We start from the raw sequence: 48,491 nt of genomic DNA on the forward strand, positions 1-48,491 counted from the left end.
CTATATCTCCATGTTCCCACAGCTGGTGGCGGGTCCCATCGTCCAGTACGCGGATGTGGACGCCCAGCTTCAGAAGCGGGAAATGTCCCCGGAGAAGTTTGGAGACGGAGTCCGGTATTTTATAAGCGGCCTTTCGAAGAAGGTGCTTCTGGCCAACAATCTGGGCGTTATATTTCAGGAAATTACGGCCCTTTCCGGCCTGTCGGTACTGTCAGCCTGGCTTGGCGTGCTGGCCTATACTCTTCAGATTTATTTTGATTTCAGCGGCTATTCCGATATGGCCATCGGCCTTGGGAAAATGCTGGGCTTTGGATTCCGGCCCAATTTTAACTATCCCTACTGTGCGAAAAGCATTACGGATTTCTGGCGGCGGTGGCATATGTCCTTAAGCTCCTGGTTCCGGGAGTATGTGTACATCCCGCTGGGCGGTAACCGGGTGAAAGCAGGACGGCATATGTTCAATCTGCTGGTGGTCTGGATGCTGACCGGGCTCTGGCACGGGGCCAGCTGGAATTTTGTGGTCTGGGGCCTGTATTACGGAATTTTGCTGATTTTCGAAAAATATGTATTAAAAGGAAAAATCGAACAATGGCCGGTACTAAGACGGGTGTACACGCTGTTCCTGGTGATGACAGGCTGGGTGTTCTTCTTCAGCCCCAGTCTCACGGCGGCGGGGCAATATCTGGCGGCGCTGTTCGGACGGGGCGCAGCCGGCCTGGCGGATGCGGCGGGGCTTTATTACCTGACCACAGGACTTGTTCTGTTTATCCTGGCGGCATTATTTTCCACGCCGCTGCCATTTGGAATCTGGCGGAAGCTGCAGGAAAATGACTGGTGGGACGGTCTGATTTTAGTCGGATATCTGGCGCTGTTTTTGTTGGCAGTGGCATATCTGATTCGGGATACGTATAATCCGTTTTTGTATTTCCGATTCTGAAAACGGGAAAATAGATGGACAGAGGCTTACGATGAGAGACAGAAAAAATTTGAATAAAATATTGGGACTTGGCTTCGTGCTGGTGCTGGCCGGTTTTACTGCAGCCAATTTCCTTCATAAGGATATGAAATTCTCCGACACGGAAAACCGGATGCTGCAGCAAAAGCCTGCCTTCGGCCTGGCGGAGCTGGTGGACGGTCGCTTTATGAGCAGCTTTGAAAAATACCAGACCGATCAGTTCGCCTTCCGGGATCAGTGGATTCGCCTGCAGACGGCGGCGGATCAGCTGCTTGGCAAAAATAAATCCGGGGATGTATATCTGGGAGAAAATCAGCTTTTTGAGGAACCGTCGGAAATCGGAAACGAGGTGTGGAAAAATCTGGACGCCATCAATCACTTTTGCAGCCAGTATCCGGACGTGCATTCCTATCTGATGCTGGCTCCGGACGCGGCGTCTGTACAGAAGGAGCGGCTGCCGGGATACGTGCCGGTGGCAGAACAGGAGCAGCAGCTTCAAACGCTTCAGAGGTATCAGGAGGAACAGAACAGTTCGGTGACGGAAATCCCCCTGTATGAGACGTTGCGGGCGCATAAGGACGAATACCTCTATTACCGGAGCGACCACCACTGGACCACGCTGGGGGCCTGGTACGCCTATGAAAAGGCGGCGGAGGTGATGAACATTCCGGGAGTGGCGGAAAAGGCGGAGAACATCGGGGAAAAACTGTATCCGGTGACCGCGCAGTTTCAGGGAACCTTGTCCGCAAGGAGTGGTTATCAGGTTTCGGACGATACCATCGAGGTCTACTGGCCGGAGCCGGAGACTGAATTGGTGGTCACCTACGTGCAGGAGCAGACAAAATCAGCTTCCCTGTATGCGTCAGAGAAGCTGAGTACCAAAGACAAATATGGCATGTTTTTAAACGGCAATCATCCGTTGACCGAGATCCGAACCATGGCCTCCACGGGCCGGAAGCTGCTTCTTGTGAAGGATTCCTACGCCAACTGCTTCGTGCCTTATCTGACCGACGGCTTCGAAGAGATTGTGCTGGTGGATCCCAGGTATTATTACGACAATCTGGAAAAGCTGATGGGGCAGTATGGGTTCACGGATGTGCTGTTTCTCTATAATTTAAATACGTTTTTGGAAGACGACGTGTTACATTATGTATTGGAATAATAGCCGACAAAATAAGTCGTTTCCCTGGATATAGCTATTTATAAGAGTTGAAACGCCAGCTCCTGCTTTAAAAAGAACTTCTGCACCATCTGATCCCAGGCGTGCTCCAGAGACTTATCCATGGTAAAGAGATTTAAAGACAGGGCGGTAGTACAGATGACGTTTCCGTCCTCATAGCGGATATTTAAGGCCAGGCCGTTTACATCTCCCAAAGAAAAGGGGGAAGCGGTCTGGTTTAGTAATTTTTCCGTATTTTCCGGTGAGAGCTGAAAGGTAAAGCGAAAGCCCAGAGGTGTCCGTTTCCCCTTGATAAGCTCCAGGCAGAAGGGCTTTAATTCCTGCCAGCGCGCGAAACGGCGCGCAGAAAGCCCCAGGGCTTCCTGTTCTTCTTTTGTATAATAGTCCGGATGCAGATGCCCATCGAAATGGAAGGTGCTGTAGGTGATGATACTGCCCTCCACCACATGGAACGCATCGAAGGTCTGAGAAAGTAAAAGCTTATTCATGAAAGCCTTTACGTCTTCCATCTGAAAAGAAATCATAGAAACCTCCTGTGAAAATAGAATACAGCCTGTTTTTAGTATACACAGAACGAATCGATAATTCAATGAAAACAGAGCCTGGATTTGAAAATATCGTTTTATACTCGTTTTATAGGTAGTAGAGCTCTCTGATAAATAGTTCACAGAAAGTAAAAATTCATGTATACTGTGAGATAGAAAAACACGACAAAGGAGGAACATCCCTATGAATAAAATTGATCACGCCGAAAAACTCCTGCAGCTCACCGAGGAGGGGACTTCGCCCTTCCATGTGACCGCCAGTGTGGAGCGGCAGCTTCAGGAGGCAGGTTTTAAAAAAGTGCAGTTGGGAAAAAACTGGAAACTGGAAAAGGGAGGCCGTTACTATATGACCCACCACGGAACCAGTCTGGTGGCATTTACCATAGGAAAGAACTACCGGACCGGCGACGCCTTCCGCATGGCGGCGGCTCATACAGACTTTCCGGGACTGCGGATCAAGCCCTCGCCGGAGGTGAAGAAGGCGGGCTACCGCCAGCTCAATGTGGAAGTTTACGGAGGCGCCATTTTAAATACCTGGCTGGATCGTCCCCTGTCTGCCTCCGGGCGGGTGGCCCTTCGAAGTGACGACGTCTTCCATCCCCAGATGCGCTTAGTGGACTTTAAAAAGCCTTTCCTGACCATCCCAAACCTGGCTATCCATATGAACCGGGAGGTCAATAAGGGCGTGGAGCTGAACCGCCAGAAGGATATGCTTCCGGTCTTCGGCCTGGAGGCTTCCGAGGAGTTCCTGACCCGTCTGGCGGAGCGGCTGCAGGTGAAGAAAGAAGATATCCTGGAGTACGAGCTGGGACTTTACAATACGGATACCGGCGATTATCTGGGCCTTTCCGAGGAATTTATTTCCTCACCCCGTCTGGACAATCTGACCAGCGTGCAGGCCATTACCACGGCGCTTCTGGAAGGCGGAAGGGATCGGGGGATCAATGTGGCAGCATACTTTGACCATGAGGAAATCGGCAGTCGCACAAAGCAGGGCGCAGGCTCGACCCTTTTAAGCGCCGTGCTGGAGCGGATTCTTCTGTCCCTGGACGGAGGCCGAGACCAGTTTCTGGAGGCCTACGGGGACAGCATGCTGCTCTCCGTGGACGTGGCCCACGGAATCCATCCCAATCATACGGACAAGCATGATCCCACCAATCAGAACGTGCTGGGAAAGGGCGTCTGCATCAAGGAGGCCTGTAGTCAGTCCTACGCCACCGACAGCGAGGCCGTGGCCATCGTCCAGCAGATCTGTGACAGCGGGGAGATTCCCTGTCAGAAGTTTGTGAACCGCTCCGACAGTGCGGGCGGCAGTACCCTGGGCTCCATCGCGTCCTCCATTCTGCCCATCCGGACCGTGGATATCGGCGTTCCGCTTCTGGCCATGCATTCCAGCCGGGAGCTGATGGGAACCTCCGACCAGGAAAGCCTGGTGCGACTGGTGCAGGCATTTTACAGTTTATCATAAAAGGTATTGAAAAGCTCATAGCGTTGTGTTAATATGTAATGTAGTATTTAAAACTACATAAAATAATTTGAAGAACATGAGATTTTGTATGGAAACCGTGAAGATGTTGAGCGGTTGAAAATAGAGACAGTGGAGGAATGGGAACGTTATGAGTTATAAGATTGTCATGGACAGCTGCGGGGAACTGCCGGAAAGCTATAAGAAGGACGGGCATTTTGAACGTGTGCCGCTGACCCTGGATATTGACGGACATCTGGTAGTGGACGATGAGACCTTTGATCAGGCAGACTTTCTGAAAAGAGTGGCTGCCAGCCCCAATTGTCCCAAGTCCTCCTGTCCGTCTCCGCACCGGTACCTGGAAGCCTATACCTGCGACGCGGATCACGTATACGCGGTGACGCTTTCCGCAGAGCTGAGCGGCTCCTATAACAGCGCAGAGCTGGGTAAGAAGCTGTACGAGGAGGAATACGGGGAAAAGAAAATCCATATCTTTAATTCCCGCTCTGCCTCCATCGGAGAGACGTTGATTGCCCTGAAGATTGAAGCCTGCGAAAAGGCCGGCATGAGCTTTGAGGATGTGATTGCTGCCGTGGACGCGTACATTGCGGATCAGCATACGTATTTTGTACTGGAATCGCTGGAGGCCCTCCGGAAGAATGGCCGTCTGAGCAATCTGAAGGCCTTTGTGGCAAATGCCCTGAATATCAAGCCGGTCATGGGAGCTACCCCCCAGGGAACCATCTGCCAGAAGGATCAGGCCAGGGGCATGAACCGGGCGCTGAAGCGTATGGCCGATTACGTGGCAGAGGAGATAAAGAATCCGGCAGAGAAGATTGTGGCGATTTCCCACTGCAATTGTCCCGAGCGGGCGCAGTTTGTGAAAGAGGAGATCGCAAAACGGATTTCTGTGAAAGATTTCCTGATTCTGGATACAGCCGGAGTCAGCAGCCTCTATGCCAGCGACGGCGGCATTATTGTGGTGGCGTAAGGAAAAAGAATAATTTTTTCATAGCTTTTTCACAAAGTTATGCTATAATAAAAAGCAGCAGAACGAAGTCCGACTGGATTCCGTGAAAAAGCGAGAGAGGAAATCGAGATTATGAGTCAGGAAAAAGTAGATCGTTACAAAGAGCAGAAAGCCAACCGCAAGAAGATTATGGCAAGAGAAAAGCACGAGAAGTTCCTCGTGAAGCTTTGCGCAGGCCTGGTAGCGCTGGCGCTGGTTTGCTGGCTTGGCTATTCCATCTACGATAGTGCTAACAAACCGGATACCTCAGATGTAGCGATCACCACTACGGCGATTGATGAGTATGTGAACACATTGCAGCAGTAGGAGGAGAAAAGGAAGAATCGCTGCAAAATACAGTCGGGAGACACAGAAAGTGTGAGCGATATTTTGCAGCGATTCCTTAAATATTTAAGAAAACGGTTGACAAGTCAAAAAAATATGGTATTCTATATTTATAAATAAGTAGGTTTGTTACTCCTTCGGAGGCTTATCCTACAGACATTGATGTGTCTGGGATAATGTTCCGAAGTTTTTTTTGTGCGTAAAAAGGGGATTAAAGTGAGAATTATTAAAAATATCAACAACAACGTATCTCTGTGCCAGGACAGCCAGGGCAGGGAAATGATTGCTTTTGGAAAAGGAATTGGGTTTATGAAACCGCCCTGTGAGGTGCCTCTGGAGAAAATACAGAGAACTTTTTATAATATTCCGGAAAATTATATCCACGTGATGGAAGTGATCCCGGAAGATATTCTGGAGCTGGCGACAGAAATATACGATTATGCAAGAGAACGGCTCCAGCATACGCCCTCCAGTGTGATATTTACGCTGGCTGACCATATTCAATTCGCGATTAAAAGAGAGATAGAACATATCAGTATCCAATTGCCGATGCTTTATGAAATAAAAAATCTTTATCCGGAAGAAACGGAGATAGGAAAGTACGCAGTAAAATTGATTAACAGGAAGTTTAAGCTTCATCTTCCCAGGGAGGAAGCGGCAAGCATTGCTCTGCATTTTATCGGGGGAAAAGTTACAGCTGTTCAGCAAGCAAACAGGGATGAAAAAGATATTGTGGATCAATGTACTGGGATAATAGAAGAAGCCATGAAAATTCAGATTGATAAAAACGGATTTAACTATTCCCGTTTCCTGACTCATCTCCATTATTTGCTGGAAAGAGTAAAGAAGAATGAAAGTCTCAATACGGAAAATGAAAAAATGTACGAAGAGCTGAAGAGACAGTATCCCAAGGCTTACGAGTGTGCCCTGAAAATAGAAAAATATCTGAAGGTGCAGCTGAAAAATGAAGAAATACTGTATCTGATTTTACATATTAACCGGTTGTGTTCCAGAGAAGAAAAGGAATGACTGTAGTGAAACAATGTGAACGTCACAGCATGAGCGCGCAATGCTGTGTTGTTATAAAAAAGATTAAGGAGAATAGAGAGAAAAATGGCTAAGAAAGAGAAATACCAGGAGCTGGCAGAGAATGTAATTCCTCTGATTGGCGGAAAAGAAAACATTTCATTTTTTACACATTGTGTTACCCGCCTGCGGTTTGACTTAAAGGACAAAGGGCTGGTCAGGAAAGAGGAAATAGAAAAGCTTTCCGGAGTTGTAGGTGCACTGTGGTCCGGAGAACAGTTCCAGATCATCATTGGACAACAGGTAGATGAAGCCTATCAGCTGGTTTGCAAAACGGCTGGCTTGCAGGCACAGGATACAGGAAAAGAAAACGTTGGAGAAGATAGGAAAGAAAAACTGACCTGGCACAATGTGGGTAACAGGATTCTGAGTACATTATCGGGATGCCTGACTCCGATTATTCCGATCTTGATTGTATCTGCAATGTTCAAGACCCTGATTGCTGTGTTTGGGCCGAATATGTTGAACATTATGCCGGAAACGAGTGATCTGTACATTTTGTTCAATTTTGTAGGTGACGCATCCTTTTACTTCCTGCCGGTAGCGGTGGGTTATACAGCGGCCAAAAAATTTGGAGTGAATCCTCTCCTTGGAATTTTAATGGGAGCAATATTGATTCATCCGACCTTCAGTGCCATGGCAGATGGAGAAACCACGTTCCGGGTATTTGGAATTCCGTGTCTTGTGCAAAATTATACCTCCAGTATTTTCCCGTCCATTTTATCGGTATGGATTATGTCCTATATCGAACGCTTCTTTAACAAGAAGACACCGTCTGTGCTAAAACCGGTATTTGCACCGTTTTTGACAATTCTGGTAACGCTGCCCCTGGCGCTGTGCGTACTGGGACCGGCAGGACATTTCCTTGGGAAATATATTTCGGAATTCTTTTTGTGGATGGGAAATTCGGGCGGAATCGTAAAGGTTTTGGCAATCGCTATGGTTGCAGCCCTGTGGCAGTATCTTGTTATGAGTGGTATGCACTGGCTTCTAATCACTACTACAATGGTAGTGATGGCAGAGACAGGCCAGGAGTCTTTTGTACTGGCATCAAGCTGTTCAGCCTTTACGGTAGGTGGTATGTGCCTGGGAGTATTTCTCCGGGAAAAAGACGGTGAAAAGAAATCTCTGGCACTTTCCTATATTGTAGCTCAGTTGATTGGAGGAATTACGGAACCGGGTCTGTACGGTGTGGGCTTACGCTATAAAAAACCACTTTTGGGAATGATGGCAGGCGGTTTTGCAGGCGGTCTGTATGCAGGAATTATGAATCTGACTGCTTACCAGATTGTACCAGTGGGAAATTTCTTAAGCCTGTTGGATTTCCTGGGAGGATCCAATATGAACTTTATTAATGGTATTATTGCGGCAGTTATTGCATTTGGAGTTGCAGCAATCACGACTTACTTTATTGGATTTGAAGAAAAGAAAGTGGTGTAAATGAAAGAAATTATATTCAGAGCAGATGATTTGGGCTATTCAGAAGGTGTGAATTTGGGTATTGAAAAAACAATCAAAAAAGGGGTAGTCCGTACAGTTGGACTGATTGTAAACCTGGAACATTCCCAGGAAGGCTATGAAATGGTTCAAAATTTTGAAATCTGCCTGGGGCTGCATGTAAATATTTCGTATGGGAAACCAGTATCAGATGTATCAAAGCTGCCTTCTCTTGTAAAAGAAAATGGCTGTTTCCGGTCATCGAGCGAATATAACGGAGAAAAGGTAAAGATAGATTATGATGAGGTGTTCCGGGAGACAGAGGCCCAATATCTGCGCTTTCGGGAGATGTGCGGACGTGAACCGGACTATATGGAAGGACATGCGGTTCTGAATGAAATCTATTTCCGGGCTATTCAGGCAGTGGCTGGGAAATACGGGATACAATATATTCCGGTTCTGACCAGTCCGGAGAATTTTATGCTCATAGGAGGCAGACGCGTGCATTTCTGGATGGAAAGTATGCAGCCGGATTATGATCCCTGGCGGACATTCAGGACTATATGCGAAGGCTCCAGAGAGGATGTGGAGGTAATGATTTGCCATCCGGGGTTTGTTGATGATGAATTGTTGCTGGCGTCTTCACTTCTGATACCGCGGGTAAAAGAAGTGGCATTTTTGACCCGGGTAGAGCAGAATGGGATGCTCCAGCAGTATCAGGTAAAAAGCACAACATACAGGCAGCTGGAAAGTGAGGAGAGCGCGTGAAAATTTCTGTTCTTGTGACGCAAATGCTGATCTTGTTTCTTATGATTGGCTGTGGCTGGCTGAGTGGGAAAGAAAAGCTTCTGAAAGAGGAAATTATTCCAGATTTTTCAAGGATAGTGTTAAATATCGGTATTCCGGGAGTAGTATTATCTTCCGCAACAGGAGGGAGCAGATTTACGGTATCGGAGGTGCTTCTGTATTTGCTGGGATTTTTCCTGTTTAGTGTACTGTGTGCGTTGATGGCAAAAGCAGTGGTATGGATAACGGGTATCAAAACGGACAGAAGGCTGTATGAATTTATGTATATGTTTTCAAATGTGGGATTTATGGGGCTGCCGGTAGTAGAGGCAGTCCTGGGGAAAGAGGCACTGATTTATGCAGTGCTCTTCCTTTTGCCCAACAATCTGATGCTGTTTTCGTATGGAGAATATCTGATGCGTGATAAAAAAGGAATTTCTCTGAAAAAGCTGGGAAATCCTCCCGTCATTGCGTCGATGCTGGCCATTGTAATCTGTCTTCTGCATTTACAGCTTCCTCCGGTGCTGGAAAAAGCACTGACATCTATGGGCAATATTACGACTCCCATGGCTATGCTGATTATTGGTGCGTCATTGAGTCAGGCAAAAATCCGGGAAATGCTTGAGGATTATAGAATCTATGTATTTCTGGCAATAAAAATGCTGATACTTCCGATTCTCTATTGGCTGATACTGAGTCGTCTGCCGATTCCGGAGGAGGTTGTGGTCATGATGATCCTGATGATGGCGATGCCAGTTCCGTCCAATACCGTTATTTATGCCGGATTGTATCAGAAAAATATAAAACTGGCGTGTGAGGCTTCGGTATTGACCAGTCTGGTGTGCGTGATTACAATTCCGCTTGTGTTTGCGGTGATTTCTTTGTTTTAAATTACAAGACACATAGGGGGTGTTGCATATGCAACACCCCCGCATTTTTATTTCGATTTTTTCTCTTTCTTTTCAGCCTTCTCCGGAGCTGCAATATTATACTTCTCCGCATAAGCATTGAAGCACTCCTGATAAGCTTCGTCCCGCATGTGTCGGACGCTCTTTACGTACTCGTGGGTGTCGAATTCGGAACTGTCAGTCTCAATCATGGCAACGGCCACGTTGGAGCAGTGGGCTGCCACACGTTCCAGGTTGGTCAGCAGATCGTTGAAGGCGAAGCCCTGCTGGAATTCACATTTGCCCTCCCGGAGACGGGTGATGTGACGGTTCTTCAGCTCGTTGCAGAGCATGCCGATGAGCTCACGTAAGGGCTCCACCTTACGGGCAATCTCCAGGGAATCGGTGCAGAAGGCGTCTACCGTCAGGTCTGTGATTTCCCGGATAGAAGCGCTCAATACGCTGATTTCATACTGGGCAGATTCGGAGAAGCTGATCTTCTTCTCTGCCAGCTCCAGGGCCACCTTGGAAATATTGACGGCGTGGTCGCCCAGACGCTCAAAGTCGCTTAAGGTGTGCAGAAATTCGGATACCTGCTGGGTCTGGGTGCTGTTCATGGGCTGACCGGTCAGCTGCATCAGGTAGGTTCCCAGCTTGTCCTCGTATTTGTCGATGAGGTTCTCTTTCTCCTGAATCTTGTTGTATTTCTCCTGGGAGAAATCCTTCAGAAGGGCGAAGGAACGGCTCAGATTCTTGCGGGCCTTTTTGGCCATGCCGTTCATAGCGGTATGGCTCTGGGTGATAGCCAGGGCCGGGTAAGCCAGGAAACGCTCCTCCAGCAGATCGAAGTCTGCCTGATCCTCCAGCTCCTCCGGGTCATCCTTCACAAGCCAGAAGACGAATTTCTCGATGAATCCGATAAAGGGCACCAATACCAGAATGGTCGCCATACGGAACACGGAGTTCATAAGCGCAATGGTCACAGGCCGCATAGTCATATCCATGAACGGGAAATGCACGAAAGCATTGACCGTGTAGAATACAATGGACCAGAAAATCATACCGAACAGGTCGTTCAGCAGATAGATCAGGGCAGTACGCTTACCGTTCTTATTGGTTCCGATGGAAGAGAGAAGCACCGGACATGCCGCGCCGACGCCGATACCCATGGTAATCGGAAGAGCCGCCGCAAAGCTGATGCTGCCGGTCATGGACAGGGCCTGGAGGATACCGACGGAAGCGGACGCACTCTGCAGCACGGCGGTGAAAGCGATACCCACCAGAATACCCATGAACGGGTTCTCAAAGGTGGTCAGCAGATTGACGAAGTGGGGACTCTCCTTTAAGGGAGAGACAGCGCCGCTCATGGTCTGCATGCCTACCATCAGAATAGAGAAGCCCAGCATGATGTCGCCCACATTTTTATAAGTGGTCTTCTTCACGAACATCTTGAAAATGATACCGATGATAGCCACTACCGCGGAAATGGTAGCGGTGGACAGAAGCTGGGCGATGCCGCTGGAGCCGTCGATGTAAGACAGACAGAGGATCCAGCCGGTCACACTGGTACCGATGTTGGCTCCCATGATGATACCGATGGCCTGAGCCACCTTCATCATACCGGAGTTTACAAATCCGACCACCATGACGGTGGTAGCGGAGGAGGACTGGATGATGGCGGTCACGGCAGTTCCCAGAAGAATACCCTTTAAGGGCGTGCTGGTGAGCTTGTAGAGCACCAGCTCCAGCTTATTTCCTGCCACCCGTTTCAGTCCATCTCCCATCATGGACATACCGAAAAGGAATAGAGCGACTCCGCTTAACAGTGTCAGGATAATTGATATTCCATTCATTGTTTTTTCTCCTAAGTGTTTTTTTCATTTACACGAACATTTCTATTATATGATAATTTACGCGGGTTTTACAATCCCTTAACTGCATTTTTATGAAAATTCAATGTAAAATTTACAAAAACAGGGAAGGATGAGGAGGATCTGCCGAAGAACAGGCGCAGCCTCTAAAAACTTGAAAAGGGAAAATGGGTCTGCTAAAATAAATCTGTATCAGAAGAAAAGAAATAAAAGTCCATGGCAAAACGGGATGGACAGGGGATAAAAAGAGAGAAGGGTGAAGCAATGAAACAGACAGAAGAATGGAATGCTGCAAGAAGTCGGATAGAGAATCAGATAAAGGAACTGCGGCATCGGCTCCATACCTGCCCGGAGATCTCGGGGCAGGAACAGAAGACGAAGGCCGCCTTAAAGCAATTTCTGGAAGAAAATACCGGTTTGGAACTTCGCGGCTGTGGCGGAGGTTTTTACGCGGCATATCGAAGCGACATGGTGGATCCGGCGAAAAAAGGGATCGCCTTCCGGGCTGATTATGACGCATTGGCCTTACCGGAGGGCGGCGCGGCCCATCTCTGCGGCCATGACGGTCATGCGTCTGCCCTCTGCGGCGCGGCGCTTCTGTTGGAGCAGCAGATAAAAGAGGGGCGGGAACCGGGAAGAAATGTATTCTTTCTGTTCCAGCCCGCCGAGGAGACCGGGACGGGCGCAGCGACCTGCTGTGAGCTTTTTGAGAAGGAAGAGATCGGAGAAATCTACGGCGCGCATAACCTGCCGGGCTTTGCCTTCGGAGAAGTGTATACAAAGGAAGGAACCTTTGCCTGCGGCTCGGAAGGGCTGACCTTACGGTTCCTCGGAAAGCCCACCCACGCAGCCTATCCGGAGCTGGGCGTCTCCCCGGCCCCTGCTGTGGGACAGCTGTTGACCGGGATCCCGTCATTTTTAAATAAGAAAGAACACGGCTACAGCGGTATGGCTCTTTGCACCGTTATCGGCGTACAGATGGGCGAGAAAGCCTTCGGTGCGGCGGCTGAGAAGGCGGAAGTCTGGCTGACCCTCCGGGCGGAGCGGGGCGTGGATCTGAAAAAATTGCGTCAAATGGTACTGACCCGTGCGGAAGAACTGGCGGCACAGGACGGCCTTATCCTGGAGACAGAGGAGCAGGACGTCTTTCCGGCTACCGAAAATGACAGCGCCTGCGCCAAAAAGGTATTAAAAGTCTGTGGCGGCCGCATCCTGCCGGAGCCTATGCGCTGGAGTGAGGACTTCGGCCATTACCTGAATCGTTGCCGGGGGGCGTTCTTCGGCATCGGAGCAGGCGTGGAGCATCCGGGGCTTCACACAGAGACTTACGAGTACCCGGACGGGCTGCTCATGCGGACGGCGGAGAGCTTTTTAAAGCTCCTGTAAGATAGAAGGACAACATTCGGAGGAACAGAACGATGCTGATACGCTTATTTTCCTACATGAATCAATATAAAAAATACGCCGCCCTGGCGGTCGTCTGCATTATGACAGAGGGGGTATTTGAGCTGCTGGTACCGCTCATCATGGCCGACCTCATCGACGTGGGTGTGTCGAACGGCGACCGGGCTTATATCTATATGAAGGGACTGCAGATGGTGGGCTGCGCACTGATCGCGCTGGTGCTGGGCGTGGGAAGCGCCCGGTTTGCGGCGCTGACCGGCCAGGGGCTGGGCGCGGAATTGAGAAAGGCTGAGTATGAGAAGCTCCAGGGCTACTCCTTTGCCAACATCGACCATTTCCGCTCCTCATCCCTGGTGACCCGTCTCACCAGCGACGTGACCAATATTCAGAACGCAGTGTCCATGGGCATGCGCCCCTTCTGCCGTGGACCCATGATGCTGGTGGTGGCCACCGGCGTGGCATTTTCCATCAACCATACCCTGGCGTTGGTGTTCTTTGTGGCATTACCGGTACTGGCTACAGCTTTGTTTGTAATTACCATGAAGGTGCGTCCGCTTTATTCCCGGATGCAGACCGCCATTGATACGGTGAACCGGATCGTCCAGGAAAACCTGACGGCGGTGCGTATCGTCAAGGCCTGTGTCCGGGGCGACTATGAAGTAGAAAAGTTTGAGGAAGGCAATCAGAATCTGCGTCAGGAATCCGAGACGGCCTTTCGGTTAGCCGCCCTGAACATGCCGGCCATGCAGTTCGTCATGTACGGCACAATTCTGGCGATTCTGCTTTTTGGCGGTTATCTGATTCAGAAGGGCAGTATGAAGGTGGGCGAGCTCACGGGATTTTTAAGCTATGTGCTGCAAATTCTGAATTCCCTGATGATGATTTCCAATGTATTTCTGTTGCTGACGCGCTCGATGGCGTCCGGCGCCAGAATTCTGGAGGTTATCGACGAAAAGGTGGATCTGACGGACGAAAAAGTCCGGAACATCGAAGTGGAACGCGGCAGCGTGGACTTTGAACATGTGTGGTTCAAGTATAAAAAAGAGGCGAAGGAATATGTGCTTTCGGATATTTCCTTCCATATAGAAGCGGGCCAGACCGTGGGCGTCATCGGACAGACCGGCGCGGCCAAGTCTACGCTGGTGCAGCTGATCCCGAGACTTTATGACGCCACCGAAGGCGTGGTGAAGGTGGACGGCGTTCCGGTACAGGAGTATCCGATGGCGCATCTTAGGGAGGCAATTGCCATGGTACTGCAGAAAAATACCCTGTTTTCCGGAAGCCTCCTGGACAATCTGCGCTGGGGAAAGGAGGACGCTTCCATGAAAGAGATCGAGGAAGCCTGCCGCATCGCCTGCGTGGACGAGGTGTTGGAACGGCTGCCAGAGGGGTATGAGACCGAGATGGGTCAGGGCGGCGTCAATGTGTCCGGCGGCCAGAAGCAGCGGATCTGCATCGCCCGTGCGCTTTTGAAGAAACCGAAAATCCTGATTCTCGACGATTCCACCAGCGCTGTGGATACGGCTACAGAGGCGAAGATTCGGGAGCGCATGGGCGCGGCTCTGCCTGATATGACGAAAATCATCATCGGACAGCGGATTTCCTCTGTCCGGCACGCGGATCAGATTATCATTCTGGACGATGGGCGGGTCAGCGCCATCGGCACTCACGAGGAGCTGCTGGCCCGCAGTGAAATTTATCAGCAGATATACGAATCTCAGAAGGAAGGAGTGGAGCTTTAATGGCACGGTATAGTTATGTGGGCTACAAGCGGCCTAAAAATACGAAAAATACCCTGAAGCATCTCCTTCATTATATGGGACTTCATAAATGGATGTTTCTGCTGGTGGGAGTTCTGGTGTGTATCAGCACCGGGGCCAGCGTCATGGGAACCTATCTCTTAAAGCCGGTCATCAACCGCTTTATCATGCCCGGGGATATGAAGGGTCTGGTCAGCGCGGTGGCAGCCATGGGCGTCATGTATTTCTGCGGCGCGCTTGCGACCCTGGCCTACAACCAGCTCATGATCAAATCGGCTCAGACTGTGGTGCAGGAGATTCGAAGCGACCTCTTTGCCCATGTGCAGACCCTGCCGTTACAGTATTTTGACGCCCATACCCACGGGGAGCTGATGAGCCGCTTCACCAATGATGTGGACACGGTGCAGGAGGCCATGAACAATAGCTTCGCCATGGCGATCCAGAGCTTTCTGACCCTGGTGGGCACCATTGTAATGATGATGGTTCTGAGCGTAAGGCTGTCTCTGATTGTTATGGTGTTTCTGGTTATGATGGGCATTTTTATCCGGACAAACAGTAAGCGGAGCCGGAAATATTATCAGCGGCAGCAGGCAGAGCTTGGCAAAATTAATGGCTTTGCGGAGGAAATGATGGCGGGTCAGAAGGTGGAGAAAATCTTCAATCATGAGAAAATCAATTTCGATATTTTCTGCGGTCTCAATGAAAATCTGCGGAAGGAGTCCACAGACGCCCTGACCTACACAGGTATGCAGGTGCCCACGGTGGTCAGCCTTTCCTATCTGAATTACGCGGTATCGGCCTGTGTGGGCGGTATCTTTACTCTGAACGGCTTTCTGGATATCGGAAGCCTGTCATCCTATCTGGTGTTTGTGCGCCAGAGCGCCCTGCCTATGAACCAGTTTACGGCCCAGATTAACCAGATTCTGACGGCTCTTGCCGGGGCAGAGCGGATCTTCGATCTGATGGAGGCCGAGCCTGAGGCGGACGAGGGCGATGTGACCCTCTGCAATGTATTGGAAGAAAATGGAACGCTCAAAGAAATCGCGGAGCACACCGGTCATTTCGCGTGGAAGCTTCCGGCGGAGGAGCCGGGCGGCAGGACGGAGCTGCGGAAACTCCGGGGTGATGTGAAATTCGACAATGTGGTCTTCGGCTATGTGCCGGGAAAGCATATTTTAAATGGGATCTCCCTGTATGCCAAGCCGGGTCAGAAGATTGCGTTCGTGGGCAGCACCGGAGCCGGGAAGACTACGATTATCAATCTGATTAACCGGTTTTATGAGATGGAATCCGGCACCATCACCTATGACGGCATCGACATTCGGCGGATTCGAAAAGATGATCTGCGCCATTCCCTGGCTATGGTTATCCAGGAGACTCATCTGTTTACCGGAACCATTGCCGATAATATCCGTTACGGAAAGCTCGACGCCACCGACGAGGAGGTGCGGGAGGCAGCCCGAATTGCCAATGCGGATTCCTTTATCCGGCGTCTTCCGGACGGCTATGACACCATGCTTTACAGCGACGGCAGCAATCTGTCCCAGGGGCAGCGGCAGCTCATCGCCATTGCCCGTGCGGCCATAGCGAAGCCGCCGGTGCTGATCCTCGACGAGGCCACCAGTTCCATCGATACCAGAACGGAGCGGCTCATCGAGAAGGGCATGGACGCTATTATGGATGGCCGGACGGTCTTTGTTATCGCCCACCGGCTTTCCACGGTCCGTAATTCCAAGGCTATCATGGTGCTGGAGAAGGGTGAAATCATCGAGCGGGGCGATCACGAAGCGCTGCTTGCGAACAAAGGAAGGTATTACCAGCTGTATACCGGACAGTTCGAACTGGAATAAACTGGGAGAAAGATAAATTGTATACAAACAGGATTTCCAAAATCTGGATGATACAGAGGAAGGATATCCTGTTTTTTTACGATGTGGATATAGAAATAATCTTTTTCGTTCTGAAATTCCGGTAAAAAACAGAATTGTACTGAAAAAAAAACTGGAATATGGTTCTATTCTGCGCTAGAATAAAGTGATCATAAATATGGTGTTCTCGATACAAATTTAACAATATTGTCAAAAAAATCTCGAAATTGATCTAAGATTGTCTATTTTTTATCTAAAGTTGTATATCAAATCCAAGTGTGATAAAGTAAATACGAGACAAATGCTACAAAAGCATGAAGGAAGGAAAAAGCATATGTTCAAGAAGACATTTAAGGGCGGCGTGCATCCGGACGACGGAAAGCGCTACGCCAAGGACGCGTCTTACCGTACCTATCTTCCCCAGGGTGAACTGGTATTTCCCATGAGTCAGCATATCGGAAAACCGGCGAAGCCTGTGGTAAAGAAGGGCGACATGGTGCTGGCAGGCCAGCTGCTCGGCGAAGCGGACGGCTTCGTATCGGCGAACATCGTCAGCTCCTGTTCCGGAACGGTAAAGGCTGTTGAGAACAGAAGAACAGCATCCGGTGCGAAGGTAATGTCCGTAGTGATCGAGAATGACGGACAGTACACATTGGCAGAAGGCATCGGCGCTGAGCGCGATTACAAGACACTTGGCAAAGAAGAGATTCTCGGAAGTATACAGAAAGCAGGTATCGTGGGAATGGGAGGAGCCGGATTCCCGGTTCATGTGAAGCTCGCCCCGAAGAACGCGGATGAGATTCGTTATGTTATTGCGAATGGCGCGGAGTGTGAGCCTTATATTACCTGCGATGATCAGCTCATGCGCACAAGGAGCATGGAGCTGGCAGAAGGTATGCGGATTCTTCTGAAGCTGTTCCCGGCGGCAGAGGGTGTCTTCCTGATAGAGGATAATAAACCGGAAGCAATCGCAGCCATGGAAAAGGCCTGCGCAGGCGATGAGAAGCTAAAGGTTCACGCGGCGAAATGCAAGTACCCCCAGGGCGGCGAACGTTCTATTATCCAGGTCATCGCAGGTATTGATCTGAAGCTTGGCATGCTCCCGGCGGACGCGGGCTGCGTGGTAGACAATGTGGCGACCATGTACGCCATTTATCAGGCTGTATGCAAGTCTACACCATTGATGGAGCGTGGCTTTACCGTATCCGGCGATGCGGTCAAGGAGCCCTGTAACCTGATTGTGAAAATCGGAACCAACATGGCAGAGGTCCTGGAGGCCGCAGGCGGCATCCGGGATGGAAAGGAAGCGCAGAAGCTTTTAAGCGGCGGTCCAATGATGGGTATGGCGCTGGCTGATTTGAATGTGCCGATTTGCAAGAACAATAACGCGCTGACCGTGCTGGGGGAGGATCCGGTGGCGCTGGCAGACCAGCAGGAAACAGCGTGTCTGCGCTGTGGCCGCTGTATGAGAGTCTGTCCCTTGGGCCTGTCTCCCCAGGAGATGATGGACGCGGCCAAGAGAAGACGCTTTGTCCGCTACGAGAAGAAGCTGTATGGCCTGGAGTGTATCGCCTGCGGTTCCTGTACCTATGTCTGTCCGGCCAAGCGGCCCCTGATGCAGACCTTCAAGCAGACCAAGGCTGAGATTATGGCGAAGAAGAGAGCCGCGCAGGCGCAGCAGGGAGGTGCAAAGAAATGAGTAAACTGATGAATGTATCCTCCAGCCCCCATGTGCGGAGTAAGCTTACGACCAGACATGTCATGTGCGACGTGATTCTGGCCCTTCTTCCGGCGACGGTCATGGGCGTATACCATTTTGGAATTTCCGCGCTTGTGACGATTCTTACGTCTATTGCTGCGGCGGTTCTGACGGAGTTTTTATTTGATAAGGCAACCGGAAGAGAGAATACGATCACGGACTGCAGTGCCATTGTCACAGGACTTCTCCTGGCGCTCTGCCTTCCGAACGGCGTTCCCCTTTACATACCGGTTCTCGGAAGCGTATTTGCGATTCTGTTTACCAAATGCTGCTTCGGCGGTCTGGGCCATAATTTTATGAACCCGGCCCTGTCCGGACGCTGCTTTCTGCTGATTTCCTTTGCAGGCGTCATGTCCGCCTATACGGTAGACGGCGTCAGCAGCGCCACACCGCTGGCAGATCTGGCGTCAGGCAATGCGGTGAGCCTGGTACAGACCTTCCTGGGAGCTAATAACGGCGTTATCGGCTGTTCCACAGCAGGACTCCTGCTTGGAGGAATTTATCTGCTGATCGTAGGCGGCATTACCTGGGAGATTCCGGTGTCTGTGCTGGTATCCTTTACCGCATTTATTGCTCTGTTCGGCGGTCACGGCTTTGATGTGCAGTACCTGCTTATGCAGCTGGCTGGCGGCGGTATTGTGATGGGAGCCTTCTTCATGGCGACCGACCCGGTTACCTGCCCTCTGGGGTCCGGCGGACAGCTGCTCTACGGCGTGGTGCTCGGTATTCTGGCGGCGTTATTCCGTGTATTCGGAAGCTCCGCGGATTCTGTAAGCTATGCCATCATCATCTGCAATATGTTTGTTCCGCTCATTGACGAGATTTCCATTCCGACGCCCTTCGGCTACCGGAAGAAGAAAGAGGGCGGAAAGAAGATTCCGGCCGCAGCCATTGCGCTCTGCGTCATTACCCTGATTGCGGGTGTGGCTTTAAGCGGTGTATACAAGCTGACCGAGGGCAGGATCGCCGAGCAAAAGCTGGCGGAAAAGGCAGCTTCTTATCAGGAGGTCTGCCCGGACGCAGTAGAGTTCGCTTATGACGATGCAATTACTGCTAAGGTGGATGCTCTGAACGGTGAAGTATACGGAACTGATTTCGGTAAGGCTTATATCAATGAAGTAATCGTAGGAAAAGACGCTTCCGGCAATGTGGCAGGCTATGTCATCAGCGCTGCCAGCGGCGACGGTATGGACGGCAATATTACGATGTCTGTAGGCATCGCTTCAGACGGAACCGTAACCGGTATTTCCTTTACGGTCCTGAACGAGACCGCAGGTCTGGGCTCTCTGGTAGGAGAGGATGCTTTCAAGAGCCAGTTTGACGGTGTGAAGACGGATAAATTCACGCTGTTCAAGTCCGGCGGAGCAAGCGCGCCCGGCGAGATCAACGGCGTATCCGGCGCAACCATTTCCTCCAGTGCTGTAGTCAATGCGGTGAATGCTGCGGTAGACTTCTTTGAAAATGATATACAGGGAGGGAATTAAGCGATGAAACCTTGTACAGAACGCATCTATAATGGTGTAATAAAAGAAAATCCCACTCTGGTTCTGATGCTCGGCATGTGCCCCACACTGGCGGTTACCACCTCCTGCATGAACGGATTCGGAATGGGCGTATCCACGCTGGTGGTACTGGTGATGTCCAACCTGGTCATCTCCGCGCTTCGGAAGGTGATACCGGATGCGGTACGTCTGCCGGCTTATATCGTCATCGTAGCTTCACTGGTTACCGTAGTGGAGCTTCTGATGGAGGCTTATGTGCCTGACATCTATGACGCGCTGGGAATCTACATTCCCCTGATCGTAGTAAACTGTATCATTCTGGGCCGTGCGGAGGCTTATGCTTCCAAAAATCCGCCGCTTCTGTCCGCCATGGACGGACTTGGCATGGGTCTCGGATTTACAATTTCCCTTTCTGTCATCGGACTTATCCGTGAGCTTCTGGGTGCAGGTACCGTATTCGGCATGCAGGTGATGCCGTCCGCTTATAAGCCTATTGCTATTTTCATCAAGGCTCCGGGCGCGTTCCTGGTACTGGCGGTTCTGGTTATTATTATGAATTCCCTGAAGATCAAGAATCGTGCAAACGCCATGGTTCAGGGCTGCGACGGATGCTGCGCGACCTGTGCCCATGCGAAGGAAGAAGGAAAGGAGGCGCAGAAATAAATGAAATCATTACTTCTGATTATCATTACAACGGCGCTGGTGAATAACGTGGTATTAAGCCAGTTCCTGGGAATCTGTTCCTTCCTGGGCGTATCCAGATATATCAAGACGTCCTTCAGTCTGGGCGCAGCGGTTATCTTTGTCATCACGGTAGCTTCCGCAGTGGCGAATCTTCTGTACACCTTTGTACTGACGCCGCTGAATCTGGATTATCTGAAAACCATTGTCTTTATTCTGGTTATCGCGGCTCTGGTACAGATGGTAGAGATGTTTACCAAGAAGACCTCCCCGCCCCTTTACAAGGCGCTGGGAATCTATCTGCCGCTGATTACCACCAACTGTGCGGTTCTGGGCGTGGCCCTGACCAACGTACAGAATGAGTATAATTTTGTGGAAAGTGTACTGGCCGGATTCGGTACCGCAGTCGGCTATACCATTGCCATTGTTCTTTTGGCAGGTATCCGAAGCCGTATTGATGAGGAGGCTTTGCCAGCTCCCTTAAAGGGCGCGCCCATCGTGCTGATTTGCGCGGCGCTGATGGCGATTGCGTTCATGGGATTTGGCGGTCTGGCGCTGTCATAAGGAGGAGAATATGCAGGAAGTTATTATAGCGACATTGGTAGTAGGCGTAATCGGACTTCTGATCGGCGTAGCTCTGGTGGCAGTCAGCAAGAAGTTCGCAGTGGAGACCGACGAGCGCGTCGGCCTTGTAAGAGAAAGTCTTCCGGGAAATAACTGCGGTGCCTGCGGTTATGCAGGCTGCGACGCGGTAGCGGCAGCCATCGTGGAGGGCAAGGCTCCGGTCAATGCCTGTCCGGTGTGCAATGCGGAAGCAGTAAAGAAAATCGGCGATATCATGGGCGTGCAGGCGGAAGCCGCAGAGAAAAAGGTGGCCTATGTACACTGCGCAGGCAGCTGTGATAAGACCTCTGTCCGGTGCAATTATGTGGGTATTCATGATTGCCGGGCAGCGGTACTTTCCGGTATCTCAGTCTGGGAATGTGATTACGGCTGTCTGGGCTTTGGTTCCTGTGTGGAGGCCTGTAAGTTCGGCGCGCTCCGCGTGGAGAACGGCGTAGCCATCGTAGACGAGACGAAATGTGCCGGCTGTGGAAAATGCGCCAAGGCCTGTCCTAAGGGACTGATCGAGTTGGTACCGGCGGACAAGAAGATAGCGGTGCGCTGCGCAAGCCGCGACCGTGGACCGGCTGTGAAGAAGGCCTGCACCGCAGGCTGCCTGGGCTGCGGTATCTGTGCAAAGCAGTGCGAGCACGAAGCGATTACCGTGGACGGCAATCTGGCCCACGTGGATTATACCAAGTGTGTAGGCTGTGGTAAGTGCGCGGAGAAGTGTCCGATGAAGGTTATCGAAATGGTATAAATCATACATATCTGAGGTTATAAAAAATGAAGCGAAGCATGTCAGTCATTCTGGGAGCACTGGCTCTGATGATTACGGTGGGCTGTATCTGGCAGTACCGGAAAGGAGACAGGGACGCGTCCTGTACGAAGCAGCTTTTTGCCATGGATACGGTGATGAGCTTTACCGCATATGGGCCGAAGGCAGAAGAGGCTGTGGATGCGGCCATGAAGGAGATCGAGCGGCTGGATGCTTTGCTTTCCACAGGAAATGAATCCAGTGAGATCTCGCAGCTGAATGCTGCGGGATCTTTTCTGATATCTGAGGATACTTTGAAATTACTGGAAGAAGCGGAAAGCATCCGGCAGTCCACGGGCGGCCTTTTTGACGTGACGGTTTACCCGCTGATGCAGCTCTGGGGATTCCCTACCGGGGACTATCGGGTGCCGACACAGGAAGAAATTTCCAGCACACTTTCGCTGGTGGACGCTGCGCAGATTCAGATAGAGGGCGCGCAGGTGACATTGGGATCAGGACAGCAGGTGGATCTGGGCGGCATCGCCAAGGGATATGCATCTGACCGGGTCATGGAGCTTTACCGGGAGTACGGCGTGACTTCGGGTATGGTGTCCCTGGGCGGCAATATCGAGACCCTGGGGACGAAACCGGACGGGACAGACTGGAAAATCGGAATTCGGAATCCGGAGATTACCGCCGCCTCTGACATTGGAAGCGGGACAGAGGATGTGCTGCTGGCGCTGGAGGTGGAGAACCGGGCGGTGATTACCTCCGGTGGCTATGAGCGGTATTTTGAGGAGAACGGGGAGACCTATATCCACATCCTGGATCCCCGCACCGGCTATCCGGCAGATTCCGGCCTGCTTTCCGTGACCGTCGTATCGGAAAAAGGAATGCTGGCGGACGCCCTGTCTACTTCTCTTTATATCATGGGCGAGGCAGATGCGGCAGAGTACTGGCGGATCCATGGAAATGACGAAGGGAACAGCTTTGAGCTGGTTCTGGTGGATACTTCCGGAAAGGTCTATGCAACGGAAGGGCTGCGTGATAAGATAGAGATGAGGGACGCGGCGCAGAGGCTGGAGATCGTGGAGCGGTAGGGAGCTGTGTGACAGAAAAACGAAGAAAAGAAGTACAGGAAAGGATCAAAGTTATTGTTCACAGGCGCTATTTTAGCACAGCGTGTTATAGTGAACGGAGTGAATAGTAACAGGATAACAGGTTCGAATGGAAGAAGGAACGAAGACGGGACAGAATCGAAAAGCAGTTTACATCGTGGCGGCGCTTTGCGCTGTGCTCTTCCTTGGGGGAATCGGCGGCATGATCTGGAATCTGACCCGGAGCCACGGCAGACAGGTGGAGATCCTGCAGGATGGGAAAATCCTGTATACACTGGACTTGGCTCAGGCGGAGGATCAGACCTTTACCGTGACCTACGGAGGCAGAACCAATGAAATCGAGATCCGGGATCACCAGATCCGCGTGAAAGCAGCGGACTGTCCCGATCAAATCTGTGTCCACATGGACTGGCTGGAGGCTGCGCCCATCGTGTGTCTGCCGAACCGGCTGAGCATTCAGTATGCGGACGGAGAGGGCGCGTCCGGGCTGGACGCGGTGGCGAACTAAAAATGTATATATTTCGTAATGCCAGATGAAAAGATATAATATAATCTTTAGGTAGGTAAGAATATTTTAGTAGTTAAAAAAGAAAGGGCCGTCATGAAGGAGCATCCATCAGAAAAAAGAATGACAACCGGAAAACTCACTGAGCTGGCGCTGCTGACAGCGGCAGCTCTGATTTTATATGTGGTGGAGCTCCAGATTCCGAATCCCATCCCGATTCCGGGCGCGAAGCTGGGGCTGGCCAATATCGTGACGGTCTACGCAGTCTACCGCTACCGCCCCGGCGAGGTGCTGATGGTGGTACTTGTCCGCATTTTTTTAGGCTCCCTCTTTGGCGGAAGCATGATGACCTTCCTCTACAGTCTGGCCGGAAGCCTGCTTTGCCTGCTTGGCATGCTGCTTCTCCGCCACATGGTCAGCGGCCGCGCCATCTGGCTGGCTAGCGTCCTGGGCGCCGTCCTCCACAACATCGGCCAGATGCTGGTAGCCGTGTTAATAGCCGGAAAAGGCATGATCTTCTACCTCCCCTTCCTCATGACCGCCGGCTGCATCACCGGAGCCTTCACCGGCCTGTGCGCGCAGCTGGTGCTGAACCGGATTGGGAGACAGTAAAAAATACTGTAAAAATAGTGGAAAGAATAAAAGGGTATCCCCACAAAAGGAGAGAATTCAGGCTTTTGTGCGAAAGCCGAAATCCAGGAAGGAACAAATCAGTTGCAATACCAAAAAAGGCAATATCCTCATTGACGGAGAAACGATAGCGAATCTGGGCGGCTCTTTTGAAGATGACGACACCTATTTGATCAATCAGAATCCGGCCGGCTTTGTGATCACAGAAATAGATTTGGACTATTTTCTTGCAGGTTTTCCAAGATCCGAAATAAACGCCCTTCTGGTCTATCCGGCAGAAACAGAAGAACAGGCAAAGGCCATCTTTACAGAAGTAACCGATAACCTGGGCACAGACGTCTGGAAGCTCTGTGGCAGTAGTGAGGTATGGACGTGGAAAAAGGAATGAGACGGTAAAAAAATAAAAAGGATAACAGAAGGAAAGGGCTCCCGCGTCATCGACGCGGGGCCCTTTCTTTCTGTTATTCTTATGGAAATTAGTTATTGTTCTTGTTCTTCTCCACCTCAGCCAGCTTCATAGCCCGAACCTTCAGCGGAAGGCCGAAGAGGGTGATGAATCCGTCTGCGTCGTGGTGGTCGTACATGTCGCCGGTGGTGAAGGACGCCAGGGACTCATTGTACAGAGAGTAGGGAGAAGTGGTGCCGGCCTTGATGATGTTGCCCTTGTAGAGCTTGAACTTCACTTCACCGGTTACATACTCCTGGGTTACCTCCATGAAAGCCTGGATAGCTTCACGCAGCGGGGTAAACCATTTTCCTTCATATACAATCTGGGAGAACTTGTTGGCCATATCCTTCTTGGTCTCCATGGTAGCGCGGTCCAGAACCAGCTCCTCAAGCTGACGGTGAGCCTCCATCAGGATGGTTCCGCCCGGGGTCTCATATACGCCACGGGACTTCATACCTACCACACGGTTTTCTACGATATCCACGATACCGATGCCGTGCTTTCCGCCCAGAGCGTTCAGAGTACGGATGACGTCAGCCACCTTCATCTGCTTGCCGTTTACGGAAGTAGGAACGCCCTTTTCAAAGGTCATGGTTACATATTCCGGTTCGTCCGGAGCCTTCTCCGGAGTGGTGCCCAGAACCAGCAGGTGTTCGTAGTTCGGCTCGTTGGCCGGATCCTCGAGCTCCAGTCCCTCATGGCTGATGTGCCACAGGTTCCGGTCACGGCTGTAGCTGGAATCGGTAGAGAAGGGAAGATGGATGCCGTGCTTCTCGCAGTACGCGATCTCATCCTCACGGGATTGCATGGTCCAGATATCGGTCATTCTCCAGGGAGCGATGATCTTCAGATCCGGAGCCAGAGCCTTGATGCCCAGCTCGAAACGAATCTGGTCATTGCCCTTACCGGTAGCGCCGTGGCAGATAGCGACAGCGTTCTCCTTCCGGGCGATCTCTACCAGCTTCTTTGCGATGGCCGGACGCGCCATGGAAGTACCCAGCAGATACTTGTTCTCGTATACAGCGTCTGCCTTTACGCAGGGCATGATATAATTTTCAGCGAAATCGTCTACCAGATCCTCGATGTACAGCTTGGAAGCGCCGGACAGCTTCGCGCGCTCGTCCAGTCCGTCCAGCTCATTTCCCTGGCCGCAGTCGATACAGCAGCAAACTACGTCGTAATCAAAATGCTCCTTCAGCCACGGAATAATGGCTGTGGTGTCCAGTCCGCCGGAATAGGCAAGTACTACTTTGTCTTTCATATTCAAATATCCTCCTGAGTGTTTTATGATTTCTATACGGTATGAATGATTATGCATACCGTTTCTGTTCACTGAAAACTAATATACATCATTTCCATATAATATGCAAGCGGAAGTTCAGAAAAAGTTCCACAGAAATATGAATAAAAATAAAATAGTACTTGAATAATATGCATAAAAGTGATAATATATGCAAAGCGAGTGTATAAAAATGCATACAAGTGGAAAAGTGCTTGAAATACTGGCCAAACAGATCTAAAATAGGAACAAATATCCACAAAAAGAGAGGAAAATAGAAATGATAAAGGCAGGAATTATTGGAGCAACCGGATATGCGGGCGGCGAGCTGGTCCGCATTCTCACAGGACATAAGGATGTGGAGATTAAATGGTACGGTTCCCGAAGCTACATAGATAAGAAATACGCGGAAGTCTACCAGAACATGTTTCAGATCGTAGACGACAAATGCATGGATGATAATATGGAAGCACTGGCAGATGAGGTGGACGTGATTTTCACAGCGACGCCCCAGGGCCTCTGCGCGTCTCTGGTAAATGAGGAGATTCTGTCCAAGGTAAAAATCGTGGACTTAAGCGCCGATTTCCGTATTAAGGATGTGGCCACCTACGAGGAGTGGTATAAGATCCAGCATCCGACGCCCCAGTTTATCCCGGAGGCGGTCTACGGACTCTGTGAGATCAACCGGGAAGCGGTGAAGAAGGCGAGACTGGTAGCCAACCCGGGCTGCTATCCCACCTGCAGCACTCTTTCTATTTATCCCTTATTAAAGGAAGGGCTGATTGACCCGGGCACGATTATCATTGACGCCAAGTCCGGCACCTCCGGTGCAGGCCGCGGCGCGAAGGTGGACAATCTGTACTGCGAGGTTAATGAAAATATCAAGGCCTACGGCGTGGCGAATCACCGTCATACGCCGGAGATCGAGGAGCAGCTTTCCTACGCGGCAGGCCAGCCGGTGCTGATTAATTTCACGCCCCATCTGGTACCCATGAACCGGGGAATCCTGATCACCGCCTACGCTTCCCTGAAGAAAGAGGTTTCCTATGAGGAAGTGAAGGCGGCTTACGATAAGTATTACGCGAATGAGAAATTTGTCCGCGTTCTGGAAAAGGACGTTTGCCCCCAGACCAAATGGGTGGAGGGCAGTAATTACGTGGATGTGAACTTTAAGATCGACCCGAGAACGAAGCGCGTGATTATGATGGGAGCCATGGACAACCTGGTGAAGGGCGCAGCCGGCCAGGCCGTCCAGAATATGAACCTGATGTTCGGACTGAAGGAGAGCGAAGGATTAGAGCTCGTTCCCATGTTCCCGTGACTGTGAGCACTTGGCGAGGTATTTTCGAGCCTAGTGCGAACGTCCACCTGGACACTTAATGAATGCAAGCCGCAGGCGCAGTATGAGTTTAGTGACCATGGTGTTTCCTTAATACTTGGCGAGGTACAGAAAAATGACTATCCGAACAATGACCATCGACGATTACGACGGCGTCTACGCCCTCTGGATGACCATCAAGGGTTTCGCCATCCGGAGTATTGACGACTCCCGGGTGGGCGTGGAGCGGTTTTTAAAACGGAACCCCACCACCAGCGTGGTGGCCATCGAAGACGGCAAGGTGGTAGGCAGCATTCTCTGCGGCCACGACGGACGTCGGGGCTGTCTCTATCATGTGTGTGTCCACCGGGATTACCGGATGCGGGGCATCGGCAAGGCCATGGTAGTATTTGCCATGAACGCCCTGAAAGAGGAGCAGATCAGCAAGGTATCCCTGATCGCTTTTACCCAGAACGACATCGGCAACGCTTTCTGGAACCGCATCGGCTGGACACAAAGGCTCGATCTGAACTACTATGATTTTGTCTTAAATAAAGAAAATATCGAAGCGTTTAACGAATAAAGAGGAGGACGGCATTATGAATATCACAGAAATCAAGGGCGGCGTCACTGCGGCAAAGGGCTTTGAAGCAGCGGCAGCGGCGGCAGCCATCAAGTACCAGGGACGGACTGACATGGCCCTGGTATACAGCGAAAAGCCCTGCCATGCGGCGGGCACCTTCACCACCAACATCGTAAAGGCAGCCCCGGTGAAATGGGATCAGAAAATCGTAAAGGAATCCCCCTACGCCCAGGCAGTCATCGTAAACTCAGGCATTGCCAACGCCTGCACCGGCGAGGAGGGCATGGGCTACTGTAAAGAGACCGCAGAGGAGGCAGCCAAAGTTCTCGGCGTTCCGGAAAATGCCGTTCTGGTGGCGTCCACCGGCGTCATTGGCATGCAGCTTCCTATGGATCGCCTGAAAAAGGGCATCAGCCTTTTAAAGGAAGCCAAGGGCAGCACCCCAGAGCACGGAACCGCAGCCTCCAAGGCGATTATGACCACCGATACGGTCAATAAGGAAATCGCGGTCCAGGTGGAGCTGGGCGGAAAAACTGTCACCGTGGGCGGTATGTGCAAGGGATCCGGCATGATTCACCCGAATATGTGTACCATGCTGGCCTTCGTGACCACCGACGCGAACATTTCCAAAGAGATGCTGCAGAAATGCGTAAGCAATGATGTAAAAGACACCTTCAATATGATTTCTGTGGATGGCGATACTTCCACCAACGACACCCTGCTGGTGCTGGCCAACGGCATGGCGGAGAACCCGGAGATCACCGAAGAAAATGAAGATTACAAAGCATTTGCAAAGGCGCTGAATACAGTCAACACCTGGCTTGCAAAAAAGATGGCCGGCGACGGTGAGGGCGCGACCGCTCTCTTTGAGGTAAAAATCGTGGGAGCCGAGAGTAAGGAGCAGGCCGTGATCTTAAGTAAATCCGTAGTCACCTCCAGTCTGGTCAAGGCGGCCATCTATGGTCACGACGCCAACTGGGGCCGTATCCTGTGCGCCATGGGCTATTCAGGAGCCCGGTTCGACCCGGAGAAGGTGGATCTGTTCTTCGAGAGCGCAGCCGGTAAGATCCAGATCATTGAAAATGGCGTGGCAGTGAATTACAGCGAGGAAGAAGCTACCAGGATCCTTTCCGAGCCGGAGGTAACGGCCATTGCGGACGTGAAGATGGGCGACGCCACCGCCACCGCATGGGGTTGTGACCTGACCTATGATTATGTGAAAATCAACGCGGATTATCGTTCATAAGATACAGAGGAGAAAATATTATGAGCAGAGAAGAAATGAACACCTACCTGGAGAAAGCCAAGGTCCTCATTGAGGCCCTTCCCTATATCCAGCGGTTTAACCGGAAGATTATCGTAGTGAAATACGGCGGAAGCGCCATGGTGGACGAGAACTTGAAGCGGAGCGTCATCCAGGACGTGACCCTTCTGAAGCTGGTCGGCTTCAAACCCATCATCGTACACGGCGGCGGCAAGGAGATCAGCCGCTGGGTAGGAAAGGTCGGCATGGAGCCCAAATTCATCAACGGCCTGCGTGTGACTGACAAAGAGACCATGGAAATCGCGGAAATGGTACTGGGAAAAGTTGGAAAAAGCCTGGTTCAGCTAGTGGAAGAGCTGGGTGTGAAAGCAGTCAGCCTAAGCGGCAAGGACGGCGGTCTCCTGAAGGTGGAGAAGAAGTATTCCAAGGGCGAGGACATCGGTTTCGTGGGCGAGGTGACGGATGTGGATCCCCAGATTCTCTACGACCTGCTGGAGAAGGATTTCCTGCCTATCGTATGCCCGGTGGGAATGGACAAGGACTTCAACACCTACAATATTAACGCCGATGACGCGGCCTGCGCCATTGCCCGGGCCGTCCATGCGGAGAAGCTGGCATTCCTGACTGATATCGAGGGCGTCCGCAGAGATCCGGAGGATTCGGCGACCTTGATTTCTGAGCTTCATGTAAAAGAGGCAAGAGAGCTTATCGAAAATGGCAACATCGGCGGTGGTATGCTTCCGAAGCTCAACAACTGCATCGACGCCATCGAAAACGGCGTATCCAGAGTGCATATCCTGGACGGACGTATCGCCCATTGCCTGCTTCTGGAGATCTTTACCAACAAGGGAATCGGTACTGCCATCCTGGGCGAAGGAGAGGAAAATTATTATGATGGAAAATAAAGAGGCGATTATCAAAGAGGCGGAAGAGAGCGTGCTTCACACCTACAACCGGTATCAGGTGGTACTGGATCACGGCGATGGCGTCTATCTTTACGACACCGACGGCAAAAAATATCTGGATTTCGCGGCAGGCATCGCGGTACAGGCCCTGGGTTATCATTACCCGGGCTACGACGAGGCGCTGAAGGCCCAGATCGACAAGCTGATGCATACCTCCAACCTGTATTACAATGAGCCGGCCGCAGAGGCAGCCGACAAGCTGGTGCGCATGAGCGGCATGAGCCGGGTATTCTTCACCAACAGTGGCACCGAGGCTATCGAGGGCGCAATTAAGGCGGCCCGCAAATACGCGTGGCTGAAGGATGGCAAACAGGATCACGAGATCATTGCCATGAATCATTCCTTCCACGGACGGAGCATGGGAGCCCTCTCCGTCACCGGCAATGAGAAATACCAGGCGCCCTTCCGTCCGCTCATCGGCGGCATCCGTTTCGCTGATTACAACGATCTGGAGAGTGTAAAGGCTCAGTTCAATGAGCACACCTGCGCGGTGATTCTGGAGACCATTCAGGGCGAGGGCGGCATTTACCCGGCTACGGAGGAGTTCTTAAAGGGCGTGAAAGCACTCTGCGAGGAGCACGACGCGCTTCTGATTTTGGATGAGATCCAGTGCGGTATGGGCCGGAGCGGCCACCTGTTCGCATGGCAGGAGTACGGCGTGAAGCCCAACATCATGACCTGTGCCAAGGCCCTGGGCTGCGGCGTTCCGGTGGGCGCCTTTGTGCTGGATGAGAAGACGGCTTTGGGCTCTCTGGTACCGGGCGATCACGGCACCACCTACGGCGGCAATCCCTTTGTCTGCGCGGCGGTTTCCAAGGTGCTGGATATCTTTGAGCAGGACGCAATCGTGGATCGTGTAAAAGAAGTGGGTGCATATCTTGAAGGAAAACTGGATGCTCTGGTGGATAAATACGACTGCATCGCGGCCCGCAGAGGAAAGGGCCTGATCCAGGGACTTGTAATCCAGGGTAGACCTGTAGGAGAAGTTGTGTTAAAATCTATGGATGAGGGTCTGATTGTGATCACAGCCGGAAGTGACGTGCTGCGTCTGGTTCCGCCCCTTGTCATCACAAAGGACCATGTAGATGAAATGGTTACGAAGCTTGAAAGGGCTTTGGTGAAAGGTTAGGATCTTACACACATGAGACATACGATTTATCGCAGAGCCATCGCCATCCTGGTGGTTCTGCTTGTATTTGCGCAGATGGGCCAGGTGGCTTTTTCTTATCATCAGAAGCAGAAGGAGGCGGCGGAGGCCGGGCAGGACATGGAGCAAAAAGCGCTGACTCTGTGGTATACTGACGAGAAGCTGAACAGCTATCTGGTGCAGACAGCGGCTGATTATAAAAAACAGACCGGCGTGGATGTCACATTGCAGCTTGTCACGGCGGTGGACTATATCGAGCATATCAACACGGCCAGTATCTCCGATCTGGGCGGCCCGGATCTTTTTGTGGTGTCCAGCGAGCTTCTGGAGAAAGCCCGTCTGGCAGGACTGACGGTGGAAAATGACAGCTTTACGGAGCAGGAGTTTTCGAAGGATTTCCCGGCGAAGGCCCTTGACGCGGCCACCTGCGGCGGAAAGCTGATGGCGTATCCTTTCTATTTTGAGACCTGTTTCCTGCTGTACAATAAGAACTACGCAGACAGCGCCCCGTCCACCATCGACGAGATTCTGGATTACGCGGACAATTACGAGGCGACGGATGCCACGGAGAAGGTGGAAAATATCTTCAAATGGAATGTGGCGGATATTTTCTCGAACTTTTTCTTTATATCGAATTATGTAAACCTTGGCGGCGAAACCGGGGATGATCCCACGCAGGTTTCTCTGGATGCCCAGGAGGTCAAAGACTGCCTGGCCTACTACCAGAGCCTGAACGCTTTCTTTGCCATTGATGCGGATGAGGTTACTACGGACAATGTGCTGCAGGAGTTCATCGACGGCAAGACCGTGTATACCATCGCGAAGACCGACGCCATTGCCCAGATTGATGCGGTGGCAGACAGCTATTTCTATGGCATCGCGGAGGTGCCGAACCTGACGGACGAGTTGTCCACCAAGGGTCTGTCTGTCACCAACTCTGTAGTAGTCAACGCTTATTCCAAGGAGCGTGATACCGCGAAAGAATTTGCGCGTTTTCTGACCTATGACAAGGCAGATGAGCTTTATGCCATGTCCAATAAAATGCCGGTGCGCCTGGGTGTCAGCTATGAAAATCCGGAGATGTCGGTATTGCTTGACCAGTACGAGAATTCCGTGGAGGTTCCGAAGCTGACTGATTTAAGCAACTACTGGATCGAGATGGAGATTGCCTTTGCGAATATCTGGAAGGGCAATGACGTCAATACAGAAGTGGATTCCGTAACCCGGAAAATCATGTCCCAGCTTCAGGCGACGGAATAATACAGGAATAAGAACATCCAGTCATGGAAAGACTAAACCTTACTTACAGAACAGGAAAGGAAGTCTTTGTCATGATTGGATTTTTTATTGCCCTTTTATCCGGGGCGCTGATGAGCGTTCAGGGCGTCTTCAATACGGAGGTCACAAAGATGAGCAGCATATGGACCTCTGCGGCTTGGGTGCAGCTGTCAGCCCTTATTACCTGCCTCATTGCCTGGGGGCTGTCGGATCGGAAAAATCCGCTGACCATCCTTCAGGTGACGCCGAAGTACATGCTGCTGGGCGGTGTCATCGGAGCCTTTATCACATTTACAGTCATTAAAAGCATGGACGCCCTGGGACCTGCGAAGGCAGTGATGCTGATTGTCATTGCTCAGCTGCTGGCGGCCTATCTGATTGAGCTGGCAGGGATCTTTGGCGTGGAAAAGGCTGATTTTTCCTGGCGGAAGGTCATTGGCATGGCGGCAGCTATCGTGGGCGTCGCAGTGTTTCAGTGGGAGTAGGAATGCAAAATCCCATCGGCGAAGCCGATTTTCATGGATTTTGCAGTTATAACTGTGAAGGAACTGAACAGTTATGACTTAAAAAAGAACTTGTATTCTTGCCCAATCTCCGCTAAAATGAAGATAGTCTGTATCGGAGGGGACCCGCCTATTTTCAGAAAGGCGGAAAAATGAGATATCGACAGGAAAGAAAAAAACTTCTTTGGATGATGGTTCTGCTTGCGCTGTGCCTGACCGGCTGCGGGAAAAAGGCGGCGGTCTATGACAGTGCGGCGGAGGAGACTGTGACGGAAGGGACGACAGCGGAGGCGGCGGATTCGGAAGAGGAAGAGGCAGCGTCCGTCTGGGTTTACGTCTGCGGAGAGGTGAGAACTCCCGGAGTTTACGAACTGCCGGAGGGCAGCCGGATTACCGACGCGGTGGAGGCAGCCGGCGGTATGACGGAAGGCGCGGCCGGGACGTATCTGAATCTGGCGGAGACGGTATCTGACGGGCAGAAGATCGAGGTACCCTCGGTGGAAATGGCACAGACGCTTGAGGAAGCCGCGGCAGAGGGCACATCCGGGTTAGTGAACCTGAACCGGGCCACCGAGGCCGAACTTATGACACTTTCCGGGATTGGCGAATCCAAGGCAAAGGAGATTATCCGTTATCGGGAATCAAAGGGCGGATTTCAGAAGCCGGAGGATTTGATGAATATTCCGGGTATTAAAGAGGGCGTTTTTAACAAAATCAGAGACCAGATAACGGTTTGAGACTGAATAAAAAAAGATAACGAGGCGGGAAGCATGGGAAAGAAAGTATTAGTTGTCGACGATGAAAAATTAATTGTGAAGGGACTGCGGTTTAGTCTGGAACAGGATGATATGGAAGTTGACTGTGCCTACGACGGCGAGGAAGCGCTGGAATATGCCAGAGCGAAGGAGTATGATATTGTACTCCTGGATGTGATGCTGCCGAAGCTGGACGGCTTTCAGGTCTGCCAGCAGATCCGGGAGTTCTCCAATATGCCGATTATCATGCTGACAGCCAAGGGCGATGATATGGATAAGATTCTGGGGCTGGAGTATGGAGCGGACGATTACATCACGAAGCCCTTTAACATTCTGGAGATTAAGGCCCGTATGAAGGCCATTATGCGGCGTACCGGCGGTACGGAAAAGGAGAAAAAGGGCAAGGTGGTCGAGGCTGCGGATCTGAAGCTCGATCTGGACAGCCGCCGCCTTTTTATCGGCGGTCGGGAAATTAATCTGACGGCCAAAGAATTCGACCTGCTGGAGCTGATGGTGCTGAATCCGGGCAAGGTCTACAGCCGGGAGAATCTTCTGAATACGGTCTGGGGCTATGAATACCCGGGCGACGTGCGGACTGTGGATGTCCATATCCGGAGACTCCGCGAGAAAATTGAGTCCAATCCGAGCGAGCCGAAATACGTGCATACGAAGTGGGGTGTGGGTTATTATTTCCAGGCATAAAGTCGTATTTACATATTTTAAGAGTCTGAAATTTCGGATCCTGCTGGTGCTGCTGGCAGTGGGCTGGCTTCCCATGATTCTGATGTCGGCCAGTATCTTAAGGAGTTATCGGGATCGGGCCATCTCCGTGCGCAGCACGGAGGTGCAGAATCAGTGTAAAATTTTATCCAATCAGTTATTAAGCTATAATTATATGGAGGATCCGTCCACGGAGCTGATCGACGGCGAGCTGGCTCAGCTGGCCAGTCTTTACGACGGACGGATCATTATCATTGATCAGGATTTCCGCGTTATTAAGGATACTTACGGTCTGATTGAAAATAAGTATGTGGTATCTGAGGAGGTTATCCGCTGCTTTAAGGGGGAAACCACGAACCAGCTGTCGGAAAAACGGTTTATTGAAATGACCGTGCCGGTGCGCGCCGGAGATTCCAACAAGGTGCAGGGCGTACTGCTGGTCAGTGTATCCACGGACAGCATCTGGGATAATCTGGAAACCCTGACCAGCAATACCTGGGTATTTACCCTAGTGTATGGCATCCTGGTGACCATGGCGGCTATTTTGCTGTCCATTTTGCTGGTGCGGCCCATTCAACGGATTATTCTGGAACTCCATGAGATTTCCAGCGGTCATTCCAACGAGGATTTGATGGTAAAGACCTATGCGGAGACTGAAGAGATTTCCGAGGAGTTCAATAAAATCGTGACGCAGATGCGGACCCTGGATGAATCACGGCAGGAGTTCGTGTCCAATGTGTCCCATGAACTGAAGACGCCGCTGACGTCCATGAAGGTGCTGGCGGATTCCCTGCTTACCCAGGACGAGGTACCAAACGAGCTTTACAAGGAGTTTATGGGCGATATCGCTGAGGAGATTGAGCGGGAAAATAAGATCATTACCGATCTGCTGGCCCTGGTGAAGATGGATAAGAAGGCAGCCAGTCTGAACATCGAGAAAGTGGATATCAACGATCTGCTGGAACTGATTTTAAAAAGACTTCGCCCCATCGCGGCCAGAAAGAATATCGAGGTGGTACTGGAGAGCTTTCGTCCTGTAACGGCGGAAGTGGATGAGAGCCGCCTGTCTCTGGCCTTTACGAATCTGGTGGAGAATGCCATTAAGTATAATAAGGAAAATGGCTGGGTACACGTGTCTCTGGACGCAGATCACAAGTTCTTCTATGTGAAGATTATGGATTCCGGCCAGGGCATCCCGGAGGAGTCCCTGGACTATATCTTTGAGCGGTTTTACCGGGTGGATAAGTCCCATTCCAGCGAGATAGACGGAACAGGACTGGGACTGGCCATCGCGAAAAGCGCGGTGCTGGTTCACAAAGGGGCTATCAAGGTATCCAGTGAGGTGGGTGTGGGAACTACCTTCTCGGTACGAATTCCGCTGAATTATATTGCCTGAGACAGGAGCAAGGAATGAAAGAAAAGAGAAAACAGAGTATCCGTCTGTGTGGGCTTCTGAGCCTTTTACTGCTTCTGGCACTGCTGGGTGGCTGTAAGAAAAAGGAAAATACAGAGGCAAAAACAGACGAAAAAGGATATCAGATCTATTATCTGAATAAAGATGAAACAGCTACGGCGACAGTGAATTATCAGCCGGAGGCAAAGGATACAGACGGATTGATTCAGGAGCTGCTCAAGAAGCTTGCCACGACGCCGGAGGGCGGTTCCCTGGAAGCTGTGCTGACAGACAGCGTTTTTGTGACAGATTATACGCTGGACAATGGGCAGCTGACCCTGCATTTCGATCCGGCTTATCAGGATATGGATTGGATTCGGGAGATTCTCTGCCGCTCCGCAGTGGTGCGGACGCTCTGCCAGATTCCGGATGTGGAGTATGTGTCATTTCTGATTGGGGATAATCCTCTGATGGATTTGGACAAAAATCCGGTGGGACAGATGAACGCGGACAGCTTTGTGGAAAACACCGGCGACGCCATCAATGAGGAGACCGTCACTACACTGACCCTGTATTTTGCCAATAAGAGCGGGGACAAGCTGGTGAAGGAAAAGGTCAATGTGACCGGCAGCAGTAATATTTCTGTGGAGAAGCTGGTGGTGGAGAGTCTGATTCGAGGTCCGGTATCTGGGGATACGGATTATCCGACTCTGCCGTCCGGTACAAAGATCTTAAGCATTTCTACGAAGGATGGAATCTGTTATGTAAACCTGAACGATGGATTCCTGGAGCAGGGATACAATGTAACAGAGGCAGTTACCATCTACTCCATTGTGGATTCCCTGACGGAGCTGTCGGGAATCAGCAAGGTACAGATTCTGGTCAATGGAGAGACGGATCTGGTCTACAAGGAGAGTATGCGGCTGGATACCATCTATGAACGGAATCTGGATATTATCGAACAGGGGGAATAGCCTCTGCATGAATCGGTCATTTTAGCGGTTCTGCGAATATGATTTGGAGTGAATGAAAATAAGAAAGCGGCCTTTATGTCTGACGGCGCTTGCCCTTGCAGTGGTGCTGCTGTGTCTTCCGGCGGAGCTTTTCAGAAAAGCTTCACCGGATGCCACAGCTCATCCGGAGATTCTCACCGGCACCATCTGCCGGATGGAACCGGGCGGCATGACTGTCTGGCTTACCAAAACCAATTATCCGGACGCCGGGATCATCCTAGTGTCCTTCGAAGCCGAACCTTCAGTTTCTATCGGCAATACCATACGAATTGAGAATTATTTTAAAATACGAAAGCCGGAAGCCCCCACCAATCCGGGGCAGTTTGACGCAAAACTCTATTATCAGACAAAGGGAATCGGGCTATTATGCTATGCGAAGGATGCGACGGTCATCCGGGACGATGTGCGGTGGATGGCGCAATTACTGTATGAATTGCAGGAGAGCTTAAGCGCCCGTGTCCGAGGCATATTTCCTGTGGACAAAAGCGGCGTCCTGGAGGCCATGCTGCTGGGAAATAAGACAGATCTGGAGGCGGAGACCAAAAGCCTGTACCAGAAAAGCGGCATTTCCCATCTGCTGGCTATCTCCGGCCTGCATGTATCCGTATTCGGCATGACGCTTTACCGTTTTTTAAGGAAAATGGGCGGTTCACTGCGAAGCTCGGGAGCGTTATCTCTTTTTGTCGTACTGTTTTACGGCTTTCTGACCGGTATGGGAACCTCTGCCTGCCGGGCTGTGGTGATGTTCGCGCTTCTGATAATCGGGGAAATGCTGGGGAAAAGCTATGATATGCTGACGGCCCTGGCCTTTGGGGCAATTCTGCTGCTTTTGCGGCAGCCACTGTATGTGCGCAGCGCCTCATTTTTGTTGTCCTTCGGGGCCGTGGCAGGCATCGGCCTGATTTTCCCGGCCCTGAAAGCATTGTTTCTGCCAAAGAACCGCAGATGGGCGAAACTGGTGGAACCGCTGCTTTTGAGCCTTTCCATTCAGATGATGACCCTGCCTGTATTGGAATATTTTTACAGCGAAATTCCGCTGTATGGGACGCTGTTAAATCTGGTGGTGATTCCTTTGATGACCGTGGTGATGTTCACAGGAATTCTGGCTGTGGGGATAAGCTTTGTGCTGCCGGGCGTGGCGCGTGCTCCGGCTTTTCTATGTGGGGCAATTCTGGAATTCTATGAGCGGCTGGGAACGGCATCGCTTCGGCTTCCCGGAGCGGTGTTTACCTGTGGACAGCCAAAGATCTGGCAGATGGCGGGATATTACACAGGACTGGTTGTTTTTCTGTTCTGGCGTTATCAACTGAAAGAGCGGAAAAAACGAAGAATGGGGCAGATAAACGATCCGGATATCCGGCAGGAAGAAGCGGAGCGGGCGGAGCCGCACCGGCGGATCCTGCAGGCAGGCAGCACGGCAGTGCTTGGGATTTTATTGCTTTTCCTGACACTGCGGCTGCATTCCGGTTTTCAGCTGGTGATGCTGGATGTGGGGCAGGGCGACGGCATCTACCTGCGGACCGCAGCCGGAACGACGATTCTGATTGACGGCGGCAGTACCAGTGTGACGAAGGTGGGAACCTACCGGATTCTGCCCTTTTTGAAATCGGAAGGAGTCGGAAGATTGGACTATATTGTGGTAACCCATACGGATGAGGACCATATTTCCGGCATAAAGGAGCTATTGGAGACTGCGTCGGAGCCCGGCGGTCTGCGGATTGGTACGCTGCTTTTATCCGGGCGCTCCATGGAAGAGGAAAAGGGGCAGCGGCTGATGGAAAATGCCAGGGAAAGCGGCGTGACAGTGCAGAAAATTGAGAAAGGGGCGGTGCTGCGGGATGGTTTGACAGAACTAACCTGCCTGCATCCGGATGGGACGAAAGCCTACGCGGATGTGAACGAAGCCTCTGTGGTGCTGGCGCTTCGGTATCAGGAGTTTTCGGTGATGCTGACCGGGGATCTGGAAGAGACGGGAGAGCGGGAGATTCTGGAGCGGGAGCAGAAGCATGGCGGCAAGGAATGGCCGCCATACGGCTTTGCGGTTCTGAAAGCCGGGCATCACGGATCCAGAACCTCCGGCAGCGAAGCGTGGTTAGAGGCAGTGAAGCCGCGCCTGACCCTGATTTCCTGCGGAAGGGATAACTCCTACGGGCATCCGCACAGGGAGGCGCTGGAACGGCTGGATGCGGCGGGCAGCAAAATTTTGCAGACGACAGAGTGTGGAGCCATTACGGTGGAAAGTGATGGGAAAGACTTTCGGGTACATGCTTATTTACAATAAAAATTTATTTACTGTATTTCATAATCAGCAATTCCACACTGAGTGTATCCGTAATCTTACCGGTCTTCACATCCTCTTCCGCCTGCACGCAGTCCTGCACGGCGGTCTTCAGCTGATCTGTGGTAAAGCTTTTGGCCTGGGTCATGCATCTTCCGGCCACAAAGGGCGCGATTTTTGCCCGGGAAGCAATCGCTGCTTTATCATAACCCTTAGCAGCCAGGCTCTTGACCAGTAAAAGCTGATTGAACTGGCGGGCAATGAGAAACAGGATGCGCATGGGCGGCTCTTTTAAGGAAAGCAGATCGTAGTAGAGATCCAGCGCCTTTTTCTGATTCTTTTCAGCCAGGGCGCGGATCATCTCAAAAATCTGTCCGGTGGTCTGTACGGTACAGATGTCATTCACATCCTGGGAGGTAATCACGTCCCGGCCTTCTGTGTAGGAGAGCAGCTTTTCCAGCTCTGTGGAAATGTTTTCCATATCGATGCCGGTGCGCTCCAGAAAGAGCTGCAGAGTGGACTCGGTGATTTTTTTATTTTCCTTTTTCAGGGTGCCCAGGATCCATTTCATCAGGGTACGCTCGTCCTGGGTCTGGAATTCAATGACGCGGCCCTGCTTCTGAACGGCCTTGTAGAGCCGGTTCCGCTTGTCTGCTTCCGTTTCCACGAAGATGATGCAGGTGGTGTCAGGCATCTTCGGAAGGTAGTCGGCCAGCTCGTCGCATTTATTCTTGAAAAAGCCGCTGTCCTCAATGAGAATCAGACGCCGTTCGGCAAAAAAAGGCAGGGTGTCTGCCAGACTGATAACCTCCGCCGGGATGATATTCTTACCCTCAAAGCGGGAGAAATTCATAGTGTCGGAAGGGTCGCAGAGAGCCTGCGCCAGCCGGTTCTTATACTGGTTGCGTAAATAAGCCTCTTCCCCGCAGAACAGGTAGGCGGTTTTGAAATTGCCGTTCTTGATATCCTCCGCCAGCATTTTCATAGGAGACACCTCATTTCCAAAAAAAAGAGACCCAAATGACGGAATGGGTCTCTTTTTAAGATTCGTCTATCTCAATTAAGCGATGCTGTTTACAGCCTTGGTCAGACGGGAAATCTTACGGGAAGTTGTGTTCTTGTGGTAAACTCCCTTGGAAGTAGCCTTGCTCATGGTAGCGATAGCAGCCTTTAAGCAAGCCTTTGCAGTCTCAACATCCTTTGCGGCAACTGCAGCGTCTACTTTCTTGATTGCGGTCTTAACCTCAGACTTGATAGCCTTATTTCTGGCTGTTCTAGTCTCGGCAACCTGAATTCTCTTCTTTGCAGATTTAATGTTAGCCAATCCGTACACCTCCAAACCATGTTTTAAAATAAGCTTATTTTTACATGTTCCGTAAAAGCCGGACACGGACGTCTTTACAAAACATACTCATATATTTTAGGACAGGAATAACGTTATGTCAATACATATTTCTGAAAAAAACGCAAAAAATAAAAAGAAATAGCGTAAGACGTGAAAACAGGAGGAAACGGGATGAGTGAATTTCAGGTGCGGACGGATCTGGCGCTGGAGGCCAGAGAGCGGTTTGAGGAGGATGTGGAAATCCGTGGCGTAGCCGTGGAAGAGTCCTACGACGAGCGGCGGGACATCCGGGTAACGGTAGTCCGGATTCAGACAGAAAATGGGGCGAAGGCCATGGGAAAGCCCATCGGTACCTACATTACACTGGAAGCGCCCCGGATGTCGGAGCCGGACGAGGATTATCACCGGGAGGTGTCGGAGAAGCTGGCAGAATATCTGAAAAAGCTTCTGGATGTGAAAAATGAGAAATCTGTGCTGGTGGTGGGTCTGGGCAACCGGGAAGTGACGCCGGACGCCCTGGGACCGGAGGTGGCCGGTCATCTGCGCGTTACCCGTCATGTGGTGCGGGAATATGGCAAGACTGCGTTTGCGAAGGAAAAGGTGCATCTGGTCAGCGCCATTGTTCCCGGCGTGATGGCACAGACCGGTATGGAGACCCTGGAGGTGGTGCAGGGCATCGTGGCCGAGACAAAGCCGGATTATGTGGTAGTCATTGATGCCCTGGCGGCCCGCAGCAGCAAGCGCCTGAATCGGACCATCCAGCTGTCCGACGCAGGCATTCAGCCCGGTTCCGGAGTGGGCAATCACAGGAACAGTCTGTCAAAGGAGACGATTGGTGTCCCGGTGCTGGCCATCGGTGTGCCAACCGTGGTGGACGCGGCAACTATTGTCTACGATGCTACGGGCGATCGAAGGAGCGTGCCGCCGGGATTGAACGGCATGTTCGTAACTCCGAAGAATGTGGACGAGATGATCCGCCGCTTAAGCTTTACCATTTCCGAGGCCCTGAATCTGGCTCTGTCCTGACATAAGCGTGTCCGGTGGCTCATATACTGAAAACAGTATGGGGGAATGAACGCGTGAGAAAACAAAGCAGCAGGAAAATCGGAAAAGCCATAAACGGCCTGGTCTGGCTCCTGATCGTCGGCATGGGACTTTACATCCTGTGCAGCAGCGTCAGAGTCAGGCCCCTTCGAAAGCTTTCTTATATCTGGAAAGCAGGTCTTCTGGAAATGGAGGGAGATCTGCAGCGGGCGGCCACGAAAACCCTGTATCCGGCCCTGGTTTACACGGCGTCCGGTGGCGGGGCCAAAGCGGACAGTCTGGAGGAATGGGTGTTGGAGCGCGCGGTGAGCATCATTCCCCTCTACGGTTTTCTGACCGGACAGCAGGATTACACCCCTGCCATCGAGAGCACCGCAGCATATGAAATTCTGATTCAGGGCGGCGTCCATGATGAAAACGAGATCAACCAGGAGACCGGAGAGGCCTTCGACCTGGCGGAGCAGGTGGAAGAAGAAAATCAGCAGGCAACAGAACCGGAACCGGACGGGGAATCTAAAGCGGATCTGGGGGAAGTGCCGTCAGAACCCTCCGTGCAGGGACGGGAATACAGTGCCGCAGAGCTCTCCGATTTTGATTTTCTGAAAAACAATTTCTATATAATAGAAAGTAACACGGATATCAGCAGTGATCTTCTGAATGCCGGCGCCCTGCTTTCCATGGACATGACCCTGCAGCAGGACAGCAGCGCCCCCCAGATTCTGATTTATCATACACATTCCCAGGAGGGCTTTGCAGATTCCGTGGAGGGTGACGTACGCACCACCATCGTAGGCGTGGGCGACCGCCTGACGGAAATCCTGCGGGAACGCTTTGGGTATAACGTGATACATAATACGAATGTCTATGATTATATGGACGGCGAACTGGATCGGAATCGTGCCTATACACTGGCAGCGGAGGATGTGAAGCGGATTCTGGCGGAAAATCCGTCCATCGAAGTGCTGATAGATCTGCACCGGGATGGTGTAAATGAAGACACCCATCTGGTGACAGAGGTGGACGGAAAACCCACGGCCCAGTTCATGTTCTTCAACGGCTTAAGCTACAGCAGGCGGAACGGCCCCATATCTTATCTGTATAATCCTTATATCGGGGAAAATCTGGCGCTGTCTCTGCAGCTAAAGCTTGCCTGTGAAAAGTATTATCCGGGCGTCAGCCGCAAAATCTATCTGAAGAGTCTGCGTTACAATCTGCACCTGCGGCCCAAGTCCCTGCTTGTGGAAGCAGGAGCTCAGACCAACACCCTGGAGGAAATGATGAACGCTATGGATCCCCTGGCGGAGGTGCTTTACCAGGTGTTAGGCAATCCTAAATAGCATAAACTAACCGGAATGTCAATGACTTTTTCGCGGCTAAATCGACAATAATTATCAATAAGAACGGTTAGTCTTGCCTTTGAAAAAGAGCATGCTATAATAAGCCTGTCCAAAAGATAAAAGACGAAGACATCATTGCGGACATTGTAAAACCAATACGGTTCATAAACAATAAGCATACGAATAAGAGGAGGAAATTAAGATGCTGAAATTAAAGAATGTTGACTGGAAGAAGACTGGAATTTTCGCTGCAGGTGTGCTGTTTGGCACCGCAGGTATCAAGGCACTGTCAAGCGATGACGCTAAGAATGTATATACGAACTGCACCGCAGCCGTACTTCGCGCGAAGAGCTGCGTCATGAAGACTGCGGCTGTGATCCAGGAGAACGCAGAGGACATCTACGCCGGCGCAAAGCAGATCAATGAGGAGCGCGAGGCAGCCGCAGAGGCAGCAGTTGTGGCAGACGCTGAGGCAGAGGAAGCTGCAGAGACAACTGAGGAGACAGAGGCGTAAATCCATGAAGTTCATCATCAGGCATGAAATCAGAGGCAGAATCCGTGTTCAGGCCTGCGTGCGCCGTATGAGCATCGAAGAGGCGGATACTCTTCAGTATTATCTGGACACACGGGATTTTGTAACTTCGGCAAAAATACAGCGCAATACTCTGAGCATCGTGATTTATTATACGGGGGATCGGCAGCAGGTGCTGACGGCTCTTCGGAACTTCCGTTATGAAAATGTGAACGTTCCCCAGGCGGTATTCCAAAGCTCCGGCAGAGCATTGAACGAGGAGTACTGGGAGAAGCTGGTGAACAGCGTCATCATGCGCGCGGGAAGCAAGCTGTTTCTGCCCTATCCGATCCGCGCCGGCATTGCATTTGTAAAATCATGGAAATATCTGTGGGAGGGCGCGAAGACCCTGGCTCAGGGTAAGATGGAGGTTCCGGTGCTGGATGCCACCGCCATCGGCGTGTCCGTATTCCGGGGCGATTTTGATACCGCAGGCTCCGTCATGTTCCTGCTTGGCATCGGTGAGATCCTGGAGGAGTGGACCCACAAGAAGTCCGTGGGCGATCTGGCCCGCAGCATGTCCCTGAACATTGAAAAGGTGTGGCTCTTAAGCGACGGCCAGGAGGTTCTGGTGGATTCTTCTTCCATTCAGGAAAAAGATCTGGTTGTCATCCATATGGGAAATGTGGTACCATTTGATGGAACGGTGGAAGCAGGCGAGGGTATGGTGAACCAGTCCTCCCTGACCGGTGAATCTGTTCCTGTGGCCAAGGCTCCGGGAGCGTCGGTCTACGCCGGAACCGTTCTGGAGGAAGGCGAGCTGACCATCCGTGTCAAAGTGGGAAGCGGCGCAAGCAAGTATGATCGCATCGCGGCCATGATCGAGGAGTCTGAAAAGCTGAAATCATCCGTGGAGGGCAAGGCAGAGCATCTGGCTGACAAGCTGGTTCCCTACACCCTGGCGGGTGCGGCGGCCACCTGGTTTTTCACCCGTAATATGACGAAGACCCTGGCCGTACTCATGGTGGATTTCTCCTGCGCGCTGAAGCTGGCGATTCCCATCTCTGTGCTGTCCGCCATTCGTGAGGCGGGCGCGGAGCATGTGACCGTCAAGGGCGGCAAGTACCTGGAGGCTGTGGCAGAGGCGGACACCATCGTCTTTGACAAGACCGGTACCCTGACAAAGGCCTGCCCCACCGTGGCAGAGGTGGTTCCCTTTAACGGCGAGAGTCCGGACGAGCTTCTTCGCCTGGCTGCCTGCCTGGAGGAGCACTTCCCCCATTCCATGGCGAAAGCAGTTGTGGACGCCGCCAGGGCGCGCAACCTGAACCATGAAGAAAAGCATTCGAAAGTAGAATATATTGTGGCACACGGCATTTCTACGACAGTAGAAGGGAAGAAAGCGATTATCGGAAGCTATCATTTCGTATTCGACGATGAGAAATGTGTCCTTCCGGCCGGAACCGAGGAGAAGTTTAACGCGCTCCCGGCTGAGTATTCCCATCTCTATCTGGCGGTAGAGGGCGAGCTGGCAGCCGTCATCTGCATCGAGGACCCCATTCGTCCCGAGGCGCCGGCTGTAATTCAGGCCCTGAAGGACGCAGGCATCTCCAAGGTAGTCATGATGACCGGAGACAGCGAGCGGACAGCCAGAGCCGTAGCGGCCAAGGTGGGCGTAGACGAGTTCTTCGCAGAGGTTCTGCCGGAGGACAAGGCGCGCTTCGTAGAGGAAGAGAAGGCAAAGGGCCGCAGGGTCATGATGATCGGCGACGGCATCAACGATTCCCCGGCACTGTCTGCGGCAGACGTAGGCATCGCTATCAGCGACGGAGCGGAGATTGCCCGGGAAATCGCAGACGTGACCGTGGGCGCAGAGGATCTGTGGCAGCTGGTAGCCTTAAAGCACATCGGTAACGGCCTGATGAAGCGGATTCATAAGAATTACCGGACCATCGTGGGCTTCAATACCGGCCTCATCGTTCTGGGTGTAGCCGGAATCTTGCAGCCGACCACCTCCGCACTGCTTCACAATACATCCACACTTGTGATAAGCTTAAACAGCATGAAGCCCTTATGTAAATAGGGTATGCTGATAATAGACCGGAAAGCGGGCGTTTTTTACGCACCCGCTTTTTGGCGTTTTATGAATTAGATAAAACTAACCCAGATAACGGAGGAATTTTTGAATGACAACATTTGACCAGAGTAAAATCCGCAATTTCTGTATTATTGCTCACATCGACCACGGAAAATCCACCCTGGCGGACCGCATCATCGAGCAGACCGGTCTTCTGACCAGCCGGGAGATGCAGGCCCAGGTGCTGGACAATATGGATCTGGAGCGGGAGCGCGGAATCACCATCAAGGCCCAGACCGTCCGCACTGTATACAAGGCCAAGGACGGCGAGGAGTATATCTTCAACCTCATCGATACACCGGGCCATGTGGACTTTAACTACGAGGTATCCCGAAGCCTGGCGGCCTGCGACGGCGCCATCCTGGTGGTGGACGCGGCCCAGGGTATCGAAGCCCAGACACTGGCAAATGTGTATCTGGCGCTCGACCACGATCTGGACGTGATCCCGGTTATCAACAAGATCGACCTGCCCAGCGCCGAGCCCCAGCGGGTCATCGACGAGATTGAGGATGTCATCGGCCTGGAGGCCCAGGACGCGCCCCAGATTTCTGCGAAAACCGGTCTGAATGTGGATCAGGTGCTGGAAGCCATCGTGCATAAAATACCGGCTCCCACGGGCGACCCGAACGCGCCCCTGAAGGCCCTGATTTTCGATTCCGTATACGATTCCTATAAGGGCGTTATTATTTTCTGTCGAATTAAAGAGGGTACGGTGAAGAAGGGAACCACCATCCGCATGATGGCCACCGGAGCCGAGGAAGAGGTCGTGGAGGTAGGCTACTTCGGCGCAGGCCAGTTCATTCCCTGCGACGAGTTGTCTGCTGGCATGGTAGGCTACGTGACAGCCAGCATCAAAAATGTCCGGGACACCCGTGTAGGTGATACGATTACCGACCGGGATAATCCCTGCGACGCGCTGCTGCCGGGCTACAAGAAGGTTCTGCCCATGGTGTACTGCGGTCTCTATCCGGCGGATGGAGCCAAGTATCCGGATCTCCGTGACGCCCTGGAGAAGCTGCAGTTAAACGATGCTTCCCTCCAGTTTGAGCCGGAGACATCTATTGCATTGGGATTTGGTTTCCGCTGCGGATTCCTGGGACTACTCCATCTGGAAATCATCCAGGAGCGTCTGGAGAGAGAATACAACCTGGACCTGGTAACCACGGCTCCGGGCGTTATCTACAAGGTTTATAAGACCAACGGCGAGGTCATCGATCTGACGAACCCGTCCAATCTGCCCGACCCGTCGGAGATCGAGCATATGGAGGAGCCCTTCGTCAGCGCCGAGATCATGGTGACCACCGAGTTCATCGGTTCCATCATGGAGCTCTGCCAGGAGCGAAGGGGCATCTACCTTGGCATGGAATATATGGAGGAGACCCGTGCCCTGTTAAAATATGAGCTTCCGCTGAATGAGATCATCTATGACTTCTTCGACGCCCTGAAATCTCGTTCCAGAGGCTACGCGTCCTTCGACTATGAGATGAAGGGCTATGTGCAGGCCGATCTGGTGAAGCTGGATATCCTGATCAATAAGGAAGAAGTGGACGCCCTGTCCTTCATTGTCCACAGCAGTACTGCCTACGAGCGTGGCCGCAAAATGTGTGAGAAGCTGAAGGATGAGATTCCGCGTCATCTCTTTGAGATCCCGATTCAGGCAGCTGTGGGCGGCAAGGTCATCGCCCGTGAGACCGTCCGGGCCATGCGGAAAGACGTGCTGGCCAAGTGTTACGGCGGTGATATCAGCCGTAAGAAGAAGCTTCTGGAGAAGCAGAAGGAAGGAAAGAAGCGGATGCGCCAGGTGGGCAATGTGGAGATCCCACAGAAGGCCTTCATGAGCGTACTGAAGCTGGATGACAAATAGGATTGGCTGACATGAAAAAAAAGCTTGGTATCTATATTCACATTCCCTTCTGCGTGCGCAAATGCGCCTACTGCGATTTCCTCTCTGCCCCGGCGGACGAGACGACCCGGGCCGCGTATGTACGTGCGTTGAAGGAAGAAATCCGGTCAGCCGGAGACTTGAATGAAACATATGAGGGAGCGACCGTCTTTTTTGGAGGCGGCACGCCCTCTCTTCTGGCAGGAGAAGAGCTGGCAGGAATCCTCGACGAGGTTTCCCGGCGGCTTCTTTTGCGTCCCGATGTGGAGATTACGGTGGAGTGTAATCCGGGCACACTGAACAGGAAAAAGCTGGAAAATTATAAAGCGGCAGGCGTCAACCGCCTGAGTATCGGTTTACAGTCGGCGGACAACCGGGAACTGAAGATCCTGGGGCGTATTCACACCTGGGAGCAGTTCCGGGAGAATTACGCGCTGGTGCGGGAGCTTGGTTTTTCCAATGTAAATATCGACCTGATGTCCGCCTTGCCCGGACAGACCAGGGAGGACTGGCTGTCCACGCTTCAGAAGGTCACGGCGCTCGATCCGGAGCATATTTCCGCTTACAGCCTGATTATCGAGGAGGGTACGCCCTTTTACGAAAAATACAGGGAGAACGGGCCCCGGGAGTCGGAGCTTCCGGGCGAGGATCTGGATCGGATCATGTATGAGGACACGAAAGCATTTCTCCATGAAAAGGGCTATGAGCGCTACGAGATCTCCAACTATGCGAAGCCGGGCTGTGAATGCCGTCATAATCTGTCTTACTGGGAACGAACCGATTACAGGGGCTTCGGCATTGGCGCAGCGTCGCTTTTGAATGAAGTGCGCTACAAAAACAGCACCGATTTACAGGAATATCTGAAAGGCCATTTCACTTATGAAAGCGTGGAGCCCTTAAGCGCCGGGGACGCCCTGGAGGAAACCATGTTCCTGGGGCTTCGGGAAATGCGGGGTGTGGCCGTGACGGAACAGATTCGGAAAACATACGGTCCGGTACTGGAACGTCTGGTGCAGGAAGGGCTGCTGGAACGGGCTGACGGACGGGTTCGTCTGACGGATCGGGGCATCGATGTAAGCAATTACGCCCTGGCGGAATTCCTGCTGGAATAATTTTTTCTGGCTTCGAAGGAAAAAAC

Annotated in this window: 44 protein-coding genes and 1 pseudogene; 40 read left to right on the top strand and 5 right to left on the bottom strand. The window is 51.8% G+C overall.

Annotation, left to right across the window (positions count from 1 at the left end):
* The coding region (locus ACTRC3_RS04920) for an MBOAT family O-acyltransferase (protein ID WP_440321980.1) at positions 1-937 on the top strand (937 nt) is incomplete at its 5' end.
* A gap of 31 nt (positions 938-968) precedes the next feature.
* Positions 969-2,117, top strand: a complete 1,149-nt coding sequence (locus ACTRC3_RS04925; protein ID WP_440321982.1) for a DHHW family protein — start codon at positions 969-971, stop codon at positions 2,115-2,117.
* Between the two features lie 38 nt (positions 2,118-2,155).
* Here the strand turns inward: ACTRC3_RS04925 and ACTRC3_RS04930 are convergent, their stop codons facing one another.
* A complete protein-coding gene (locus ACTRC3_RS04930; RefSeq protein ID WP_440321984.1) occupies positions 2,156-2,659 on the bottom strand; it encodes a DUF5721 family protein in 504 nt (167 codons plus the stop codon).
* Between the two features lie 205 nt (positions 2,660-2,864).
* Here ACTRC3_RS04930 and ACTRC3_RS04935 point away from each other — a divergent pair, with 205 nt between their 5' ends.
* From ACTRC3_RS04935 to ACTRC3_RS04965, 7 genes are all read left to right on the top strand, one after another.
* Entirely contained in the window at positions 2,865-4,148 is a 1,284-nt protein-coding gene (locus ACTRC3_RS04935; RefSeq protein ID WP_440321986.1) for a M18 family aminopeptidase, read from the top strand.
* Between the two features lie 148 nt (positions 4,149-4,296).
* Positions 4,297-5,136: a DegV family protein gene (locus tag ACTRC3_RS04940; protein WP_440321988.1), complete on the top strand. Its 840-nt coding sequence runs from the start codon at positions 4,297-4,299 to the stop codon at positions 5,134-5,136.
* A 111-nt stretch (positions 5,137-5,247) separates the two neighbouring features.
* Positions 5,248-5,481: a hypothetical protein gene (locus ACTRC3_RS04945; protein WP_440321990.1), complete on the top strand. Its 234-nt coding sequence runs from the start codon at positions 5,248-5,250 to the stop codon at positions 5,479-5,481.
* 234 nt (positions 5,482-5,715) lie between these two features.
* Complete coding sequence (locus ACTRC3_RS04950) at positions 5,716-6,528, top strand: PRD domain-containing protein (RefSeq protein ID WP_440321992.1); 813 nt, start codon at positions 5,716-5,718, stop codon at positions 6,526-6,528.
* 84 nt (positions 6,529-6,612) lie between these two features.
* The gene (locus tag ACTRC3_RS04955) at positions 6,613-8,025 is read left to right on the top strand and encodes a PTS transporter subunit EIIC (RefSeq protein WP_440321994.1); all 1,413 of its coding nucleotides are present in this window, start codon (positions 6,613-6,615) and stop codon (positions 8,023-8,025) included.
* On the top strand, positions 8,026-8,790 hold the full coding sequence (locus tag ACTRC3_RS04960) for a ChbG/HpnK family deacetylase (RefSeq protein WP_440321996.1): 765 nt from the start codon (positions 8,026-8,028) through the stop codon (positions 8,788-8,790). It begins immediately after the preceding gene.
* Entirely contained in the window at positions 8,787-9,698 is a 912-nt protein-coding gene (locus tag ACTRC3_RS04965) for an AEC family transporter (protein WP_440321998.1), read from the top strand. Before ACTRC3_RS04960 ends, ACTRC3_RS04965 begins: the two co-directional genes overlap by 4 nt.
* 47 nt (positions 9,699-9,745) lie before the next feature.
* On the opposite strand, the gene ACTRC3_RS04970 is transcribed toward ACTRC3_RS04965, so the two are convergent.
* Complete coding sequence (locus tag ACTRC3_RS04970; RefSeq protein WP_440322000.1) at positions 9,746-11,548, bottom strand: Na/Pi cotransporter family protein; 1,803 nt, start codon at positions 11,546-11,548, stop codon at positions 9,746-9,748.
* Positions 11,549-11,830: 282 nt separating this feature from the next.
* On the opposite strand from ACTRC3_RS04970, the gene ACTRC3_RS04975 reads away from it, so the two are divergent.
* The 13 genes and pseudogenes from ACTRC3_RS04975 (at position 11,831) to ACTRC3_RS05035 (ending at position 24,541) form a co-directional block, all read left to right on the top strand.
* Positions 11,831-12,952: a M20 metallopeptidase family protein gene (locus ACTRC3_RS04975; RefSeq protein WP_440322002.1), complete on the top strand. Its 1,122-nt coding sequence runs from the start codon at positions 11,831-11,833 to the stop codon at positions 12,950-12,952.
* A 32-nt stretch (positions 12,953-12,984) separates the two neighbouring features.
* Entirely contained in the window at positions 12,985-14,712 is a 1,728-nt protein-coding gene (locus ACTRC3_RS04980; protein WP_440322004.1) for an ABC transporter ATP-binding protein, read from the top strand.
* A complete protein-coding gene (locus ACTRC3_RS04985) occupies positions 14,712-16,580 on the top strand; it encodes an ABC transporter ATP-binding protein (protein WP_440322006.1) in 1,869 nt (622 codons plus the stop codon). Before ACTRC3_RS04980 ends, ACTRC3_RS04985 begins: the two co-directional genes overlap by 1 nt.
* 352 nt (positions 16,581-16,932) lie before the next feature.
* A complete protein-coding gene (rsxC, locus tag ACTRC3_RS04990; RefSeq protein ID WP_440322008.1) occupies positions 16,933-18,297 on the top strand; it encodes an electron transport complex subunit RsxC in 1,365 nt (454 codons plus the stop codon).
* A pseudogene (locus ACTRC3_RS04995) lies at positions 18,294-19,214 on the top strand (RnfABCDGE type electron transport complex subunit D); the annotation flags it as partial. The gene rsxC and the pseudogene ACTRC3_RS04995, both read left to right, overlap by 4 nt.
* Positions 19,215-19,247: 33 nt before the next feature.
* Positions 19,248-19,841, top strand: coding sequence for an RnfABCDGE type electron transport complex subunit G (locus ACTRC3_RS05000; RefSeq protein ID WP_440322044.1), 594 nt, complete (start codon positions 19,248-19,250; stop codon positions 19,839-19,841).
* Positions 19,842-19,844: 3 nt separating this feature from the next.
* Positions 19,845-20,522: an electron transport complex subunit E gene (locus tag ACTRC3_RS05005; RefSeq protein ID WP_349165469.1), complete on the top strand. Its 678-nt coding sequence runs from the start codon at positions 19,845-19,847 to the stop codon at positions 20,520-20,522.
* A complete protein-coding gene (gene rsxA, locus ACTRC3_RS05010) occupies positions 20,523-21,104 on the top strand; it encodes an electron transport complex subunit RsxA (protein WP_178039549.1) in 582 nt (193 codons plus the stop codon).
* 10 nt (positions 21,105-21,114) lie between these two features.
* The gene (locus ACTRC3_RS05015) at positions 21,115-21,903 is read left to right on the top strand and encodes an RnfABCDGE type electron transport complex subunit B (RefSeq protein WP_349165470.1); all 789 of its coding nucleotides are present in this window, start codon (positions 21,115-21,117) and stop codon (positions 21,901-21,903) included.
* A gap of 26 nt (positions 21,904-21,929) precedes the next feature.
* On the top strand, positions 21,930-23,000 hold the full coding sequence (locus tag ACTRC3_RS05020) for an FAD:protein FMN transferase (protein WP_349165471.1): 1,071 nt from the start codon (positions 21,930-21,932) through the stop codon (positions 22,998-23,000).
* 127 nt (positions 23,001-23,127) lie between these two features.
* Positions 23,128-23,526, top strand: coding sequence for a NusG domain II-containing protein (locus ACTRC3_RS05025; protein ID WP_349165472.1), 399 nt, complete (start codon positions 23,128-23,130; stop codon positions 23,524-23,526).
* A 120-nt stretch (positions 23,527-23,646) separates the two neighbouring features.
* Positions 23,647-24,135, top strand: coding sequence for a Gx transporter family protein (locus ACTRC3_RS05030; RefSeq protein ID WP_440322012.1), 489 nt, complete (start codon positions 23,647-23,649; stop codon positions 24,133-24,135).
* A gap of 67 nt (positions 24,136-24,202) precedes the next feature.
* On the top strand, positions 24,203-24,541 hold the full coding sequence (locus ACTRC3_RS05035) for a hypothetical protein (RefSeq protein WP_440322014.1): 339 nt from the start codon (positions 24,203-24,205) through the stop codon (positions 24,539-24,541).
* Between the two features lie 88 nt (positions 24,542-24,629).
* On the opposite strand, the gene ACTRC3_RS05040 is transcribed toward ACTRC3_RS05035, so the two are convergent.
* Entirely contained in the window at positions 24,630-25,862 is a 1,233-nt protein-coding gene (locus ACTRC3_RS05040) for an argininosuccinate synthase (RefSeq protein WP_158363797.1), read from the bottom strand.
* A gap of 298 nt (positions 25,863-26,160) precedes the next feature.
* Between ACTRC3_RS05040 and argC the strand changes: the two genes are divergently transcribed.
* The 12 genes from argC (at position 26,161) to ACTRC3_RS05100 (ending at position 39,100) form a co-directional block, all read left to right on the top strand.
* Positions 26,161-27,201, top strand: coding sequence for an N-acetyl-gamma-glutamyl-phosphate reductase (gene argC / locus ACTRC3_RS05045; RefSeq protein WP_440322016.1), 1,041 nt, complete (start codon positions 26,161-26,163; stop codon positions 27,199-27,201).
* A 133-nt stretch (positions 27,202-27,334) separates the two neighbouring features.
* Positions 27,335-27,781 (top strand): GNAT family N-acetyltransferase, encoded by a 447-nt coding sequence (locus ACTRC3_RS05050; RefSeq protein WP_178039556.1) that lies wholly within the window; start codon positions 27,335-27,337, stop codon positions 27,779-27,781.
* A 16-nt stretch (positions 27,782-27,797) separates the two neighbouring features.
* A complete protein-coding gene (gene argJ, locus ACTRC3_RS05055; protein ID WP_440322019.1) occupies positions 27,798-29,027 on the top strand; it encodes a bifunctional glutamate N-acetyltransferase/amino-acid acetyltransferase ArgJ in 1,230 nt (409 codons plus the stop codon).
* A gap of 20 nt (positions 29,028-29,047) precedes the next feature.
* Entirely contained in the window at positions 29,048-29,950 is a 903-nt protein-coding gene (gene argB, locus ACTRC3_RS05060; RefSeq protein ID WP_440322021.1) for an acetylglutamate kinase, read from the top strand.
* Positions 29,940-31,139 carry an aspartate aminotransferase family protein gene (locus ACTRC3_RS05065; protein WP_440322046.1) on the top strand — a complete coding sequence of 400 codons (1,200 nt, stop codon included), beginning with the start codon at positions 29,940-29,942 and terminating at the stop codon, positions 31,137-31,139. The genes argB and ACTRC3_RS05065 overlap by 11 nt, the downstream gene beginning before the upstream one ends.
* A gap of 12 nt (positions 31,140-31,151) precedes the next feature.
* A complete protein-coding gene (locus ACTRC3_RS05070) occupies positions 31,152-32,417 on the top strand; it encodes a sugar ABC transporter substrate-binding protein (RefSeq protein WP_440322023.1) in 1,266 nt (421 codons plus the stop codon).
* Between the two features lie 71 nt (positions 32,418-32,488).
* Positions 32,489-32,920 carry a DMT family transporter gene (locus ACTRC3_RS05075; RefSeq protein WP_440322025.1) on the top strand — a complete coding sequence of 144 codons (432 nt, stop codon included), beginning with the start codon at positions 32,489-32,491 and terminating at the stop codon, positions 32,918-32,920.
* Positions 32,921-33,090: 170 nt separating this feature from the next.
* Complete coding sequence (locus ACTRC3_RS05080; protein WP_178039559.1) at positions 33,091-33,675, top strand: helix-hairpin-helix domain-containing protein; 585 nt, start codon at positions 33,091-33,093, stop codon at positions 33,673-33,675.
* A 33-nt stretch (positions 33,676-33,708) separates the two neighbouring features.
* Positions 33,709-34,395, top strand: coding sequence for a response regulator (locus tag ACTRC3_RS05085; protein ID WP_178039560.1), 687 nt, complete (start codon positions 33,709-33,711; stop codon positions 34,393-34,395).
* Positions 34,370-35,809: a sensor histidine kinase gene (locus ACTRC3_RS05090; RefSeq protein WP_440322028.1), complete on the top strand. Its 1,440-nt coding sequence runs from the start codon at positions 34,370-34,372 to the stop codon at positions 35,807-35,809. Before ACTRC3_RS05085 ends, ACTRC3_RS05090 begins: the two co-directional genes overlap by 26 nt.
* A gap of 14 nt (positions 35,810-35,823) precedes the next feature.
* Positions 35,824-36,780 (top strand): GerMN domain-containing protein, encoded by a 957-nt coding sequence (locus ACTRC3_RS05095; protein WP_440322030.1) that lies wholly within the window; start codon positions 35,824-35,826, stop codon positions 36,778-36,780.
* 52 nt (positions 36,781-36,832) lie between these two features.
* Positions 36,833-39,100, top strand: a complete 2,268-nt coding sequence (locus ACTRC3_RS05100; RefSeq protein ID WP_440322032.1) for a ComEC/Rec2 family competence protein — start codon at positions 36,833-36,835, stop codon at positions 39,098-39,100.
* A 4-nt stretch (positions 39,101-39,104) separates the two neighbouring features.
* On the opposite strand, the gene holA is transcribed toward ACTRC3_RS05100, so the two are convergent.
* Complete coding sequence (holA, locus tag ACTRC3_RS05105; protein ID WP_440322034.1) at positions 39,105-40,082, bottom strand: DNA polymerase III subunit delta; 978 nt, start codon at positions 40,080-40,082, stop codon at positions 39,105-39,107.
* Positions 40,083-40,157: 75 nt separating this feature from the next.
* Entirely contained in the window at positions 40,158-40,421 is a 264-nt protein-coding gene (gene rpsT / locus ACTRC3_RS05110) for a 30S ribosomal protein S20 (RefSeq protein WP_158363809.1), read from the bottom strand.
* A gap of 192 nt (positions 40,422-40,613) precedes the next feature.
* On the opposite strand from rpsT, the gene gpr reads away from it, so the two are divergent.
* The 6 genes from gpr to hemW all read left to right on the top strand — a co-directional run bounded on the left by gpr (position 40,614) and on the right by hemW (position 48,465).
* A complete protein-coding gene (gene gpr / locus ACTRC3_RS05115; RefSeq protein ID WP_178039462.1) occupies positions 40,614-41,468 on the top strand; it encodes a GPR endopeptidase in 855 nt (284 codons plus the stop codon).
* Between the two features lie 53 nt (positions 41,469-41,521).
* Positions 41,522-42,823, top strand: coding sequence for a stage II sporulation protein P (gene spoIIP / locus ACTRC3_RS05120; RefSeq protein ID WP_440322036.1), 1,302 nt, complete (start codon positions 41,522-41,524; stop codon positions 42,821-42,823).
* Positions 42,824-43,025: 202 nt separating this feature from the next.
* Positions 43,026-43,337, top strand: a complete 312-nt coding sequence (locus ACTRC3_RS05125; RefSeq protein WP_178040118.1) for a DUF6110 family protein — start codon at positions 43,026-43,028, stop codon at positions 43,335-43,337.
* 4 nt (positions 43,338-43,341) lie between these two features.
* Positions 43,342-45,417 carry a heavy metal translocating P-type ATPase gene (locus ACTRC3_RS05130; protein ID WP_440322038.1) on the top strand — a complete coding sequence of 692 codons (2,076 nt, stop codon included), beginning with the start codon at positions 43,342-43,344 and terminating at the stop codon, positions 45,415-45,417.
* A gap of 103 nt (positions 45,418-45,520) precedes the next feature.
* Positions 45,521-47,335, top strand: coding sequence for a translation elongation factor 4 (lepA, locus tag ACTRC3_RS05135; RefSeq protein WP_440322040.1), 1,815 nt, complete (start codon positions 45,521-45,523; stop codon positions 47,333-47,335).
* An 11-nt stretch (positions 47,336-47,346) separates the two neighbouring features.
* Positions 47,347-48,465: a radical SAM family heme chaperone HemW gene (gene hemW, locus ACTRC3_RS05140; protein WP_440322042.1), complete on the top strand. Its 1,119-nt coding sequence runs from the start codon at positions 47,347-47,349 to the stop codon at positions 48,463-48,465.
* Positions 48,466-48,491 lie beyond the last annotated feature (26 nt).

It is taken from the genome of Laedolimicola sp., from assembly GCF_051972735.1.
Taxonomy (GTDB): Bacteria; Bacillota; Clostridia; order Lachnospirales; family Lachnospiraceae; genus Laedolimicola; species Laedolimicola intestinihominis.

Bases quoted from the DNA above. Each gene is read 5' to 3' on its own strand.
- ACTRC3_RS04925 (WP_440321982.1), top strand. From the start codon at position 969: ATGAGAGACAGAAAAAATTTGAATAAAATATTGGGACTTGGCTTCGTG.
- ACTRC3_RS04930 (WP_440321984.1), bottom strand. From the start codon at position 2,659: ATGATTTCTTTTCAGATGGAAGACGTAAAGGCTTTCATGAATAAGCTT.
- ACTRC3_RS04935 (WP_440321986.1), top strand. From the start codon at position 2,865: ATGAATAAAATTGATCACGCCGAAAAACTCCTGCAGCTCACCGAGGAG.
- ACTRC3_RS04940 (WP_440321988.1), top strand. From the start codon at position 4,297: ATGAGTTATAAGATTGTCATGGACAGCTGCGGGGAACTGCCGGAAAGC.
- ACTRC3_RS04945 (WP_440321990.1), top strand. From the start codon at position 5,248: ATGAGTCAGGAAAAAGTAGATCGTTACAAAGAGCAGAAAGCCAACCGC.
- ACTRC3_RS04955 (WP_440321994.1), top strand. From the start codon at position 6,613: ATGGCTAAGAAAGAGAAATACCAGGAGCTGGCAGAGAATGTAATTCCT.
- ACTRC3_RS04960 (WP_440321996.1), top strand. From the start codon at position 8,026: ATGAAAGAAATTATATTCAGAGCAGATGATTTGGGCTATTCAGAAGGT.
- ACTRC3_RS04970 (WP_440322000.1), bottom strand. From the start codon at position 11,548: ATGAATGGAATATCAATTATCCTGACACTGTTAAGCGGAGTCGCTCTA.
- ACTRC3_RS04975 (WP_440322002.1), top strand. From the start codon at position 11,831: ATGAAACAGACAGAAGAATGGAATGCTGCAAGAAGTCGGATAGAGAAT.
- ACTRC3_RS04980 (WP_440322004.1), top strand. From the start codon at position 12,985: ATGCTGATACGCTTATTTTCCTACATGAATCAATATAAAAAATACGCC.
- ACTRC3_RS04985 (WP_440322006.1), top strand. From the start codon at position 14,712: ATGGCACGGTATAGTTATGTGGGCTACAAGCGGCCTAAAAATACGAAA.
- rsxC (WP_440322008.1), top strand. From the start codon at position 16,933: ATGTTCAAGAAGACATTTAAGGGCGGCGTGCATCCGGACGACGGAAAG.
- ACTRC3_RS05005 (WP_349165469.1), top strand. From the start codon at position 19,845: ATGAAACCTTGTACAGAACGCATCTATAATGGTGTAATAAAAGAAAAT.
- rsxA (WP_178039549.1), top strand. From the start codon at position 20,523: ATGAAATCATTACTTCTGATTATCATTACAACGGCGCTGGTGAATAAC.
- ACTRC3_RS05015 (WP_349165470.1), top strand. From the start codon at position 21,115: ATGCAGGAAGTTATTATAGCGACATTGGTAGTAGGCGTAATCGGACTT.
- ACTRC3_RS05020 (WP_349165471.1), top strand. From the start codon at position 21,930: ATGAAGCGAAGCATGTCAGTCATTCTGGGAGCACTGGCTCTGATGATT.
- ACTRC3_RS05025 (WP_349165472.1), top strand. From the start codon at position 23,128: ATGGAAGAAGGAACGAAGACGGGACAGAATCGAAAAGCAGTTTACATC.
- ACTRC3_RS05030 (WP_440322012.1), top strand. From the start codon at position 23,647: ATGACAACCGGAAAACTCACTGAGCTGGCGCTGCTGACAGCGGCAGCT.
- ACTRC3_RS05040 (WP_158363797.1), bottom strand. From the start codon at position 25,862: ATGAAAGACAAAGTAGTACTTGCCTATTCCGGCGGACTGGACACCACA.
- argC (WP_440322016.1), top strand. From the start codon at position 26,161: ATGATAAAGGCAGGAATTATTGGAGCAACCGGATATGCGGGCGGCGAG.
- ACTRC3_RS05050 (WP_178039556.1), top strand. From the start codon at position 27,335: ATGACTATCCGAACAATGACCATCGACGATTACGACGGCGTCTACGCC.
- argJ (WP_440322019.1), top strand. From the start codon at position 27,798: ATGAATATCACAGAAATCAAGGGCGGCGTCACTGCGGCAAAGGGCTTT.
- argB (WP_440322021.1), top strand. From the start codon at position 29,048: ATGAGCAGAGAAGAAATGAACACCTACCTGGAGAAAGCCAAGGTCCTC.
- ACTRC3_RS05065 (WP_440322046.1), top strand. From the start codon at position 29,940: ATGGAAAATAAAGAGGCGATTATCAAAGAGGCGGAAGAGAGCGTGCTT.
- ACTRC3_RS05070 (WP_440322023.1), top strand. From the start codon at position 31,152: ATGAGACATACGATTTATCGCAGAGCCATCGCCATCCTGGTGGTTCTG.
- ACTRC3_RS05075 (WP_440322025.1), top strand. From the start codon at position 32,489: ATGATTGGATTTTTTATTGCCCTTTTATCCGGGGCGCTGATGAGCGTT.
- ACTRC3_RS05080 (WP_178039559.1), top strand. From the start codon at position 33,091: ATGAGATATCGACAGGAAAGAAAAAAACTTCTTTGGATGATGGTTCTG.
- ACTRC3_RS05085 (WP_178039560.1), top strand. From the start codon at position 33,709: ATGGGAAAGAAAGTATTAGTTGTCGACGATGAAAAATTAATTGTGAAG.
- ACTRC3_RS05095 (WP_440322030.1), top strand. From the start codon at position 35,824: ATGAAAGAAAAGAGAAAACAGAGTATCCGTCTGTGTGGGCTTCTGAGC.
- ACTRC3_RS05100 (WP_440322032.1), top strand. From the start codon at position 36,833: ATGAAAATAAGAAAGCGGCCTTTATGTCTGACGGCGCTTGCCCTTGCA.
- holA (WP_440322034.1), bottom strand. From the start codon at position 40,082: ATGAAAATGCTGGCGGAGGATATCAAGAACGGCAATTTCAAAACCGCC.
- gpr (WP_178039462.1), top strand. From the start codon at position 40,614: ATGAGTGAATTTCAGGTGCGGACGGATCTGGCGCTGGAGGCCAGAGAG.
- ACTRC3_RS05125 (WP_178040118.1), top strand. From the start codon at position 43,026: ATGCTGAAATTAAAGAATGTTGACTGGAAGAAGACTGGAATTTTCGCT.
- ACTRC3_RS05130 (WP_440322038.1), top strand. From the start codon at position 43,342: ATGAAGTTCATCATCAGGCATGAAATCAGAGGCAGAATCCGTGTTCAG.
- lepA (WP_440322040.1), top strand. From the start codon at position 45,521: ATGACAACATTTGACCAGAGTAAAATCCGCAATTTCTGTATTATTGCT.
- hemW (WP_440322042.1), top strand. From the start codon at position 47,347: ATGAAAAAAAAGCTTGGTATCTATATTCACATTCCCTTCTGCGTGCGC.